This window comes from Caulobacter sp. GW456-12-1-14-TSB4 (assembly GCF_059424195.1).
Genome location: NZ_JBWKZF010000014.1, coordinates 1 through 57,252, shown reverse-complemented (window position 1 = coordinate 57,252; position 57,252 = coordinate 1). Strand labels below are relative to the sequence as shown.

At 67.7% G+C, this 57,252-nt stretch carries 46 protein-coding genes, 1 tRNA gene and 3 pseudogenes (1 of these 50 only partly in view); 20 read left to right on the top strand and 30 right to left on the bottom strand.

What is annotated here, in order from left to right; translation table 11 throughout:
* Positions 1–2,470: the 3' portion of a M14 family metallopeptidase gene (locus AC07YH_RS14690; protein WP_494747711.1), read on the top strand. Its footprint begins 287 nt before the window's first position; 2,470 of the gene's 2,757 nt are visible here — the last part of the coding sequence; the start codon falls outside the window, past its left edge; the stop codon is at positions 2,468–2,470.
* 11 nt (positions 2,471–2,481) lie between these two features.
* On the opposite strand, the pseudogene AC07YH_RS14685 reads toward AC07YH_RS14690, so the two are convergent.
* From AC07YH_RS14685 to AC07YH_RS14655, 7 genes and pseudogenes are all read right to left on the bottom strand, one after another.
* Positions 2,482–2,589, bottom strand: a pseudogene (locus AC07YH_RS14685) (hypothetical protein); the annotation flags it as partial.
* Positions 2,588–3,220, bottom strand: a complete 633-nt coding sequence (locus AC07YH_RS14680) for a hypothetical protein (RefSeq protein ID WP_494747710.1) — start codon at positions 3,218–3,220, stop codon at positions 2,588–2,590. The gene AC07YH_RS14680 and the pseudogene AC07YH_RS14685, both read right to left, overlap by 2 nt.
* Positions 3,221–3,364: 144 nt before the next feature.
* A pseudogene (gene ggt / locus AC07YH_RS14675) lies at positions 3,365–5,121 on the bottom strand (gamma-glutamyltransferase).
* A 123-nt stretch (positions 5,122–5,244) separates the two neighbouring features.
* Entirely contained in the window at positions 5,245–8,502 is a 3,258-nt protein-coding gene (locus tag AC07YH_RS14670; protein ID WP_494747709.1) for a TonB-dependent receptor, read from the bottom strand.
* Between the two features lie 160 nt (positions 8,503–8,662).
* On the bottom strand, positions 8,663–9,661 hold the full coding sequence (locus AC07YH_RS14665; RefSeq protein WP_494747708.1) for a FecR family protein: 999 nt from the start codon (positions 9,659–9,661) through the stop codon (positions 8,663–8,665).
* Complete coding sequence (locus AC07YH_RS14660; protein ID WP_494747707.1) at positions 9,625–10,215, bottom strand: RNA polymerase sigma factor; 591 nt, start codon at positions 10,213–10,215, stop codon at positions 9,625–9,627. Before AC07YH_RS14660 ends, AC07YH_RS14665 begins: the two co-directional genes overlap by 37 nt.
* 89 nt (positions 10,216–10,304) lie before the next feature.
* Positions 10,305–11,957, bottom strand: coding sequence for an MFS transporter (locus AC07YH_RS14655; protein ID WP_494747706.1), 1,653 nt, complete (start codon positions 11,955–11,957; stop codon positions 10,305–10,307).
* A 184-nt stretch (positions 11,958–12,141) separates the two neighbouring features.
* On the opposite strand from AC07YH_RS14655, the gene AC07YH_RS14650 reads away from it, so the two are divergent.
* Entirely contained in the window at positions 12,142–12,741 is a 600-nt protein-coding gene (locus AC07YH_RS14650; protein WP_494747705.1) for a peptidylprolyl isomerase, read from the top strand.
* Here the strand turns inward: AC07YH_RS14650 and AC07YH_RS14645 are convergent.
* From AC07YH_RS14645 to AC07YH_RS14635, 3 genes are all read right to left on the bottom strand, one after another.
* Entirely contained in the window at positions 12,738–14,288 is a 1,551-nt protein-coding gene (locus AC07YH_RS14645; protein ID WP_494747704.1) for a tryptophan halogenase family protein, read from the bottom strand. The genes AC07YH_RS14650 and AC07YH_RS14645 overlap by 4 nt on opposite strands.
* Complete coding sequence (locus AC07YH_RS14640; RefSeq protein ID WP_494747703.1) at positions 14,285–15,805, bottom strand: tryptophan halogenase family protein; 1,521 nt, start codon at positions 15,803–15,805, stop codon at positions 14,285–14,287. The genes AC07YH_RS14645 and AC07YH_RS14640 overlap by 4 nt, the downstream gene beginning before the upstream one ends.
* Before the next feature lie 150 nt (positions 15,806–15,955).
* Positions 15,956–19,084, bottom strand: a complete 3,129-nt coding sequence (locus AC07YH_RS14635) for a TonB-dependent receptor (RefSeq protein WP_494747702.1) — start codon at positions 19,082–19,084, stop codon at positions 15,956–15,958.
* Between the two features lie 649 nt (positions 19,085–19,733).
* Between AC07YH_RS14635 and AC07YH_RS14630 the strand changes: the two genes are divergently transcribed.
* The 3 genes from AC07YH_RS14630 to AC07YH_RS14620 all read left to right on the top strand — a co-directional run bounded on the left by AC07YH_RS14630 (position 19,734) and on the right by AC07YH_RS14620 (position 24,212).
* Positions 19,734–20,777, top strand: coding sequence for a LacI family DNA-binding transcriptional regulator (locus tag AC07YH_RS14630; protein ID WP_494747701.1), 1,044 nt, complete (start codon positions 19,734–19,736; stop codon positions 20,775–20,777).
* A gap of 62 nt (positions 20,778–20,839) precedes the next feature.
* Positions 20,840–23,122, top strand: a complete 2,283-nt coding sequence (locus AC07YH_RS14625; protein ID WP_494747700.1) for a beta-glucosidase family protein — start codon at positions 20,840–20,842, stop codon at positions 23,120–23,122.
* 166 nt (positions 23,123–23,288) lie between these two features.
* Positions 23,289–24,212, top strand: a complete 924-nt coding sequence (locus AC07YH_RS14620; RefSeq protein ID WP_494747699.1) for a Gfo/Idh/MocA family protein — start codon at positions 23,289–23,291, stop codon at positions 24,210–24,212.
* 132 nt (positions 24,213–24,344) lie between these two features.
* On the opposite strand, the gene AC07YH_RS14615 is transcribed toward AC07YH_RS14620, so the two are convergent.
* From AC07YH_RS14615 to AC07YH_RS14605, 3 genes are all read right to left on the bottom strand, one after another.
* Positions 24,345–25,934, bottom strand: coding sequence for a fatty acid--CoA ligase (locus AC07YH_RS14615; RefSeq protein WP_494747698.1), 1,590 nt, complete (start codon positions 25,932–25,934; stop codon positions 24,345–24,347).
* Positions 25,935–26,029: 95 nt separating this feature from the next.
* Positions 26,030–26,827 carry a copper resistance protein B gene (locus tag AC07YH_RS14610; protein WP_494747697.1) on the bottom strand — a complete coding sequence of 266 codons (798 nt, stop codon included), beginning with the start codon at positions 26,825–26,827 and terminating at the stop codon, positions 26,030–26,032.
* The gene (locus AC07YH_RS14605) at positions 26,824–28,488 is read right to left on the bottom strand and encodes a copper resistance system multicopper oxidase (RefSeq protein WP_494747696.1); all 1,665 of its coding nucleotides are present in this window, start codon (positions 28,486–28,488) and stop codon (positions 26,824–26,826) included. The genes AC07YH_RS14610 and AC07YH_RS14605 overlap by 4 nt, the downstream gene beginning before the upstream one ends.
* Before the next feature lie 48 nt (positions 28,489–28,536).
* Here AC07YH_RS14605 and ybaK point away from each other — a divergent pair, with 48 nt between their 5' ends.
* The 3 genes from ybaK (at position 28,537) to AC07YH_RS14590 (ending at position 29,652) form a co-directional block, all read left to right on the top strand.
* On the top strand, positions 28,537–29,013 hold the full coding sequence (ybaK, locus tag AC07YH_RS14600) for a Cys-tRNA(Pro) deacylase (protein ID WP_494747695.1): 477 nt from the start codon (positions 28,537–28,539) through the stop codon (positions 29,011–29,013).
* A gap of 108 nt (positions 29,014–29,121) precedes the next feature.
* Positions 29,122–29,198 (top strand) — tRNA-Met (locus AC07YH_RS14595).
* Positions 29,199–29,238: 40 nt separating this feature from the next.
* Positions 29,239–29,652, top strand: a complete 414-nt coding sequence (locus AC07YH_RS14590) for a GFA family protein (RefSeq protein ID WP_494747694.1) — start codon at positions 29,239–29,241, stop codon at positions 29,650–29,652.
* Here the strand turns inward: AC07YH_RS14590 and AC07YH_RS14585 are convergent.
* The 4 genes from AC07YH_RS14585 to AC07YH_RS14570 form a co-directional block, all read right to left on the bottom strand.
* Positions 29,649–30,746, bottom strand: coding sequence for a hypothetical protein (locus AC07YH_RS14585; RefSeq protein ID WP_494747693.1), 1,098 nt, complete (start codon positions 30,744–30,746; stop codon positions 29,649–29,651). The genes AC07YH_RS14590 and AC07YH_RS14585 overlap by 4 nt on opposite strands.
* Before the next feature lie 119 nt (positions 30,747–30,865).
* On the bottom strand, positions 30,866–31,384 hold the full coding sequence (locus AC07YH_RS14580) for a DUF1993 domain-containing protein (protein WP_494747692.1): 519 nt from the start codon (positions 31,382–31,384) through the stop codon (positions 30,866–30,868).
* A 67-nt stretch (positions 31,385–31,451) separates the two neighbouring features.
* Entirely contained in the window at positions 31,452–32,153 is a 702-nt protein-coding gene (gene hutC, locus AC07YH_RS14575) for a histidine utilization transcriptional repressor HutC (protein WP_494747691.1), read from the bottom strand.
* Positions 32,150–33,526: a formimidoylglutamate deiminase gene (locus AC07YH_RS14570; protein WP_494747690.1), complete on the bottom strand. Its 1,377-nt coding sequence runs from the start codon at positions 33,524–33,526 to the stop codon at positions 32,150–32,152. Before AC07YH_RS14570 ends, hutC begins: the two co-directional genes overlap by 4 nt.
* 65 nt (positions 33,527–33,591) lie before the next feature.
* Between AC07YH_RS14570 and hutI the strand changes: the two genes are divergently transcribed.
* From hutI to hutU, 4 genes are read left to right on the top strand one after another with little or no spacing between them, the layout of a single operon-like run.
* Entirely contained in the window at positions 33,592–34,797 is a 1,206-nt protein-coding gene (gene hutI, locus AC07YH_RS14565; protein ID WP_494747689.1) for an imidazolonepropionase, read from the top strand.
* Positions 34,782–36,320, top strand: coding sequence for a histidine ammonia-lyase (gene hutH / locus AC07YH_RS14560; protein ID WP_494747688.1), 1,539 nt, complete (start codon positions 34,782–34,784; stop codon positions 36,318–36,320). Before hutI ends, hutH begins: the two co-directional genes overlap by 16 nt.
* 11 nt (positions 36,321–36,331) lie before the next feature.
* Complete coding sequence (gene hutG, locus AC07YH_RS14555) at positions 36,332–37,153, top strand: N-formylglutamate deformylase (RefSeq protein WP_494747687.1); 822 nt, start codon at positions 36,332–36,334, stop codon at positions 37,151–37,153.
* The gene (gene hutU / locus AC07YH_RS14550; protein WP_494747686.1) at positions 37,150–38,814 is read left to right on the top strand and encodes a urocanate hydratase; all 1,665 of its coding nucleotides are present in this window, start codon (positions 37,150–37,152) and stop codon (positions 38,812–38,814) included. Before hutG ends, hutU begins: the two co-directional genes overlap by 4 nt.
* On the opposite strand, the gene AC07YH_RS14545 is transcribed toward hutU, so the two are convergent.
* Together AC07YH_RS14545 and AC07YH_RS14540 are read right to left on the bottom strand one after the other, a co-directional pair.
* Positions 38,811–40,358, bottom strand: coding sequence for a glycine betaine ABC transporter substrate-binding protein (locus AC07YH_RS14545; RefSeq protein WP_494747685.1), 1,548 nt, complete (start codon positions 40,356–40,358; stop codon positions 38,811–38,813). The two genes, hutU and AC07YH_RS14545, sit on opposite strands and share 4 nt — an antisense overlap.
* Entirely contained in the window at positions 40,351–41,115 is a 765-nt protein-coding gene (locus AC07YH_RS14540) for an ATP-binding cassette domain-containing protein (RefSeq protein ID WP_494747684.1), read from the bottom strand. Before AC07YH_RS14540 ends, AC07YH_RS14545 begins: the two co-directional genes overlap by 8 nt.
* Before the next feature lie 146 nt (positions 41,116–41,261).
* On the opposite strand from AC07YH_RS14540, the gene AC07YH_RS14535 reads away from it, so the two are divergent.
* Complete coding sequence (locus AC07YH_RS14535; RefSeq protein WP_494747683.1) at positions 41,262–41,420, top strand: hypothetical protein; 159 nt, start codon at positions 41,262–41,264, stop codon at positions 41,418–41,420.
* Positions 41,421–41,503: 83 nt separating this feature from the next.
* On the opposite strand, the gene AC07YH_RS14530 is transcribed toward AC07YH_RS14535, so the two are convergent.
* The 4 genes from AC07YH_RS14530 to flgB all read right to left on the bottom strand — a co-directional run bounded on the left by AC07YH_RS14530 (position 41,504) and on the right by flgB (position 43,420).
* Entirely contained in the window at positions 41,504–42,121 is a 618-nt protein-coding gene (locus AC07YH_RS14530; RefSeq protein WP_494747682.1) for a hypothetical protein, read from the bottom strand.
* A gap of 98 nt (positions 42,122–42,219) precedes the next feature.
* Entirely contained in the window at positions 42,220–42,534 is a 315-nt protein-coding gene (fliE, locus tag AC07YH_RS14525; RefSeq protein WP_494747681.1) for a flagellar hook-basal body complex protein FliE, read from the bottom strand.
* 11 nt (positions 42,535–42,545) lie between these two features.
* The gene (gene flgC / locus AC07YH_RS14520) at positions 42,546–42,965 is read right to left on the bottom strand and encodes a flagellar basal body rod protein FlgC (RefSeq protein ID WP_494747680.1); all 420 of its coding nucleotides are present in this window, start codon (positions 42,963–42,965) and stop codon (positions 42,546–42,548) included.
* 11 nt (positions 42,966–42,976) lie between these two features.
* Complete coding sequence (gene flgB / locus AC07YH_RS14515; RefSeq protein ID WP_494747776.1) at positions 42,977–43,420, bottom strand: flagellar basal body rod protein FlgB; 444 nt, start codon at positions 43,418–43,420, stop codon at positions 42,977–42,979.
* 110 nt (positions 43,421–43,530) lie between these two features.
* Between flgB and AC07YH_RS14510 the strand changes: the two genes are divergently transcribed.
* The 4 genes from AC07YH_RS14510 to AC07YH_RS14495 all read left to right on the top strand — a co-directional run bounded on the left by AC07YH_RS14510 (position 43,531) and on the right by AC07YH_RS14495 (position 46,246).
* Positions 43,531–43,860 carry a FliO/MopB family protein gene (locus tag AC07YH_RS14510; protein WP_494747775.1) on the top strand — a complete coding sequence of 110 codons (330 nt, stop codon included), beginning with the start codon at positions 43,531–43,533 and terminating at the stop codon, positions 43,858–43,860.
* Positions 43,860–44,660 (top strand): flagellar type III secretion system pore protein FliP, encoded by an 801-nt coding sequence (gene fliP, locus AC07YH_RS14505; RefSeq protein ID WP_494747679.1) that lies wholly within the window; start codon positions 43,860–43,862, stop codon positions 44,658–44,660. The genes AC07YH_RS14510 and fliP overlap by 1 nt, the downstream gene beginning before the upstream one ends.
* A gap of 27 nt (positions 44,661–44,687) precedes the next feature.
* Positions 44,688–45,599 carry a ribokinase gene (locus tag AC07YH_RS14500; RefSeq protein WP_494747678.1) on the top strand — a complete coding sequence of 304 codons (912 nt, stop codon included), beginning with the start codon at positions 44,688–44,690 and terminating at the stop codon, positions 45,597–45,599.
* A 68-nt stretch (positions 45,600–45,667) separates the two neighbouring features.
* A complete protein-coding gene (locus AC07YH_RS14495) occupies positions 45,668–46,246 on the top strand; it encodes a hypothetical protein (RefSeq protein ID WP_494747677.1) in 579 nt (192 codons plus the stop codon).
* A 36-nt stretch (positions 46,247–46,282) separates the two neighbouring features.
* Here the strand turns inward: AC07YH_RS14495 and mopJ are convergent, their stop codons facing one another.
* The 5 genes from mopJ to AC07YH_RS14470 form a co-directional block, all read right to left on the bottom strand.
* A complete protein-coding gene (gene mopJ, locus AC07YH_RS14490; protein ID WP_494747774.1) occupies positions 46,283–46,777 on the bottom strand; it encodes a motility/cell cycle regulatory protein MopJ in 495 nt (164 codons plus the stop codon).
* A gap of 197 nt (positions 46,778–46,974) precedes the next feature.
* Positions 46,975–47,394, bottom strand: coding sequence for a Ros/MucR family transcriptional regulator (locus AC07YH_RS14485; protein ID WP_494747676.1), 420 nt, complete (start codon positions 47,392–47,394; stop codon positions 46,975–46,977).
* 230 nt (positions 47,395–47,624) lie between these two features.
* Positions 47,625–48,848 carry a DUF2336 domain-containing protein gene (locus AC07YH_RS14480; RefSeq protein WP_494747675.1) on the bottom strand — a complete coding sequence of 408 codons (1,224 nt, stop codon included), beginning with the start codon at positions 48,846–48,848 and terminating at the stop codon, positions 47,625–47,627.
* 56 nt (positions 48,849–48,904) lie between these two features.
* Entirely contained in the window at positions 48,905–49,789 is an 885-nt protein-coding gene (locus AC07YH_RS14475; protein ID WP_494747674.1) for a crotonase/enoyl-CoA hydratase family protein, read from the bottom strand.
* 176 nt (positions 49,790–49,965) lie between these two features.
* The gene (locus AC07YH_RS14470; RefSeq protein ID WP_494747673.1) at positions 49,966–51,300 is read right to left on the bottom strand and encodes a cytochrome P450; all 1,335 of its coding nucleotides are present in this window, start codon (positions 51,298–51,300) and stop codon (positions 49,966–49,968) included.
* 171 nt (positions 51,301–51,471) lie between these two features.
* Here AC07YH_RS14470 and AC07YH_RS14465 point away from each other — a divergent pair, with 171 nt between their 5' ends.
* A complete protein-coding gene (locus tag AC07YH_RS14465; protein WP_494747672.1) occupies positions 51,472–53,139 on the top strand; it encodes a GMC family oxidoreductase in 1,668 nt (555 codons plus the stop codon).
* A gap of 11 nt (positions 53,140–53,150) precedes the next feature.
* On the opposite strand, the pseudogene AC07YH_RS14460 reads toward AC07YH_RS14465, so the two are convergent.
* Positions 53,151–53,297 (bottom strand): annotated as a pseudogene (locus AC07YH_RS14460) (hypothetical protein); the annotation flags it as partial.
* On the opposite strand from AC07YH_RS14460, the gene AC07YH_RS14455 reads away from it, so the two are divergent.
* Entirely contained in the window at positions 53,292–54,830 is a 1,539-nt protein-coding gene (locus AC07YH_RS14455) for an acyl-CoA synthetase (RefSeq protein ID WP_494747671.1), read from the top strand. The pseudogene AC07YH_RS14460 and the gene AC07YH_RS14455 overlap by 6 nt on opposite strands.
* Here the strand turns inward: AC07YH_RS14455 and AC07YH_RS14450 are convergent.
* Complete coding sequence (locus AC07YH_RS14450; RefSeq protein ID WP_494747670.1) at positions 54,827–55,711, bottom strand: alpha/beta hydrolase; 885 nt, start codon at positions 55,709–55,711, stop codon at positions 54,827–54,829. The two genes, AC07YH_RS14455 and AC07YH_RS14450, sit on opposite strands and share 4 nt — an antisense overlap.
* Before the next feature lie 168 nt (positions 55,712–55,879).
* On the opposite strand from AC07YH_RS14450, the gene AC07YH_RS14445 reads away from it, so the two are divergent.
* Positions 55,880–57,211 (top strand): Nramp family divalent metal transporter, encoded by a 1,332-nt coding sequence (locus tag AC07YH_RS14445; RefSeq protein ID WP_494747669.1) that lies wholly within the window; start codon positions 55,880–55,882, stop codon positions 57,209–57,211.
* The last annotated feature ends 41 nt before the right edge of the window (positions 57,212–57,252 follow it).

The following is a 57,252-nucleotide window of genomic DNA, read 5'->3' as shown; positions in this document are numbered from 1 at the left end:
CTACAAAGAAATCTCCCGCAAGCTGGCCAAGGCCGAGGGCGTCAAGGAAGACGAGGCCCGCAAGCTGGCCGCCGAGGGCAAGGCGATCGTCTGGATCGACGCCGGCCTGCACGCCAGCGAGACCATCACCTCGCAAGGCCAGATCCAGGTGCTCTACCGGATGCTGACCCAGACCGATCCCGAGACGATGCGTCTGCTGGACGACACCATCATGCTGTTCGGTCAGGACAATCCGGACGGGATGGAGATGATCTCGGACTGGTACATGCGCAACCAGGATCCGAAGAAGCGCGAGTTCAACTCGCTGCCGCGCCTGTACCACAAGTATATCGGCCACGATAACAACCGCGACAGCTTCATGTCGTCGATGGCCGAGACCACGAACGTCAACAAGCAGCTGTTCCGCGAGTGGTATCCGCAGATCGTCTACAACCAGCACCAGACCGGCCCCAACGGCATGGTGGTGTTCGTCCCGCCGTTCCGCGACCCGTTCAACTTCAACTACGACCCGCTGGTCATGACCGAGCTGCAGGAAGTCGGCATGGCCATGCACAGCCGCCTGGTGGCCGAGGACAAGCCGGGCTCGGGCGCCCGCAGCGCCGCCCCCTACTCCACCTGGCACAACGGCATGGAGCGGTCGGTCGCCTATTTCCACAACTCGATCGGCCTGCTGACCGAGATCATCGGCGGCCCGACCCCGACGACCGTCAACCTGGTGCCGGAGCTGCAACTGCCGGGCAACGACCGCCCCGCCCCGATCGCGCCGCGCGAATGGCATCTGCAGGACTCGCTGGACTACCAGTGGACCATGAACATGGCCGTGGTCGACTACGCCGCCCGCAACAAGGAACGCCTGCTCTTCAACATCTGGAAGATGGGCGACAACAGCATCAAGCGCGGCAACAAGGACACCTGGACGATCACCCCGACCCGCGTCGAGGAACTGCAGGCCGCCGGCAAGGACAAGCCGGGTCCGTACGGCCAGGCGATCGATCCCAAGCTCTACAAGACCGTGCTGCAGACGCCCGAAGAGCGTGATCCGCGCGGCTACATCATCCCGGCCGACCAGGCCGACATGCCCACGGTCGTCGCCTTCCTGAACGCCCTGATCAAGACCGGCGTCGATGTCGACAAGGCCACCAAGGCCTTCACCGTCGGGGCCAAGACCTACCCGGCTGGCTCCTACGTCGTGCGCTCGGCCCAGGCCTATCGCCCGCACATCATGGACATGTTCGAGCCGCAGGATCACCCGCACGACCTGGAATATCCGGGCGGTCCGCCCAAGGCCCCGTACGACGTCACCGGCTATACCTTGGCCTACCAGATGGGCATCAAGTACGACCGCATCCTGGAGGGCTTCGACGCCCCCACGACCCGTGTGCCGGACGTGATGTCGGTGACGCCGGGCGCGGTGAAGGGTTCGGGCGGCGCGGGCTGGCTGGTCAGCCACGAGACCAACGGCAGCTTCACCCTGACCAACCGCCTGCTGAAGGCCGGCGCCAAGGTCTATTGGGTCAAGGACGGCGCCAAGGCCGGCAAGACCGCCTTCGGTCCCGGCGCGATCTTCGTCCCCGCCTCGCCCGCCGCCAAGGCGGTGATCGACCAGGGCGTCAAGGACCTCGGCATCGACGCCTATGCCGTCGGCGGCAAGCCGTCGGGCGCGACCATCGCCCTGAAGCCGATCCGCATCGGCCTGGTGGACGTCTATGGCGGCTCGATGCCCTCGGGCTGGAACCGCTGGATGTTCGAGAAGTTCGAAGCGCCCTTCCAGGTCGTCTACCCGCAGCGCCTGGACGCCGGCGACATCGCCAAGGACTACGACGTGCTGGTGTTCCCGGACGGCGTCGTCCCCGCCCCGGCCGACAGCCCGTTCAAGGCCGGCCGCGGCGGTCCGCAACCCAAGCCCGAAGAGATTCCGGCCGAATACCGCGCGTGGCTGGGCCGCGTGACCGACGAGAAGACCCTGCCCAAGATCGCCGACTTCGTGAAGGGCGGCGGCACGGTGGTGGCCATCGGCGCCTCGACGCGCCTGGCCACGGCCCTGGGCGCGCCGGTCGACGTCGCCACCGCCAAGATGGAGAACGGCCAGCTGAAGGCGCTGACCACCCGCGAGCTCTACATCCCGGGCTCGGTGCTGCGCGCCAAGGTCGATCCCAAGCAGCCTCTGGCCTACGGGGCTTCTGACCAGGTGGACGTGTTCTTCGACCGCAGCCCGGCCTTCACCGTGAAAGCCGACGCCAAGGGCGTGTCCAAGGTCGCCTGGTTCGACGCCGACAAGCCCCTGCGCAGCGGCTGGGCCGTCGGCCAGGAGAAGCTGAAGGGCTCGACCGCCATGCTCGACATCGACATCGGCAAGGGCAAGGTCTTCGCCTTCGGTCCGGAAATCACCCAGCGAGCCCAGTCGTACGGGACGTTCAAGTTCCTGTTCAACGGGCTGCTGTACGGGCCGGCGGTGAGCGCTTCGAAGTAACCCAAACACTTGTCATCCCGGAAAGCCCGCAGGGCTTGTCCGGGACCCAGGAGCCGGCGCAGCGCGGTTGCCCCTGGGTCCCGGTTCTCCGCTTCGCTGCGGCCGGGATGACAAGAATTAGGTGCTTGGCCGAGCGCCCGACGTCATCAGCCGTCCCAGATAGATCAGCGCCAAGGCCAGCGGCGCGACCACCCACGCCGTCCGCAGCTCGTTCAGCGGGGCCCACAGGCTGACCACCGCCAGCACCGCGCCCAGCACCACCCCGCCCATGGCGCTGAAGCGGTTCAGCATCAGCCGTCGCGGCGAGGCCGGCGTATCGTCCCGGCCCAGCACGATCAGCTTGGCCGCCCCGTTCGCGCCCAGCATCATCCACAGCGCGGCGGCCGCCAGCAGCAGGCGCGAGGGCGCCTCGCCGGTCGGGAACCAGCCGTAGATCGCGCCGATCTCCATGGCCTCCAAGGCCGCGAACAGGGCCGCGACGCCGGCCAGCAGCGTGCCGCTCCAGCGACGGCGCTGCTCGGCGCCCTCGGACTCGCCGCGCGGTTGGCGCAACGCCACGAACAGTGTCCCCAGCAGCAGCCCGGCCGGCGCGGCCAGCAGGGTCTCGATCGGCAGAGGCCGCCTGCCCTCGCCCAGATGGCCCGCCAGGGGCAGCAGGTGCTCGACCGGCCGATCGACGATGACCATCACCGCCGCCACGGTCATCACCACCAGGATGCCTGCGATCAACACGATCGGTCGCCGGTCCATCTCGCTCTCCCTCAACTGTTGGGAGAAGCATATTTCGTCATTTAGCTAAATGTCAAACACCAGAAACGAAAACGGCGCCGGGAGGGCAGTCCCGGCGCCGTGGATCGCATCCTTCGGGGTCTCACAGGTGGGGGCGGAGACCCTTCAGGGCGCGATCGCCTCGGCTCCCGGACGGCGCGGATCGGCGCCGCCCAGATAGAGACCCTTGTCGATCATGATCGACTGGGCGGAGCCCATGGTCTCGTCCGAGGTTACGGGGTGGCCCATCGCTTTCAGCAGGGTCACGGTATCGGGATTGAAGTTCGGCTCGACCTCCAGTTCGTCGCTGGCGTTCTGGAAGATGCGCGGCTGGTGAGTGGCCTCGGCCACGTTCAGCTTGAAGTCGACGACATTGACGATGACCTGCAGCACCGTGTCGATGATCGTGCTGCCGCCCGGCGTGCCGGTGATCAGCCACGGCTTGCCGTCCTTGAAGATCATGGTCGGCATCATGGTCGACAGCACGCGCTTGCCCGGCTGCAGGGCGTTGGGCGGCAAGGGTCGGCCGCTCTTCTGGGCCCGCCAGGCCGCCGCGTGCGAGTAGTTGTTCATCTGGTTGTTCAGCACGAAGCCCGCGCCGGCCACCATCACGCCCGAGCCGAAGTCCGCGCCCAGGGTGAAGGTGTTGGAGACGGCGTTGCCCTCGGCGTCCGCCACCGAGAAGTGGGTGGTGTTGTGGCTCTCGAACGCCCAGGGATCGCCGACGCCCAGTTCCTTGGCGCTCTTGGCCTTGTTGGGATCGATCAGCTTGGCGCGCTCGATCCCGTAGGCCTTCGAGGTGAAGCCCTTCAGCGGGACCTTCACAAAGTCGGTGTCGCCCAGGAACTTGGCCCGGTCAGCGTAGCCCAGCTTCATGGCCTCGGCCATCAGGTGCAGCGACTTGGCCGAGCCGGGGCCTGAGGCCTTCAGATCGAACTGCTCCAGGATGTTCAGCATCTCAAGCAGGGTGGCGCCGCCGGCGCTGGCGGGCGGCGAGGTCTTCACGGTCAGGCCGCGATAGGTCCCCTCCAGCGGCTGGCGGACCACGGCCTTGTAGGACGCCAGGTCCTCGGCGGTGATCAGGCCGCCATGGGCCTTCATGTCGGCGGCGAAGCGCTGGGCGATCTCTCCACGATAGAACGCGTCCGCGCCCTGGTCGGCGATCTGGCGCAGCGACCAGGCCAGGTCCGGCTGCTTGAGGATCTCGCCGGCGCGATAGAGCTCGCCGCCGGGCTTGTAGAACGCCGCCTTGCCAGCCGCGCTCTCCGACAGGCGCTGCTTGCCCCAGCTGAACACAAAGGCCTCATCGGGCGACAAGGCCACGCCCTCGCTGGCCAGCTTGAAGGCCGGCTCGACGACCGCCTTCCACGGCAGCTTCCCGTACTTCTGGTGGGCCAGGAAGAGGCCCGCCACCGTGCCCGGCACGGTCGGCGCGCGGTAGCCACGCGAGGCGACGTCGTCCATCTCCTTGCCGTTCGCATCGACGAAGGTCTCGAGCTTGGCGGCCTTGGGGGCGATGCCCCGATAGTCGATGAAGACCGTCTCGTTGGTCTTGGCCATGTAGACCATCATGAAGCCGTCGCCGCCGATATTGCCGGCGCGCGGCAGGGTCACGGCCAGGGCGAAAGCGGTAGCGACCGCGGCGTCCACGGCGTTGCCGCCCTGGCGCAGGATCTCGACGCCGACCTGGGTGGCGATGGCGTTCTGGCTGACCACCATCCCCTTCTCGCCCACGACCGGCGAGTGGATGCTGGGATATTCCAGCAGCTGCTTCTTCTGGGCGAGCGAAGCGACCGGCGTGAAGGCGATGGAAAGCGCGGCCAAGCTGGTCGAGACGAGACGAAGGAGCTTCACGGTGGCCTCGTTCAGGTAAGCGAACACATCAAAATCCGTTCTTCCCGGCGAAAGCCGGGACCCAGATCATAAGGCTGTGCTTGAGCCGTACTTGGCCCTGCTGCGCCCTACGATCTGGGTCCCGGCTTTCGCCGGGGAAACGGGTTAGCGAACTAGAACTTCTTGGACAGGTTCACGTACCAGTAGCGGCCCGTGGCGTTGTGCAGCGCGCCCGAGTAGCCGAAGTTGGACGCCGTGATCGGCGGGTCCTTGTCGAACACGTTGCGCGCGCCGACGCGGACCGTCGAGCCGTCGAACATGCCGTCCTTGAACGCGTACTGGGCGTACAGGCTGACGGTGGTCCAGTCCTTCACCGGGAAGTACTGGCCGTTCACCTGGGCCGGGCCGGTGTCGTAGGTCTCGCCGACATACTGCACGAAGGCGCCCGCGCCCCAGTTCTTGTAGCGCCAGGTGATGTTGCCCGTGGCGCGGAACTCGGGGAAGCCGTCCATCTTGATCTGGTTGCCGGCCGAGAAGATCGTCAGGCCCGGCAGCTCGCCGGCCGCGACGGCCGTCTGCAGCAGCGACTCCAGCGGGCTGGCCGACTGGTCGTACTTCAACAGCTTGGCGACGTTGACCGACAGGCCGAAGTCGCCCCACGGGGTGTCGTCCAGGTCGTAGTCGACGCTGAAATCGACGCCCTGGACCATGCGCGGCTGCAGGTTCTGATAGGTGTCGTTGATGTAGGCGATGTTGCCCACCGCCACCCCGCCGACCGGCGCGTCGCGGACGACGTTCGGGTTCGAGGAGCCGTGCAGGCGCAGATAGTAGTCGTAGGCGATGGCGTTGTAGCCGCCGACCACGCCGATGACGCCCTTCTCGCGGATCGACCAGAAGTCGGTCGTCAGGGTCAGCTTGCCGAACTGCTGCGGGATGAAGGTCGGCTGATAGACGAAGCCGACCGTGGCGTTGTCGGCCTCTTCCGGCTTCAGGTTCTTGTTGCCGCTGCGCGACTCGATCGTGCTGACGCTGGCGCAGGTCGTGCCGTTGATCCGGCACTGGCCGTAGTCGGTGCGGCTGTTCGAGACCGTCGCGCCGTCGCTGTAGAACTGCGGCAGGTTCGGCGCGCGGAAGCTCTGCGAGACCGAGCCCCGGAACGCCAGGCCTTGGCCGACCTTCCAGTAGATCGCGCCCTTGGGCTTATAGACGCTGCCGAAATCCGAATAGTCCTCGCCGCGCGCGGCGATCTGCAGGCTGATCTCCTCGACGAACGGGATGTTCATCTCGGGCGAGATGACCGGCACCGCCAGCTCGAAGAAGGCCGACTTGACCGAGCGGCTGCCATGCACGTCAGGCGAGCCCGAGGCGCCCAGCACGTCGGTGCCGTAGGTCACGCCGGTGACGCTGTTGGTGTACTTGATCTTGCCGTCCAGGCGGTCGTCGCGATCGTCGTCATAGGTCTCGCGACGCCACTCGACGCCGGCCGCGAAGCCGACATCGCCGCCCGGCAGGCGGAACAGGTCCTTCTTGGAGACCTTGAAGTCGGCCAGGGCCAGCGAGGTCTCGCTGATGCGGTAGACGTTGACCAGGAACGAGTTGATCGTGTCGCGGCTGTTCACCGACGTGTCGCCCAGCGAGTAGTTCTCGAGGTTGCCGCCGTTGAACGGGTTGTAGGCCGACGCGTCGGTGCGGTTCAGCGCCTGCTGGAACAGGGTGTTGCTGATCGCATTGTGCGTCATGTCCTTGGTGCGAGCCTTGGAATACAGCGCCGCCGTGTCCCACTTCCAGCCGTTCCAGTTGCCCTTCAGGCCGCCCAGCAGGCGATAGCTGTCGTCCGTCACCGTGTAGGTGCGCGGGCCGGTGTCGACCACGCGATAGGTGGTGATGTTCATCGCCGCGCCGCCGGTCGGCACGCCGGTCAGGTTGGCCAGGCGATTGACGCTGCCCACGGGACCGAAGGGGTTCCAATAGGCGTTGGCCGCGATGGTGATCGGCGCGGTCGACAGCGGGGCCGACTGCTCGCGGCTGCCGGTGAAGAGCGCGTGGTAGTAGCCCGCCTCGCCATAGGCGGTGACGTCGCCGAAGTCGTGCTCGACGGTCGAGAACAGGTTGGTCCGCTCAACGCCGCCCTTCAGGGTGCGGTCGGGGTTCTCGTCATAGCGCAGGGCGCGGTCGGCCGCGCCGGTGATCGTGCCCGACTTGATGCAGAGGCCGCCGGTCAGGACCGTGCTGGAGCAGCCGGCCGCCGTGTTGCTGACGGGCTCGATGTGGAACACGCCCGAAGTGGTCAGGGCCGTCGTGCCCTGGCGCACGGCCGTGGTCGCCGGGATCAGCGTGAACGAACCCCACGGGCTGGAGGTCGAACGGCTGTCGAAGGTGGTGTTGTCCACCCACGGGGTATTGGCGATCTGGGCGCGGTGATCCTCGGTGGCCGAGTAGTCGCGCTCGGTGGCGTTCAGGCGGCTGCGGCCCGTGTAGTTGCCGAAGAAGGTCAGGCGCGTGCCGTCTTCCAGGCGCGTGCCGGCCTTCACGTTGAACGAGCCTTCGCGGTAGCTGGTGCCTTCCGAGCCGCCGTACTGGGCTTCCATCTTCAGGCCGCGGAACTTGGTGTCGAGCACGGTGTTGACCACGCCCGCCACCGCGTCAGTGCCGTAGATGGCCGCGGCGCCGTCGCGCAGGACTTCGATGCGCTTGACGCCCGCGACTGGGAACGAGTTGGTGTTGACGGTCTGAACCGGCACCAGGTTCTCGGTCTGGCTGCCCGGCGCCAGCACGGCGCGGCGGCCGTTCAGCAGGGCCAGGGTGTTGCCGGTGCCCAGGCTGCGCAGGTTCAGCGAGGCGATGTCGCCGCGCGCGTCGTTCAGGTTGCCGGTGGTGCGGGCTTCCTGGAACTGCACGTCGCCGGCCTGCGGGATGGCGCGGAACAGCTCGTCGCCCGACACCGCGCCCGTGGCGATGATGTCGTTCTCGCCGACCACCGTCACCGGCAGGGCTTCGGTCGTGCGGGCGCCTTCGATCTGCGAACCCACGACCACGATGGCCTCGACCGTCTGGGCCTCTTCGTCAGTCGCGCCGGCCCGTGCGCTGAAGGACTGGGGGCCTTGGGCCGAAGCCTGGCGCAGCGTGATGGTCTTGCCGTCGTCCGAGGCGATCACCAGGCCGGCGGCCTTGGTCAGCTTGGCCAGGGCGTCGGCGTCGGCGACGTCGCCGGTCACCGCCGGCGTGCTCTTGCCCGAGGCGGCCTCGAACGGGAACAGCACCTGCTTGCCCGACTGCTTGGCGAAGGCCTGCAGCGCGCCCACCGCATCACCGGCCGGGATGTTGAAGCTGTGGCGGGCCTCTTGCGCCAGGGCCGGACCGGCCAGGACGAGCACGGCGGCGGACGCCAGCAGGAAGCCGCGCATGGTGCGGCTGCGAGTGTCGATCGACATTTTTCTTGGTAACCCCTCGGGGCGTCATCCATCCCCATGGGAAGACGCCTTCAACTGGACCGACGATGAGACGTCGGCTTTCCGCCATTCGTGACGCGAACTTTTTTACGCACACCCTCCGATCTTCCCGGCGAAAGCCGGGGAGACGGGAATGGACAAGCTATCCTCGGCGCGACAGCCGGATGGCCCCGTCCGAGCCGGGCGCGGCCTTCACCGGGAAGGCGCTGGTCACGGCGGTGACGAAGCTTCCGGGCTCGGTCGTCTGGAAGTAGCCGGCCAGGCGCAGGCCCGAGATCGACGGATCGGCGATGCGGATTTGCTGCTTGTTGTAGCGGTTGAACTCGGCCACCGCCTGCTCCAGCGACTGGCCGTTCAGGGCGATCGCGCCCTGGCGCCAGGCCAGCGCCCGGTCGATCTCGCTGTCCGACACCGCCCGCGAGCGGCTGCCGGCCGAGCTGTAGATCGCGGCCACGCCAGCGGTCAGGCGCTGCTCGTCCTTGTGTTCCGAAGGCGCGGCGTCCAGGTCGACCGCCCCGCGCTTGACCGTCACGGCCGCGCCGTCCGAGCGCAGGCGCACAGCCATCTCGGTGGAGGCGTCGGCCTGCATCACCGCATCGGCGGCCTTGACCACGAACGGGCGGACATCGTCCTTGGCGGCCTCGAACACGGCCTCGCCCCGGATCAGCTTCACCTCGCGCACGCCCTTGCGGTAGCGCACCACGACCTTGCTGTTGGTGTTGAGCTCGATGCGGCTGTTGTCGCTGAGGACCACCACCCGGCGCTCGCCGATGGCGGTGGCGTAGGCGGTCCCGCCGCCGAAGGTCGTCACCCCGGCCACGGCCAGGGCGACGGCGGCCGCGGCGGCCATGCCCCGGGCCCAGGTCGACTGGCTCAGCTTGGGCAGGATCATCCGGCGCTCGGCGGCCAGCAGGTCGCGATCCGGACGCTCCACGCCCGGACGCAGCGCGCGCAGACGCTCCAGCCGCGTCCAGGCGGCGGCCTCGCGCTCGTAAGCGGCCTCATGCTCGTGGCTGTCGTCGCGCCAGGCCTCGAAGGCGACGCGATCGGCGGCCGAGCACGAAGGATCGTCAAGCCGGACCACCCATTGGGCGGCCGCCTGCCTCACCGCTTCGCGTCGTGATCCCGTTTCGCGCTCCATGAGCGTCCTTCGTCGACCTTGTTCTTGCGTCCGATACGACGTCCCAGCTTGTCGGAACAGTACCGAAGGCCCTTCACCAGATGCTTCTCAACAGTAGAGACGGACAGCCCCATCCGAACCGCTATATCCTCAGGCGAGAGGCTGTAAACTTTTCTCAACGTGAAGACGCGTCGGCATTGGGTGGGAAGTTCGGCGATCGCGTCGGCCAGCAGCCGCAGCTCCTCGCGTGATTCGAGCAGCATGTGGGCGCTGGGCGTCTCGTCGATCGGTTCGATGCGGTCGAAATCGGCGACGGCGGTGATGGTCAGCACCTTGCGGCGGCGCAGCGCGTCCAGCGCGCAATTGCGCAGGATGCGGGTGGCGAAAGCGCCCGGATTGCCGATCTCGCGCCAGGTCTTGCAGGCGATCGCGCGGGCGAAGGTCTCGTGGACCAGGTCCTCGGGATCGGTCTGGCCGTCACGGCAGAACTGCCGCGCATAGGCCAGCAGGTCCGCCTCCAACGGCAGGATTTCGCGCCTGAACCAGGCGCGCCGGTGTTCATCGTCTTGCGTCATCGACGCCCCCTCGACGCGCAGCCAAGCGGATTAGCGCCCCGAAGGCAACCCGGCGACGACACGGCCGCTGGGTTGCGGGAGGTCCGTGCCTAATCGTCGATCACGTTGTGGCGCGTGTCCTTCAGGAACAGACCGCCGATAACCGCGGTCACCGAGGCGACGATCACCGGATACCAGAGGCCCGAATAGACATTGCCCGTCGCCGCCACGATCGCGAAGGCCGTGGTCGGCAGGAAGCCGCCGAACCAGCCGTTGCCGATATGGTAGGGCAGCGACATGGCGGTGTAGCGGATCCGCGTGGGGAACATCTCGACCAGCATGGCCGCGATCGGGCCGTAGACCATGGTCACGTAGAGGACCAGCAAGGCCAGCAGGCCGATGACCTTGGGCTTGTCGACCAGCTTGCTGTCGGCCTTGGCCGGATAGCCGGCGGCCTTCAGTTGGTCGCCCAGGTCGGTCTCCCAGGCCTTGCGCTTGGCGGCGAAGGCCTTGCCGGTGGCCCCTTGGGCGTCGAAGCCCTGCAGGGTGACGCTGCCGACCTGGACCGAGGTCGGCGACCCGGCCGAACCCTCGTGGACCTCGTAGCTGACCCCAGCCTTGGCCAGATACGCCTTGGCCACGTCGCAGGCGGTGTTGAACTTGGCCTTGCCGACCGGATCGAACTGGAAGGCGCAGGTCGCCGGATCGGCCGACACCGTCACCGGGGCCGAGGCCTCGGCATGGGCCAGGACCGGGTTGGCATAGGTGGTGATGGCCTTGAAGATCGGGAAATAGGTCGCCGCCGCCAGCACGCAGCCGGCGATGATGATCCACTTGCGGCCGATCCTGTCCGACAGCCAGCCGAAGAACACGAAGAACGGCGTGCCGATCAACAGGCCCGTGGCGATCAGGGTGTTGGCCAGCGCCCCATCGACCTTCAGCGTCTTCTCCAGGAAGAACTGGGCGTAGAACTGGCCGGTGTACCAGACCACCGCCTGGCCCATGGTCAGGCCGACCAGGGCCAGCACCACGACCTTCAGGTTCTTCCACTCGCCGAAGGCTTCGGCGAGCGGCTTCTTAGTCCCCTTCCCTTCGGCGATCATCTTCTGGAAGGTCGGGCTCTCGTGCAGCTTCAAGCGGATCCACAGCGACACGCCCAGCAGCAGCAGCGAGACCAGGAACGGGATGCGCCAGCCCCAGACCTTGAAGTTCTCCTCGCCCAGCTGGGTGCGGACGATCAGGATGACCAGCAGCGACAGGAACAGGCCCACGGTCGCCGTGGTCTGGATCCAGCTGGTGTAGAAGCCCCGCTTGCCCTCCGGCGCGTGCTCGGCGACGTAGGTGGCGGCCCCGCCATACTCGCCGCCCAGGGCCAGGCCCTGGACCAGGCGCATGACGATCAGCAGGATCGGCGCGGCGACGCCGATCTGGTCGTACGAGGGCAAGAGCCCGACCACGAAGGTCGAGACGCCCATCAGCAGCATGGTGATCAGGAAGGTGTTCTTGCGGCCCCAGATGTCGCCCAGGCGTCCGAAGATCACCGCTCCCAACGGCCGGATCGCGAAGCCGGCGGCGAAGGCCAGCAGGGCCAGGATGAAGCCGGTGGTCTCGTTGACGCCCGAGAAGAAGTGGCCGGTGATAATCACCGCCAGCGAGCCGTAGAGGTAGAAGTCGTACCACTCGAACACGGTGCCGAGCGACGACGCCCCGATCACCAGCGCGTCGCGCCCTTTAGTCGGCGCGGCTTGGCTGTCAGCCCCCATTACGCTTCTTCCTTCCCTTAGGTCGCCGCGTGTCCCCCGCGGTCGTGCTGAGCCTAGCTCAGAGAACAGGATTCTTAGATCAAGCTTTTCCGGTAGCGCTACCAAGAAACGACGACGACGGTGAGGTCGACTTCGGCGCGCGCCCTCGGCTAGGGTCGCGCCGAACCTTCGGTAGAGATCCCCCATGACCCAGATCGTCCGCCGCGCCGTGATCGGCGCCGCCCTCGCCCTGCTGGCCTCGACATCCGCCTTCGCGGCCGGCAAGCCGCGCGTGGCCATCGAGACCGACAAGGGGACCATCGTCGTCGAGCTGGAAGACAAGAAGGCCCCGATCACCTCGGCCAACTTCCTGACCTATGTCGACCGCCACCGCTTCGACGGCGGCCAGTTCTTCCGCGCCAACCGGGCCAAGGGCGCGCCGGGCGCCGGCTCGATCCAGGGCCAGCCCAAGCCCTATTCCCGCCGCGCCCCGCCGATCGCCCACGAGAGCACGCTGAAGACCGGCCTGAAGCACACCGCCGGCGCCATCTCGATGGGCCGCGACGCGCCGGGCAGCGCCACCGCCGACTTCTTCATCTGCGCCAGCCCCCAGCCCTATCTCGACGCCAAGCCGGGCAAGTCGGACGCGGCCCAGGGCTACGCCGTGTTCGGCAAGGTCGTGCAGGGCATGGATGTCGTGAAGAAGATCCTGTCGGGCCGCACGGATGGCCCGACCAACGTGCCGTCGATGAAGGGCCAGATCCTGAACCCGGCCGTGAAGATCATCTCGATGAAGCGGGTCTAAGCCACCGTCTTGAACGGCGCCGTCACCGGTTCCGGCGGCGGCGCCGGACAGTTCTGGGCCAGGAACTCGCCGTGGCTGGGCAGGCCCGCGACCTGGGCGGCCAGCATGGGTTTCGACTGGTCCAGGGTCTGGGCGATGACCTCGTAGGGCACGGTATCGACCAGCTGCTGGTAGCGCGCGGGCCGCACGCCCATGCCCTCCATGATCGACTGCCAGGACGGGTTGCGGAACATCTCGTCCACGCCCTCGCGCAGCAGGCCCGAGGCCTTGAAGAGCTCGATCTTGGCCTTCAGGGCGTCGGAGATCGGGGCCTCGCGGACAGCGCGCCAGAACGGCGTGTCGTCACGCTCCGTCGTGCAGTAGTGCAGCACGACGAAATCGCGGATTTCCTCGTAATCAGCCGTCATGCGCCGGTTGTACTCGGCGGCCAGAGCCGGGCTGAAATCGCGGTCGGGGAAGAACCGCAGCAGGAAGTCCATGCCGCGATAGATCAGGTGCAGGGCGGTCGATTCCAGCGGCTCGATGAAGCCCCCGGCCAGGCCCACGGCCACCACGTTCTTCTCCCACAGGCGCTGGCGCATGCCGGTCTTGAAGGGGATGAACATCGGCTCCATCAGCATCGGGCCCCGGACGTTCTTGACCAGGGTGGCGCGGGCCTCGTCGTCGCTGAGGTGCTTGGAGCTGAACACATAACCATTGCCGGCCCGGTGCTGCAGCGGGATGCGCCAGCGCCAGCCGGCGTCCTCGGCCGCCGAGACGGTGAAGGGGTGCGGGTCGCCGACGTTTTCGGTCTGCACCACCACCGCGCGGTCGCACAGCAGCATGTCCGACCAGTCGTTGAACGGCACGTCCAGGGTCTTGCCGATCAGCAGGGCGCGGAAGCCCGAGCAGTCGATGAAGAGGTCGCCCTCGACCTCCTGGCCGGTCTTCATCACCACCTTGGCCACCGAGCCGTCCGGGTGGGTGACGACGTCGGTGACGATGCCCTCGGTTCGCTTGACGCCGCGCGTCTCGGCGAAGTCGCGCAGGTATTTGGCGATCAGCCGCGCGTCGATATGCAGGGCGTAGCTGGCGCCGGCGATCAAGGACCGCTGGGCCTTGAACGGCAGCATGAACTTCCACTGGTCGGCCATCACCGTGCCCGGCGCGAAGTCCTGCAGCTGCGACGGATGGCCATTGGCCTTGGCCCGCAGCCAGCACTGGTAGAACTCGTGCGGGCCGATCGGCCCGCCGATGGCGCCGAACGGGTGGTAGTAGGTCTGGCCCTTCTGCTTCCAGTTCTCGAAGCGGATGCCCAGCTTGAAGCTGGCCTGGGTGGCCTGGATGAACTCGCGCTCGTCGATACCCAGGCTGGCGATCAGTTGCAGGAACGGCGGGATGGTCGACTCGCCGACCCCGATCGTGCCGATCTCCTCGCTCTCGATCAGCTCGACGTCGCAGGAGCCGTCCTTGAAGTAGTGGCTGAGCATCGCCGCCGAGATCCAGCCGGCCGAGCCGCCGCCGACGATGACGATCTTCTTGATGGCGTTGGGGTTTTTCGGGGTCATTGGGCGGCCATCGGTGCGGGGCGGCAGTACTGGTCGAGGAAGGCCTCGTGCGGCGGCGCGTTGGCGACCACCTCGCGGACGGCCTTGCGCATCTCGGCCAGCGGCGCGCTCAGGGTCTTGGGATCGATGCCGTCCAGCGACGGATCGACCGTCTCGGGCAGCAGCTCAAAGCCGGCATAGATCGCCATCCAGCTGGGCGGCGCGAACATCTCCCAGCGGTAGCGGACGAAGTGGCCGCGCGTCGTGAAGAGGTCGATCTTGTGCTTGAGCGCTTCGGGCAGAACCACCTGGTTGCAGTCGCGCCAGAAGGCGGTGTCGCCACGCTTGTTGGCCCAGTAGTGCAGGATGATGAAGTCGCGCACGCGCTCCATCTCGCGCCTGGACCAGTCGTTGAACTCATCGACGACCTCGGGGGCGAAGTCCTTGTCCGGGAACAGCGCCTTGATCTTCTCGATACCCGTCTCGATCAGGGCGATCGAAGTGCTTTCCAACGGCTCCAGGAAGCCGGACGCCAGGCCCAGGGCGATGACGTTCTTGTTCCACACCTGCTTGCGGCGGCCCGGGTTGAAGCGGATCAGGCGCGGCTCGTGCAGCAGCGGATCGGGGATCGCCGCCTTCAGCTCGGCCAGGGCGTCCTCGTCGCTGATGTGGCGCGAGGAGAAGACATAGCCGTTGCCGTAGCGGTGCTGCAGCGGGATGCGCCAGCGCCAGCCGGCCGTGTGGGCGGTGACGTCCGTGTACGGCATCGGATCGCCCACGCCCTCGCTCTGCACCGCATAGGCGCGGTCGCAGAACAGCACGTCGTTCCAGTGCTCGTAGCCGGTCTGCAGGGCTTCCTCGATCAGCAGGCCCCGGAAGCCCGAGCAGTCGATGAAGAGGTCGCCCTCGACGGTCTCGCCGGTGTGCAGATCGAGCGAGGTCACGAAACCTGTCTCGGGATGTAGGTTGACCTTGGTGATCTTGGCGTCGATGCGGCGGACGCCGTTCTCCTCGGCCACCCTGCGCATCAGTTGCGCGAACAGGCTGGCGTCGAAATGCAGGGCCCAATCGAAGATCGACATCGTCGAGGACGGGTTGCGCGACGGGGCCATGAACTTGCCGGCCTCGGCCAGGGACGCGCCCAGGGAATAGTCGGCGATATTGGTCGGCTCGCCCGCCTGGGCCAGCTTGCGCCAATAGTGATGGAACGGGACGCCCTTCAGGTCCTGGCCGAAATGGCCGAACGGGTGGGTGAACGACTGGCCCTCGCGGACCCAGCCGTTGAAGCGGATGCCCAGCTTGCAGGTCGCCTGGGTGGCCCGCATCACCTCGATGTCGGTCAGGCCCAGCTGGTTGTAGAAGGCGCGGATGGTGGGGATGGTCGCCTCGCCCACCCCGATCGTGCCGATCTCGGAGCTTTCGACGAGGGTGATCTCAAGCGGGCTACCCTGGAAGTGCCGGCGCAGGGCCGCCGCCGCCATCCAGCCGGCGGTGCCGCCGCCGACGATCACGAGCTTGCGGATTCGATTGTCCTGCATGCCTCAACTCCCCTTGGACTTCACTCTCCGGCGTCTTCGTCCGGTTGTCTTCAAGCTATCGGCTGCCGCCCTGGGCGGACAGGCCCCGCCTCCAAAAAAAGATAGCCGCCGTGGGGGTTCCACGGCGGCTGCAGGAGGTGAGAGGGGTGACTACCAGCGAGCGCGGATACCCAGCGTGTAGCGGGGCTCGAACTCGTTTTGGTTGGCGTACTGGGTCTGGCCCTTGGCGAAGCGGAAGTAGTAGTCCTCGATTTCGCCCGTGACGTTCGACCCGTTGAAGTAGACCGTGACGTTGTCGCGAACGTTGTAGCTGACGTTCACGTCCACATAGCCCGTGGCCTTCTGCATGATCGGGATCACGTAGGAGATCTTCGGATCCACGGGATCGCCGCCCGCGCCCATCGTGCCGGAGAGGCGCGCGGTGCGGTAGTTGTAGGCCACGCGGGCCTGCAGCTTGGCGTCCTGATACCAACCAACCAGGTTGAACTGGTGCTTGGAGTTGTCGAAGAACGGGATCTCGTTCTTCTCCAGGTCCAGACGGCTCTCGTGGCTGGGCGAGTAGGTGTAGTTGCTGTCCACGCCGAAGTTCGACAGCAGGCCCATGTCCGGCAGGATGTCGCTGAAGGCCAGCTTGGCGCCGACTTCCAGACCCTTCACCGAACCGCCGGCGCCCTGGATGGGCAGCGAGACGTTGACCGTGCGGCGGATGACGCCGTCCTGGTCGGGGAAGCGGCCGGTCGTCTGACCGCCGGTCACGAAGCTGTCGATCTTCAGCTTGAAGGCCGAGATGTTCAGCATCGAGGCGCGACCGAAGTAGTATTCCACCGCGCCGTCGAAGTTCGACGCACGCCACGGATCCAGGTTCGGGTTGCCGTCGGCGTTGGCGCTGGTGACGCAACGCACGTTCGGCAGGGCCGCGCCGCAGTCGGCGGTGTTGATCTTCAGACCGCCGCCGTAGCTGCCCAGATCCAGCGGTTGCATGGTCTTGGCGTAGGCGGCGCGCAGCTTGATGTGGTCGTTGACGTCGTAGACCGCGTTCACCGACGGCAGCCAGTCGGTGTACTTGCGCTTGGTGACGTTGTCGCCCGCGTCGGCGTTGGTGTCGCCGTAGTTGCGGGTGTCGCCCGTCAGGTTCTGCTTCACGGTCAGCTGGGTCTCGATCACGTGCACGCCGACATTGCCGTGCAGATTGCCGATCTCGAAGTCAGCCGCGCCGTACGCGTTCTGCTCCTTCAGCGTGACATCGTAGGTCTGGCCGGGGACCTGGACGCGGATCGAGCCGCCGAAGACCTTGTCATGGAAGGCTTTGACGTTGTCGAAGTCGTGCGGGTCGATCGTCCAGAAGCCCGGGATGCCCGACGTGACGCCACCCAGGTCATCGACCCAGACCACGTTGTTATAGGTCGAGAGCTTGGTCGGCTTGTTGACCGTGTAGCCCTGGAACACCGGCTTGCCCGTGACCGGATCGGGCACGAACTCGCCCGCCTGGCACTGGTTCTGGTTCATGACGACGTCGATGGCCTTCCACTGGGCCTCGCAGCCGCCGGCCGGAACCGGTTGGCCGTTGGCCTGCACCGCGCCGGGGACGCCGCCGTAGAAGCCCGAGAACAGGTGGAACTGCTCGACGCTGACCGAGCGGTCGCTGAAGCGGACGCCGGCGTCGACCTTGGTGATGAAGCCCAGCAGCTTGTCGTCGAACTTGTAGTGGCCGTCGGCGCGGAACACGTTCATGTCCGAGTCGACTTCGTTGTTACCTTCCGACGAGAAGGCGCCGATGGCGTAGCTGTCCTTGTTCGCCATGTAGTCTTTGAGCGACTTGCCAGCGCCCAGACCACCGGTGATCGGACGGTCGAAGCCGCTCCACACCGGGTGATCGCCGGCGATGTTGTAGACCAGCTGCGGGTTCTGGCCGTAGCCCTGCGGGTTCGGGTTCAGATAGCAGCCGCCGGCGCTGCCCGAGATCGCATTGCTGCGCTGGGTGGCCGGGTACTGATCGCAGATCGCTTTCGGATAGAAGGTGCCGCGGGTGCGGTCGTTGGCATCGCGGAACAGGTTGAAGCGGTTAGGGCCGTACTGCCAGTTGCTCAGGTCGCCCTGGGCCTGGCCGTTCATGCTGAGGCGGTGGCCGTCCGAGCGGATGGCGCGCGTCTCGAAGGTGAACGGACCGCCGTTGTCGTAGTTGAGCTCGAGGTTGTAGTTCTTCGAGGTCGACTTGGTGACGCGGTTGACGGTGAACGAGTTCACCCACCAGGCGTCGATATTGTACTCGTCGACGGCCAGCCACGGACGGTTGTTGGACGGGCTGACGACGCCCTTGTCGAAGATGGTGGGCTGGTTCCAGACGCCGAAGGCGCCGCCGTCCCAGCGGTTGGAGATGTTGATGCCGGCGCCGCGGTTATATTCGTCCAGCTTGGCGTAGAAGCCTTCGGCGATCAGGGTGAAGCCTTCGCCCAGGTGCGCTTCGAACGCCGCGTTCACGCCGAGGCGCTTACGCTCGACCACGCGGTTGAAGCTCTCGTAGCCGTGCGGCGAGACCCAGTTGTTGGTGGCCGAGCCACCCCAGTCATTGTTGCCCGACAGGCCGACGGCGCCCGACGAGTTGTTGCCCAGGTTCGACTTGCTGTTGGCGGCCGAGATCATCAGGCCGACATTGTCGTTGCGCCAGTTGATGACGCCGTTGACCAGGTAGTCGTCCTTCTTGGTGCGGTCGCCGCGCTGGGCTTCGGCCGCGCCCGTCATGCTCAGGCCTTCGCCGAACTGGAACGGACGGCGGGTGCGCAGGTCGATGGTGCCCGAGATGCCCGACAGGGCGTTCTTGGAGTTGGTCGACTTGTAGACCAGCACCTGGTTCATCAGCTGCGAGGGCACGTCCAGCAGGTTCGGCTGGGCCGAGCCCAGGTTGCCGGCGCTGAGATACTGTTCGCCGTTCAGCAGGGTGATGACCTGCGCCAGACCGCGGATGTTGACCGTGGCGCCTTCACCGGCGTTGCGCTGGATCTGCACGCCCGAGATGCGCTGCAGCGAGTCGGCGATGGTGACGTCCGGCAGCTTGCCGATGTCTTCCGCCGAGATGGCGTCGACGATCCCGACCTCGCGGCGTTTGACGTCCACCGATTTGATCTGCGAGCCGCGGACGCCGGTGACGACGATTTCCTCGACCTGGGTCCCGTCGGCTTGCTGGGCGAAGGCCCCGCTCGCCAGGGCCAATTGCGATGCGCCGGCGACCAGCGCCAACGTCAGGCCGCGCTTGAGCACGGCTTTCCTGGTTTCCTGTGACAATTCCTCGCTCCCCAAAAATAAGTCGTTCTTATTGGCCGCCCGCCCGCTCCCCGCGCCGCCGCTCGTGTCGGTGGCTTTCGGAAAGCGTTTGAGGCTTTGCGGACCCGTCCGCCGCATGTCTTGCGATCGGACAAAATCCTCGGCGGCCTCGGCGCCCGGACACTCGATTCAGGCCCCGCGCCTTCACCGAACGCCGTCACATTCTCCAAATGTCCCGAGCAAGTCAACAAGAATGTCAACGTTGTCATTCCTGTCGGACAAGGGTTTCCGACGGGTAGCGGCACAACCTGGAGCCTATATTTGAGCGCCACTCCCCGGCCCCCACCCTCCGCCTAAAAACCTATTTTCCTTGTTTTAGCTTAGCTTTTTCGAGACCGGACACCGGTGTCGGTCATGGCTTTGCAGAGGCGTCACAATGCTTCATCCGCGCCCAGAACAGCGCCAGAAAAGCCCCAATGACGCTGCGTCAAGGCTTCTAAATGTCCTTAAATTGTCCTGATGGTTGTGATTTTTTGACCCGTTTTTGTCCCGACGACATGACAACCAGGACAGCATGGACTATGGCTTTGGACGTTCGCCGCCTTGCGGGCGCCGCCTTTCACTGTTGGGGTGCGGCGTACAAGCTTGACGGTTGGGGGTTCGGGGACCGATGACGACGATCACAGACGTGGCCGAACGGGCGGGCGTTTCGCCCAAGACCGTCTCCCGCGTCCTCAACGATCACGACAGCGTCAGCGCCAAGACGCGCGACCGTGTCCGTACGGCCATGGCCGACCTGGACTACCAGCCCAGCGCCGTGGCCCGCAGCCTGCGCTCGCAGGGGTCGGGTTCGGTCGGCGTGCTGATGGGCGACCCGTCCGGCGGCTACCACACCCGCGTCCACCACGCCCTGCTGCTGGCCTGCGTCGAAACCGGCCGCCACCTGTCGGTCGACCTTTCCGAAGGCCCGATCCCCGGCTGGGCCGACCGTGTCCGCGCCTTTGTCCGGGACAGCGGCATCCGCGAGATGATCCTGCTGCCGCCGGAATGCGACTTCGGCCCCATGAAGGAGCTGATGCGCGAGCTGGACGTGCGTTGCGTGCTGATCACGCCCACCACCCCCGACACCCAGTTCCCGGCCATCGGCATGGACGACCGCGCGGCCGCGCGCGAGGTCGTCGAGCACCTGTTCTCGCTGGGCCACACCCGCATCGGCCACATCGCCGGCCATCCGGATCACGCCGCCAGCACCCACCGCCGCAACGGCTTCTTCGAGGCCTACGCCGCCCGCGGCCTGCCACGTCCGCCGCCCGAGCTGATCGTCGGCGGCGAGTTCACCTTCAAGACCGGCCTCGACGCGGCCCGCCAGCTGCTGGACATCGCCGATCCGCCGACCGCCATCTTCGCCGCCAATGACGACATGGCCGCCGCCACCTGCATGGAAGTGCAGCGCCGGGGCCTGCGAATCCCCGACGACGTCTCGGTGGTGGGCTTCGACGACGCCCCGATCGCCGGCGTGATCTGGCCGACCCTGACCACCATCCGCCAGCCGTTCAACGAGATGGCCCTGCGCGCGATGCAGACCTTCGCGGCCTGGAACGCCAACGAGGGCGCCGGCAAGACCAACACCCCTTTCCTCGCGCAACACACCTTGATGGTGCGCGAGTCCACCGGTCCCGCCCGGAGCGGCTCGCCGCCCCGACGCAAGACTTGAACCCCGCCCCCGACCCGGCCCGAGAGCCGCGCGGGGCGCAAGAAGACCACGACGGAGGAAACATGACTCGGACGACCTGGCGGAGCCTGCAGCTCGCCCTGCTGATCGGCGCCTCGATCCCGGCGCTGACCGTCGCCCCCGCAATGGCCCAGGCCGCCAAGAAGCCCGCCGCCGCTCCGGCGCGTCCGTGGCTGAACGCCAAGCTCTCCGCCGACGCCCGCGCCGACCTGGCCGTCAAGGCGATGACCAACGACGAGAAGTTCACGGTCATCTTCGGCTACTTCGGCTCGGACATGAAGCCGAAGTACACGCGTCACAAGGACTCGCACGAGGCCTCGGCCGGCTATGTCGCCGGCGTGCCGCGCTTAGGGATTCCCGGCCAGTGGCAGACCGACGCCGGCGTCGGCGTCGCCACCCAGGGCAGCCACCAGGACCTGCGCGGCCGCACCGCCTTGCCCTCCGGCATCGCCACCACCGCCACCTGGAATCCCGAACTGGCCTTCAAGGGCGGCGCGATGATTGGCAAGGAGGCCCGCGACTCGGGCTTCAATGTCCAGCTGGCCGGCGGCGTGAACCTGATGCGCGAGCCGCGCAACGGCCGGAACTTCGAATATGGCGGTGAAGACCCGTTGCTGGCCGGGACCATGGTCGCCGCCCAGATCAAGGGCATCCAGTCCAACCACATCATCTCGACGATCAAGCACTACGCGCTGAACGGCCAGGAAACCGGCCGCTTCGTGGTCAGCAGCAACATCGACGACGCCGCCGCCCGTACCTCCGACCTCCTGGCCTTCCAGTTCGCTATCGAGCAGTCGGACCCGCACTCGGTGATGTGCGCCTATAACCGCGTCAACGGCGACTGGGCCTGCGAGAACGACTGGCTGCTGAACACCGTCCTGAAGAAGGACTGGGGTTACAAGGGCTACGTGATGTCGGACTGGGGCGCCGACCACTCGTCGGCCAAGGCCGCCAATGCCGGCCTCGACCAGGAATCGGCGGGCGAAGCCTTCGACAACCAGCCCTTCTTCGGCGCGCCGCTGAAGGCGGACCTGGCCTCGGGCAAGGTCAGCCAGGCCCGCATCGACGACATGGCCCGCCGCGTGCTGCGCGCCATGTTCGCCAGCGGCCTGGTCGAGCATCCGGTCGTCAATCCGGCCCCGGTCAACCTTCCGGCCGCCACCCTGGTCGCCCACGCCAAGATCACCCAGGCCGACGCCGAGGAAGGCATCGTCCTGCTGAAGAACGACGGCGATCTGCTGCCCATCGCCAAGACCGCCAAGACCATCGCCGTGATCGGCGGTCATGCCGACGTCGGCGTGCTGTCGGGCGGCGGCTCCTCGCAGGTCTATCCGGTCGGCGGCCGCGCGGTGAAGGGTCTCGAACCCGCCACCTGGCCAGGTCCAGTGATCTACTATCCGTCCTCGCCGCTGAAGGCGCTGCAGGCCCGCTATCCCAACGCCAAGATCGTCTATGACGACGGCACGGACCCCGCGCGCGCCGCCAAGCTGGCCGCCGACAGCGAGCTGGCCCTGGTCTTCGCCGACCAGTGGACCACCGAGTCCTGGGACGTCCAGGACCTGAACCTGCCCAAGAAGCAGGACGCCACGATCGACGCGGTGGCCTCGGCCAACAAGAAGACCGTCGTGGTGCTGCAGACCGGCGGTCCGGTGGTGATGCCCTGGCTCGACAAGGTCGGCGCCGTGGTCGAGGCCTGGTTCCCGGGCACGGCCGGCGGCGAGGCCATCGCCCGCGTCCTGTCCGGCGAGATCGACGCCACGGGCCGCCTGCCCGTCAGCTTCCCCAAGAGCGTGGCCGACCTGCCGCGTCCCAAGCTGGACGGCGTCGGCAAGGCCGAGGGTGAGCTGTTCGACGCCGACTACACCATCGAAGGCGCCGCGGTTGGCTACAAGTGGTACGACCTGAAGAAGATCGAGCCGCTGTTCCCGTTCGGCTACGGCCTGTCCTACACCAAGTTCGCCTATTCGAACCTGACCGCCACGGCGGCCGGCGACAAGGTGACGGTCAGCTTCGACGTCAAGAACGTCGGGGCCCGCGCCGGCAAGGACGTGCCGCAGGTGTACGTCGCGCCGAAGGCCGGTGGCTGGGAAGCGCCCAAGCGCCTGGCCGGCTTCAAGAAGGTCGCTCTCGCCCCCGGCGCCACGCAGCGCGTGACCGTGACGGTCGACCCGCGCCTGCTGGCCACCTGGGACGGCAAGGCCCACGGCTGGCAGATCGCCGCTGGCCAATACGACATCGCCCTGGGCGCTTCGTCCCGGGCTCTCTCCTCCACCGCCCAGGTCACCCTGGCGGCCCGGAGCCTGCCGGTATCACCGGCAGGCAAGTGAGGGGTGCGGGGCTCCACTAGCCTACCCCTTGCCCCGCATCCGTCAGTCTCTTCCCTTCTCCGGGGCGTCGTTCGCGACGCCCCTTTTTTTGCCTGCTGGCTTGCCTTGGACTATTTATAATATAATTGAACCGTAACGGCGCGTGGACGCCAGCGGGAGAGACAGCGTGATCCGGATCGGCCTCGTCGGCGTGGGCAAGATCGCCCTGGACCAGCACATCCCCGCGATCGCCGCTGACTCGCGCTTCCAGCTGGTCGCCGCCGCCAGCCGCAGCAGGCCGGACCTGGGCGAGGTCCCGGTCTTCCACGACATCGAGACGATGCTGGCCGAGGGCCCGGACCTGGACGCGGTCGCCCTCTGCACCCCGCCCCAGGCGCGGCGCGAGACGGCCCTGACGGCTCTCCGCGCCGGCAAGCATGTGTTCCTGGAGAAGCCGCCCGGCGCCACGGTCAGCGAGGTCGCCGAGTTGGCGGCCGTCGCGCGGGATCACGGCGTGGTGCTGTTCACCAGCTGGCACTCGCGGTTCGCGGCGGGGGTGCCTCAGGCCAAGGCTTGGCTGGCGGATCGGCAAGTCCGCAAGGTGGCCGTCGACTGGCGCGAGGACGTCCGTCGCTGGCATCCCGGCCAGACCTGGATCTGGCAGGCCGGCGGCATGGGCGTCTTCGATCCGGCGATCAACGCGCTGTCGATCCTGACGGAGATCATGCCGGTCGAGGTGTTCGTGACGGGCGCGCGGTTGGACGTGCCGGAGAACGTGCAGTCGCCGATCGCGGCCTCCGTGGCGATGACGACGGCGGCCGGGGCGGAGATCGTTGCTGAGTTGGACTTCCTGCAGACCGGGCCACAGACCTGGGACATCAAGGCCTGGACGGATGACGGGGTGCTGAAGCTGTCGCTAGGCGGGGCGGAACTGACCATCGACGACGCGGTCGTGGAGGTCGGCGACAACCGGGAATATCCGGGCCTCTACGACCGGTTCGCGACGCTGATCGCCGAGGGCCAATCCGAGGTGGACGTGCGGCCGCTGACGCTGGTGGCGGATGCGTTTCTGGTGGGCGTGCGGGAGAGCGTCGAGGCGTTCATCGAATAGCGCCGCACCAGCCCCCTCCACCGCCATTCGGCGGTCCCCCTCCCCCAAGAGGGGGAGGAGAGCTCCACTCTCCGCCCCGTTTGGGGGCGGACAGACCTGCGCGGCAGGTCAGGTGGGGGCCTGTGCTGAGCTTCAGTTGATCTGCCGCTCACGCCCTTCCCAGTAAGGCGCCCGCAACTCCCGCCGCAGGATCTTCCCCGACGCATTCCTCGGCAACGCCGCCACAAAATCCACGCTCTTGGGAACCTTGAACCCCGCGATCCGTGTCCGCGCGAACGCGATGATGTCCGCCGCATCAGGCTCCACCCCAGGCTTGGCCGCGACCACCGCCTTGACCGCCTCGCCCCATTTCTCGTCCGGCACCCCGATCACCGCCACCTCGGCCACGTGCGGGTGGCCGTAGACGGCGCTCTCCACCTCGGCGGGATAGATGTTCTCGCCGCCCGAGATGATCATGTCCTTCACCCGATCGTGGATGAACAGATAGCCGTCCTCGTCCAGGTAGCCGGCGTCGCCGGTGCGCAGCCAGCCGTCGGCGTCGATGGTCTTGGCGGTGGCCTCGTCCAGCTTCCAGTAACCGGCCATGTTGGCCAGGGAGCGCACCGCGACCTCGCCCACCGCGCCGGTCGGGACGGGCTGGCCCGCCTCGTCGATGACCTTGATCTCGACGCCCGGCATCGGCAGGCCCGCCGCGCGCATGCGTTTGTTGCCGGCCGGGTCGTGATCCTCGGGCGGCAGGTAGACCACCGTGCCCGTGGTCTCGGTCATGCCGTACTGCTGGACGAAGCCGCAGCCGAACACCTCCATGCATTCCCGCAGCAGGTCCAGCGGGATGGGCGCGGCGCCGTAGAGGATGTGGGTCATCCGCGAATAGTCGACCTCGCGGGCGCGCGGCTGGCGCACGACGATCTGCAGGGCCGCCGGCACCATGAACATCTTCGAGACGTGGTCGTGCTCGATATAGTCCAGCACCTTGAACGGATCGAACTCGCGCGCCACCACACCCTTGGCGCCGTTCAGCAGGCCGACCAGCCCCCAACCGGTGCCGCCGATATGGGCGACCGGCATGGCCACCAGGCTGACGTCGTCCGGTCCCCACTGGTTCCAGTCCAGCGGGTCCTTGGCCGCCGCCCGGCGCATGGCCAGCAGGTTGTCGTGGGTCAGCATCGCGCCCTTGGGCCGCCCCGTGGTGCCCGAGGTGTAGAGCTGGATGGCGATGCCGGAGGTCTCGATGGCCTGTTGCGGATCGGCGTCGGGGTGCGAGTCCCTCCAGGACTCGAACGTCTGGTAGCCGCCCTCCCCGGCCTCCATGGCGATCACCGTCGGCTGCTCAGTCAGCTCAGCGGCGACCTCGCCAACGTGGCCGATCAGCTCAGGGCCGACGAAGACCATCTTGGCCTCGCTGTCGCCGACGATGTAGGCGATCTCGGCGGCCGCCAGACGCCAGCCGATCGGCGTCGTCACCACACCGGCCTTGGCCGCTCCGATCAGCAGCTCGAAATAGTGGTCGCTGTTCTTGCCGACATAGGCGATGCGGTCGCCGGTCGACAGGCCCGCGGCGATCAGGGCGTTGGCCACCTGGTTCGTATGCCGGTCGAAGGCGGCGAAGCTGCTGTCGCGCCCCTCGAAGCTGAAGGCCGTCGCCTGCGGCCGCGCCTCCGCGTGATAGCGGGCGACGTCGCCCAGGGTCTGCATGCGGTCGAAATCGATCGCTTCGGCCATCGCGCCGGACTCCCTCGTTGTCCGGCTCTACGTCCGGTCAAACGGATGTTGGGCCAGACTGAGGACAGCGACAACCTATTCGTATCGATAGGGCGCTAGCGCCAGGCGCGCACGCCGACCACCACCGCCGTGCTCCCGGCCCGCTCGCCAGCGACAACCGCCGGACCGTAGGCCCGCTCGCGCACCAGCCCGACATAGGGCGCGAACTCACGCGTGATCTCGTAGCGCAGACGCAAGCCGCCCTCGAGCCGCGCCCAGCCAGCCTCCGCGACCTCGGCCTCGACGCGGGGCTGCAGGATCAGCTTCTGGGTGAAGCGCAGGTCGTAGGACGCCTCGCCTCGCGCCGAGACCTTGCCCTGGTCGGAGAGATAGGCCGTGCCCTGAAGCTCGAACCAGTAGGACGCCAGGCCCTCGAAGCCGACGGCGGCATAGGACCGTCCCTTCGGCGCGAGGTCGTAACGCAACCCTGCCTGGAGATCGAAATACGGCCCGACCGGCCAGGCCTTCAGCACCTCGGCCTCGCCCTGCTCCCAACCCTCGCCTTCCGTGCGTTCGCCGCGCGCCTTGACGACCCACTTGGAGGCGTCCTTGCCCCACCAGGCCTCGCCCTCGAACGCCTGGCCGTCGGCGCCGTCGCGCGCGCGGTATTCCAGGGTGTCGGCGCGGACGGTCCACACCGTCATGCCGCCGTGCTCCTTCATCAGCTGGGCGCGAGCGGCGGCCATGGCTTGCGGGCTGTAAAACCGCTCGGCGGCATGGTCGGTCGGGATGGCCGGCGGCTTGACCTCGGCGGCGGGCTTGTCCGGCGCCATCGCCGACATGTCATGGCCGGCGTGCGGGTCGGCCGCCTGGAGCGCCGGCGGCGGCTGGTGATGCTCGTGCTGAACCATCATGCGAGCGGCCGCACGGTGACGACGTTGAACATCCCCGCGTGCATGTGCAGCAGCAGGTGGCAGTGGAACGCCCAGTCGCCGGGCTCGCTGGCCGTCAGGTCGAAGGCGACCTTGCCGCCCGGCGCGACATTGACCGTGTGCTTCAGCGGCTGGTTCTTCTGGCCGTTGACCAGCTCGAAGAAGTGACCGTGCAGGTGGATCGGGTGGGCCATCATGGTGTCGTTGATCAAGGTCACGCGCACCCGCTCGCCCCGCTGGAAGGCGATCGGCTTCTTGATCGGCCCGAACGCCTCGCCGTCGAACGCCCACATGAAGCGCTCCATGTTGCCGGTCAGATGGATTTCCATCTCCCGTCCCGGCGGCCGCGCGTCGGCCGGCGGATACGGGTTGGCGAGGTCGGCGTAGCGCAGCACCTTGTGCCCGACATCCTCCAGGCCTTGCGGCGGCTGGCCCATCCGGTCCATCGCCATCGGCGCGATGGTCTGGACGCCCGGCGTCAACGGCACGTTGGGCGCATTGCTCTGGGACCGCATCGACATGTCCATGCCCGGCATGTCCATGCCGTGATGCATGGCGCCCATGCCCATGTCCTTCATCGTCGCCAGCGGCCGCTTGCGCAGCGGCGGCACGGGCGCGGACATGCCCAGGCGGGGGGCCAGGGTGGCGCGGGCCATGCCCGACCGGTCCGAAGCCTCGGCGACCAGGGTGAAGGCCTTGTCCTCGGTGGGCCGCACGATGACGTCGAAAGTTTCGGCCGGCGCGATCTGGAACTCATCGACGCCGACCGGGACAACAGGCTGGCCGTCGGTCGCCACGATCTCCAGGCCAAGCCCCGGGATGCGGACGTTGAAGATCGTCATGGCCGCGGAATTGATGAAGCGCAGCCGCACCCGCTCGCCCGGCGAAAACAGGCCCGTCCAGTTGTCGCCGGGCCCGTGGCCGTTGACGAGGTAGGTGTAGACCGAGCCCGTGACGTCGGCGATGTCGGTGGGGTCCATCCGCATCTTGCCCCAGTCGACGCGGTCCTTCAGCGACTGGTCCCGGCCCTTCAGCAGGCCCGCCACCGTCTGTTTCTGCATGTTGAAATGGCCGGCATTGACCTTCAGCTTCCGGAACAGCTCGTGCGGGTGCAGGAAGCTCCAGTCTGACAGCACCACCACATGCTCGCGGTCATACGCGATCGGGTCCTCGCCGGCCGGGTCGATGATCATCGGGCCGTAGTGGCCGATCTGCTCCTGCAGCCCCGAATGGCTGTGCCACCAGTAGGTGCCCGCCTGCCGGACCGGGAAGTCGTAGGTGAAGGTCTCGCCCGGCTTGATGCCCGGAAAGCTGACGCCGGGCACGCCGTCCATCTGGAACGGGACGAGCAGGCCATGCCAGTGGATCGAGGTGTCCTCGTCCAGATTGTTGGTCACGGAGAGGCGGACATTCTGTCCTTCCTTGAGCCGGATCAGCGGACCGGGGATCGTGCCGTTGACCACCGCCGCGTGGCCCGCGCGGCCGTCGATCTTCGCCATGATGTGGCCGACGGTCAGCTTGATCTCCTGGCCCGTCAGCGCCGCCGGAGACCGCGTCCCTTCGCTGGCCAGCGCCCATTCCGGCAGCAGGCCGGCCGCGCCAAGTCCAAGAGCGCCGCGCAACAAGGTCCGTCGATCGATCATCCGCTATCCGTATTCCAACCTTCAGCGCACTTGGGTATCACCCGAAGCATGTCCAAGAGCACTCCCGCCACGATCGCACTGACCAAGGCCGGCGTCGCGTTCGACCTGCATACGTACGACTACGACCCCGGCTCGGAACGCGTCGGCCTGCAAGCCGCCGAGGCCCTGGGCGAGGACCCCAGCCGCGTGCTCAAGACCCTGGTGGTGATGCTCGACGGCAAGCCCGCCTGCGCCATCCTGCCCTCGGACAAGGAGGTCAGCATGAAGAAGCTGGCCGCCGCTCTGAAGGGTAAGTCGGCCGCCATGGCCCCCGTCCCCGACGCCGAACGGATCACCGGCTACAAGGTCGGCGGCGTCAGCCCCTTCGGCCAGAAGAAGCGCCTGCCGACGGTGATGGAGGAAGCCGCCCTCGCCGAGCCCTACGTCTTCATCAACGGCGGCCAACGCGGCCTGCAGGTGAAGCTGGCCCCGGCCGATGCGGTGAAGGCCCTGGGCGCGGTGACGGCGGCGATCGTTTCGGAGTAAGCGCGTGGGCGAAAGTGTGAGCGGTTTCGCCCGCCCAAACGCGCGCCCTTCAAAGAAGCCGGCGCTTGAAATGCCGCGCGGTTCTCGCCTATAAGCCCCGCCTCCTGGGGCTGGGTAGCTCAGATGGTTAGAGCGGTGGATTCATAACCCACAGGTCGGCGGTTCGATCCCGCCCCCCGCCACCAGGAATTGACCGGTTTCGAAGGCCGGCGTTCTACTCCCGATATGACCGACGAGACCTTCAAAGGCGGCTGCCTGTGCGGCGCCCTGCGCTGGGAGGCTGATCGTGCGCCGGACCTCATGGGCGTGTGCTGTTGCGCCGATTGCCGCAAGGCGTCGGGCGGCGGGTTCATCCCGTTCATGGGCTTTGCGGCCGCCGCCCTGACGATCAAAGGTCCGGCGCGGCCGTACCGCAGCCGGGCCTTCCGCGGAACCGAGGCCACTCGCAATTCGTGCCCCACCTGCGGAGGCCTCGTGTTCGGCGGCGAGCACGGGCTGAGCGACAGCCACACGATCTATGCCGGCAGCCTGGACAACCCGAACCTGTTCAAGCCGACCCTGGCTCTGTTCGACCGCGACCGTCCGGACTGGGTGATCCTGCCGGACGGCCTGATGGTGTTCGAGACGATGCCGGATTAGCCGAGCACGCCGGCGTCGTGGTGGTCGGTCGGCTGGGCGATCAGGGCCACCGCCTCGGCCGGCGCCTTGGCGGCGATCAGGGTGCTGCCGTAGCTGGCCTTGCCGTCATAGGCGTTGGTCAGGAAGGCCTTGGTCGATTCCGCATAGGCGCCCACGCCCGCGTTCATGCCGGCGTACATGACGAAGCCCGCCATCGCCGCCTTGGCCCCCAGGGCGTCGTGGCCGTAGGCGGTGAAGTAGCTCTGCTGCGAGACGATGTAGTCCACCGCCGCGCTGACATTGACGCCCGCCGCCGCGGCCTTGGTGTTGCCGATGATCGCGTCATAGGCCTTCACCACCGCGTCGCGGAACGACAGGCTGTCATAGGCCGTCTTGAACGTCGCCGCGCCCGTGCCGCTCATGGCCTGGTTGACCGAGAACTCGATATATTTGTTGGCGGTGTTGTAGATCGCATAGGCGTAGTCGGTCAGGTCGGTGGTGTTGGTGGCGCTGTCGATCAGCTCGTTCAGCGCCGTCTGGGTCGGCGTCTTGCCGGTGAAGAAGTTCATCGCCTGCAGCGCCAGCGCCGAGGTGTCGAGCGAGTAGCCGACCAGCTTGTCGATGAAGACGGCCTTGGTGATCTTGTTGGCGATGACGTCGGCCTGCAGCTTGGCCAGCTCGTTCATCTCGGCATAGAAGGCGTTCAGCACCTTCTCGCCGTTCGGGCCGGTCAGATATTCCGACAGCGCCTTGGACGAGCTGGCCGAGATGCCGGCCAGGGCCTTGTAGGCGTCCTTGATCTGGGCGTCGGTCAGGTGGATCGGATCGGCCACCGTCCCACCGCCCGTGCTCCCGCCCGTCCCGGTGCCGAAAGCCACGCTGAGTGGCGTATCCAGCGGATACTTGGTCAGGGCCTCCTTCAGGGTCGCGACGCCGATATTGATCAGGGCCGGATTGGCCTCGACCAGGGCCAGAGCGGCGTCGACGTCGGGCGTCAGCACGCCGAAGCTCTTCAGCAGCGGTCGCAGATCGACGAACTTGAAGCTGGCCTGGATAATACCGCTGTCGACCAGCTGGATCAGGAATTGGAAGTCGCGAAGCGTCGGTTCGGCCATGACGGGATCCCTCCGGGACCCACTCGCCGCACCACGCGCCACCCTTGGTCCCCGAACGCCGTTCTACGGCGACGACGTCCGGGGCCGACATCCCCCGAACAGGGGGTAGCCAGGCGTCGCTAGCCGCCGGGCAGCGTGCCGGGGCGGATATAGGCGAACATGTGCGGCACCCAGTCGGGCTTGCCCAGCGGGACGCCCTGGTTGCGCAGGATCGCGTAGGCGGCCATCAGGTGGAAGTAGAGCTGCGGAAAGCTCCAGTCGCGGACGAACTGCTCGCCGGTCAGGTCGAAGACGATGCCGTTGGGCATCTTCATCTCGATCGTCTTGCCGGCCACGCCCTCGAACGCCGAGACCGGAACCGCCTCGATCCGCGCCACCGCGTCGGCCAGCTGGGCCTTCAGGCCGGCGAAGTCGGTCGCGTCCTCGGCCGGAGCGAACGAGTCGGCGCCGGTCAGGTGGCGCAGCAGGTCGCTGGCCTGGTTGCAGACGAAGCGGACCTGGGTCGCCAGCGGGAACATGTCCGCCGCCAGCCGCGCGCCCAGCAGGTCGCCGCCGTGGGCCTCGGCCTTGGTCAGCTGGCCGCTGAGGCCCTTCAGCATCTGGGCATAGGTCGGGATGGCGAGAGCGTGCAGGTCCATGGGCGTCCTCCGAGTTTGGGCGGGAGGTAAGCTGACCTCGCCTAGGAACGCCAGAGGAACCGCTTCCTTAAGCTCCCGGCCCGAACCGCGCGACAAGGTCGTAGGCCTCGCCGGGGAACACCTGCCGCACGCGGGTGACGTGCTGGCCCTCGCGCCAAGTCCTGCGGTCGACGACCAGGCAGGCGGTCCCTTCGTCGAGGGCCAGCAGGCGGGCGTCCTCGGCGTCGGCGTTGATGGCGCTGATCCGGCTCTCGGCCTCGGTCCAGGCGACGTGTTCCAGCAGCCAGGCGCCGGGCGGGTGTTCGGCGAAGTCGGCGGCTTCTATTTCCGGCGCGGCCTTCAGGGCGACCAAGCGCCGTTCCAGGGCGAAGGGGCGGCCGCCGGCGTCGTGGACGCCGTCCAGCTCCAGCAGCTTGCCGCCGGCCGCCAGCTCGATCTCGTCCTCGCCGTCGGCGTCCCGCACCGTCCGCGACAGCAGGCGGAAGGCGTAGGCCTCGCCGCGCGCGACGATCTCGGACTGGATGTCGGGGATGTTCAGCACCGGCGCGTGGACGCGGGGCCGGGCCACGAACGAGCCGGCGCGCTTGCGGCGCACGATCAGCCCGGCCTCGACCAGGGCGGTCATGGCCTTGTTCACCGTCATGCGCGAGCAGCCGTACTGGGTCATCAGCTCCGCCTCGGTCGGGGCGCGGTGGCCAGGGGCCCATTCGCCGGAGCGGATGCGGGCCTCGATCTCCGAGCGGATGCGCTGGTGCAGCGGGCCGGTCACGCCAGCAGGGCCTTCAGGGTCTGGACGTAGCGGGCGGTGATCGCCTCGCGCGCATGGTGGCGACCGCCCGAGACCAGCTGCTTGCCGTGCCGCCAGACGGTGTCGATCCCGCCGCCCGCGAAGACCAAGCTGTCGATCAGGGTGTCGCCCGAGCGGCTGACGATGTTCGGGTGGTTGGCGTCGAGCGTGATGAAATCGGCCGCCGCGCCGCGACGCAGGCCCCCGCGTCCGACGCCGAGCGCCTGGCTGCCGCCGGTCACCGCCGCGCGCCACAGGTCGCCGCCGGTCGAGCGGCGCGGGCCGCCCGCCAGCACGTTCCGCGCCCGTCGCGTCAGGCGCTGGGCGTATTCCATCGTCCGCAGCTCCTGGGCGGCGTCGATGACGATGTTGGAGTCCGTGCCGATCCCGAAGCTACCGCCGGCGGCCAGGTAGTCCGGGGTCGGGAAGATCCCATCGCCCAGATTGGCCTCGGTCATCGGGCACAGGCCGGCGGTCGCGCCGCTCTTGGCCAGGCGCTCGGTCTCGGTGGCGTTGATGTGGGTGGCGTGGATCAGGCACCACTGCTTGCCCACCTCGGTGTGGTTCATCAGCCAACGGACGGGACGCGCGCCGGTGGCGGCCAGGCAGTCGTCGACCTCCTTGGTCTGCTCGGCCACGTGCATGTGGATCGGCCCGCCGGCGGCGAGCGGGATGATGGCGTCCAGCTCTTCGGCCGTGACCGCGCGCAGGCTGTGGGGGGCGATGCCGACCACCGCCTCGGGCAAGGGCGCGACGATCTCACCGCAGGCTTCGACCAGACGTGCGAAGCCGTCGACATCGTGGATGAAGCGCTTCTGGCCGTCCGTGGGCGGCAGGCCGCCGAAGTTCGAGTGCGCGTAGAACACCGGCAGCAGGGTCAGGCCGATCCCGGTCTCCTCGGCCGCCGCCGCCATCCGCACGGCCATCTCGGCCGGGTTGTCGTAAGACGAGCCATCGGGCGCATGGTGCAGGTAGTGGAACTCGCCCACCCGCGTGAAGCCGCCCTCCAGCATCTCGACCTGGCCCATGGCGGCGATGGCCTGGGCCATGTCGGGGTCGAGGCGCTCCAGGAAGCGGTACATGACCTCGCGCCAGGTCCAGAAGTTGTCGCCGGTTTCGCCCCGCGTCTCGGCCAAGCCCGCCATGGCGCGCTGGAAGGCGTGGCTGTGGACGTTGCCCAGGCCTGGCAGTGCGGGACCGAGGCGCTGGGCGTCGCCGGCGCTCGTATCCGTGTCGATCCGGGCGATACGACCGTCGGTGATGGTGAACTTGACGCCCCGCGCCCAGCCGTCCGCCAGCAGCGCGCTCTCACACCAGATGACCGTGGAGGACTCAGGATTCTGCGCGTCGGTCACTGGACAAGCCTCATCGTTCGCAAATATGTCTATACATATTGAAGCCGACGGCAAGGGAGAGACACATGCAGTGCGACACCCTGTGGATAACTTGCCGTCTGGCCACCCTCGACCCTGCGCGTGAGGGCCTAGGGATCGTCGAAGACGGCGTGATCGCCGCCCGCGACGGCCGCATCGTCTATGCTGGTTCGGCCGATGACGCGCCTGTCTTCGAGGCCGCCGAGACCATCGACTGCGAAGGCCGCTGGATCACCCCCGGCCTCGTCGATCCGCACACCCACTTGGTCTATGCCGGCGACCGCGCCCATGAGTTCGAACTGCGCCTGGCCGGCGCCTCCTATGAGGAGATCGCCCGGGCCGGCGGCGGCATCGTCTCGACCATGCGCGCCACCCGCGCGGCCTCGGAAGAAAACCTGGTCGCCGCCGCCCTGCCCCGGCTCGACGCCCTGATCGCCGAGGGCGTCACCACGGTCGAGATCAAGTCCGGTTACGGCCTGTCCCTCGACGACGAGATCAAGAGCCTTCGGGCCGCTCGGACCCTGGCCGACATCCGCCGCGTCGGGGTCAGCACGACCTTCCTGGGCGCCCACGCCCTGCCGCCGGAATATCGCGACGACAAGGACGGCTACATCGCCCTGGTCTGCGAGAAGATGATCCCGGCCATCGCCGCGCGCGGCCTGGCCGATGCGGTCGACGGCTTCTGCGAGGGCATCGGCTTCTCGCCCGACCAGATCCGCCGCGTGTTCGACGCCGCCAAGGCCCATGGCCTGCCGGTCAAGCTGCACGCCGAGCAGCTGTCGAACCTGAACGGCGCCGCGCTGGCCGCCGAATATGGCGCACTGTCGGCCGACCACCTGGAGCACCTCGACGAGGCCGGGATCGCCGCCATGGCCGCTTCCGGCACGGTCGCGACCCTGCTCCCCGGCGCCTACTACTTCACCCGCGAGCACAAGGCCCCGCCGATCACCGCCCTGCGCGATGCGGGCGTGCCGATGGCCCTGGCCACGGACTGCAACCCCGGCACCTCGCCCCTGACCTCGCCGCTGCTGGTCATGAACATGGCCGCCACGCTCTTCCGGATGACCGTCGAAGAGTGCCTAGCCGGCGTCACGCGCGAGGCCGCGCGGGCGCTGGGCCTCTTGCACGACCGCGGGACGCTGGAGGCCGGCAAGGCCTGCGACCTCGCGATCTGGGACGTCGAGCGTCCCGCCGAACTTGTCTATCGCATGGGCTTCAACCCGCTCCATGCGCGCGTGTGGAGAGGCCAGTGACCAAGCTTGTTCTGAACCCCGGCGACGTGCCGCTGGCGGACTGGAAGGCGATCTATCGCGGCGCGACGGCGACCCTGGCCGAGACCGCCTGGCCGGTGATCGCGCAAAGCGCCGCCGCCGTCGAGCGCATCCTGGCCAAGGGCGAGCCGGTCTACGGCATCAATACGGGCTTCGGGAAACTGGCCAGCGTCCGCATCGGCGATGCCGACCTGGAGACCCTGCAGCGCAACATCGTCCTGTCCCATGCGGCGGGCGTCGGCGAGCCTTCGCCTGTACCCGTCATCCGCCTGATGATGGCCCTGAAGCTGGCCAGCCTGGCGCAAGGCGCCTCGGGCGTGCGGGTCGAGACCGTGCGGATGCTGGAGGAGATGCTGCGCCAGGACCTGATCCCGGTGATCCCGTGCCAGGGCTCGGTCGGCGCTTCCGGCGATCTGGCCCCGCTGTCGCACATGGCCGCGACCATGATCGGGGTCGGCGAAATCTTCGTCGACGGCGAGCGCAAGCCGGCCGCCAAGGCGCTGAAGAAGGCCGGTCTGGAACCCCTGACGTTGGGCCCCAAGGAGGGCCTGGCCCTGCTGAACGGCACCCAGTTCTCGACCGCCAACGCCCTGGCGGGCCTGTTCGAGGCCGAGCTGCTGTTCCAGTCGGCCCTGGTCACCGGCGCGCTCTCCACCGAAGCCGCCAAGGGCTCGGACACCCCGTTCGACCCGCGCATCCACGCGCTGCGCCGCCACGCCGGCCAGATCGAAACCGCCGCCGCCCTGCGCGACCTGATGGCGACCTCGGAAATCCGCGCCTCGCACCTGAAGGAGGACGAGCGCGTCCAGGACCCCTACTGCCTGCGCTGCCAGCCGCAGGTGATGGGCGCGGCGCTGGACGTGCTGCGCCAAGCGGCCACGACGCTGGCGACCGAGGCGAACGGCGTCTCGGACAACCCGCTGATCTTCCCAGAAGCCGACGAAGCCCTGTCGGGCGGCAACTTCCACGCCGAGCCGGTGGCCTTCGCCGCCGACATGATCGCCCTGGCGGTCTGCGAGATCGGCTCGATCGCCGAGCGCCGCATCGCCATGCTGGTCGATCCGGCGCTGTCGGGCCTGCCGGCGTTCCTGACGCCCAAGCCGGGCCTCAACTCCGGCTTCATGATCCCGCAGGTCACGGCCGCCGCCCTGGTCTCGGAAAACAAGCAGAAGGCCTATCCGGCCAGCGTCGACTCGATCCCGACCTCGGCCAACCAGGAAGACCACGTCTCGATGGCCGCCCACGGCGCGCGGCGCCTGATGGGCATGGTCGAGAACGCCACCGCGGTGCTGGGCATCGAGCTGCTGGCGGCGGCGCAAGGCTGCGACTTCCACGCGCCGTTGCGGTCGAGCAAGGCCCTGGAGGCGGTGCGCAAGCTGACCCGCGCCGAGGTCCCTCACTTGGACGACGATCGGCACTTCCATCCGGACATGGAGGCGGCGAACGTCTTGGTGCGGTCGGGCGCGGTGATCGAAGCGGCGGGTGAGCTGCCGGGGGTGTCTTGATGGCGGAGAGGGTGGGATTCGAACCCTGGCTCCAGGTCACGCGCGGCGACGCCCCGCTGATCGTCAGCCTACCGCACACGGGGACCGAGATCCCGCCGGATATCGAAGCCCACCTCGCCTCCCCTTGGCTGGCCCGCAAGGACGCGGACTGGTGGGTGGATCGCCTCTACGCCTTCGCTGAGGGGATGGAGGCTACGATCGTGCGGACGGCGATCTCGCGCACCGTCATCGACGTCAATCGCGACCCGTCGGGCGCCTCACTCTATCCGGGCCAGGCGACGACCGAGTTGTGCCCGACCACCACCTTCGACGGCGAGCCGTTGTACCACCACGGCGGGCCTGACGCGGCCGAGATCGACCGGCGGCGGACGCTGTATTTCGAGCCCTACCACGCCGCCCTGCGCGCCGAGATCGACCGCCTTCGTGCGGTCCACCCGACCGTGGTGCTCTACGAGGCCCACTCGATCCGCTCGCTCGTCCCGCGCCTGTTCGATGGCGAGCTGCCGCAATTCAATCTGGGCACCAACAGCGGCGCCAGTTGCAACGACGCCCTGACCGCCGCCGTCGAGGCCGCCTGCGACGCCTCCGGCCGCAGTCGCGTCACCAACGGCCGCTTCAAGGGCGGTTGGACCACGCGCCACTACGGCCAGCCGGCGACCGGCGTCCATGCCATCCAGATGGAGCTGGCCTGTCGGGGCTACATGGACGACCCGGCCGAGCCGCCGACCGAAGAAACCTGGCCCACGCCCTTCCACGCCGACCGCGCCGAGCCTCTGCGCGTGGTCCTCGAAGACGTCCTTTCCGCCTGCCTCCAGTTCGCGAGAAACGCATGACCCGCCGCGACAACACCCGCGTCATCCGCCCCGCCACCGGCACAGAGCTTTCCGCCAAGTCGTGGCTGACCGAAGCCCCGCTGCGGATGCTGATGAACAACCTGCACCCCGACGTCGCCGAGCGGCCCGAGGAGCTGGTCGTCTATGGCGGCATCGGCCGCGCCGCTCGCGACTGGGAAAGCTTCGACAAGATCGTCGAGACCCTGCGCCGGCTCGAGGACGACGAGACCCTGCTGGTCCAGTCCGGCAAGCCGGTCGGCGTCTTCCGCACCCATGCCGACGCGCCGCGCGTGCTGATCGCCAACTCCAACCTGGTCCCGCGCTGGGCCAACTGGGAGCACTTCAACGAGCTCGATAAGAAGGGGCTGGCCATGTATGGCCAGATGACCGCCGGCTCGTGGATCTATATCGGCGCCCAGGGCATCGTGCAGGGCACCTACGAGACCTTCGTCGAGATGGGCCGCCAGCACTATGCCGGCGACCTGTCGGGCAAGTGGCTGCTGACCGCGGGCCTGGGCGGCATGGGCGGCGCCCAGCCGCTGGCGGCGGTGATGGCCGGCGCCTCGTGCCTGGCCATCGAGTGCCAGCCGTCGCGGATCGAGATGCGCCTGCGCACCGGCTATCTCGACAAGTCCACCGACAATGTCGACGAGGCCCTGGCCTGGATCGAAGAGGCCAACGCCGCCAAGGCACCGATCTCGGTCGGCCTGCTGGGCAACGCCGCGCAGCTGCTGCCGGAGCTCTACAAGCGCGGCGTGCGCCCCGACCTGCTCACCGACCAGACCAGCGCCCACGACCCGATCAACGGCTACTTGCCGGCGGGTTGGAGCCTCGATCAATGGGCCGACGCCAAGGAGCGTGATCCCGACAGCGTCAACCGCGCCGCCCGCGCCTCGATGGCGGTGCACGTGCAGGCGATGCTGGACTTCCAGGCCGCCGGCGTGCCGACCGTCGACTACGGCAACAACATCCGCCAGATGGCGCTGGAGGAAGGCGTCGCCAACGCCTTCGACTTCCCGGGCTTCGTGCCGGCCTATATCCGCCCGCTGTTCTGCCGGGGGATCGGCCCGTTCCGCTGGGCGGCGCTGTCGGGCGATCCCGAAGACATCGCCAAGACCGACGCCAAGGTCAAAGAGCTGATCCCGGACAATCCGCACCTGCACAACTGGCTCGACATGGCCGGCCAGAAGATCAAGTTCCAGGGCCTGCCGGCGCGCATCTGCTGGGTCGGCCTGGGCGACCGCCACCGCCTGGGCCTGGCCTTCAACGACATGGTCGCGTCAGGCGAGCTTAAGGCCCCGATCGTCATCGGCCGCGATCACCTGGACTCGGGCTCGGTGGCCTCGCCCAACCGCGAGACCGAAGCGATGCAGGACGGCTCGGACGCGGTGTCGGACTGGCCGCTGCTGAACGCCCTGCTCAACACCGCCTCGGGCGCGACCTGGGTGTCGCTGCACCACGGCGGCGGGGTCGGCATGGGCTTCTCGCAACACGCGGGGATGGTGATCGTCTGCGACGGCACCGAGGCCGCCGCCAAGCGTATCGCGCGGGTGCTGTGGAACGACCCGGCCAGCGGCGTCATGCGCCACGCCGACGCCGGCTACGACATCGCCCTCGACTGCGCGCGGGAGAAGGGCCTGGACCTGCCGGGGATTCTCTAACGCGCCAGCAGCCCCGCCGCCTCGGCGGGGCTCTTCTTGCCCGTATCGCGGTCGACCGCGTAGTTGGCCGCCTGCATCGCCTTGACGTCGATGCTGCCGCCCAGAGGCGTCAAGGCGTCCAGCAGCCGCCGATCCCCGGCCCGCTTCGGCGAGACCAGGATCACCGCGTCGTACGGCGGCAGCGCGCCCTTGGGGTCGCCCAACAGCACCAGATCGTCGGCCGCGATCCGGCCGTCCGACGAGAAGGCCGAGATCACGTCGGCCTCGCGACTTGCCAGCGCCCGGTACATGAAGGTCGGCTGGAACTGGCGCTTGGACTTGAACTCCAGACCGTAGGCCTTCACCACCGCAGCCCATTCCGGCCGCGAGAAGAACTCCAGATCGCCGCCCATGGTCAGCTGCGGGGCCTTGGTCGCGAGATCGGCCAAGGTCTTCACCCCCAGCGCCTCGGCGCGGTCGCGGCGCATGGCCAGGGCGTAGGCGTTCTCGAAGCCCAGAGGGGCCAGCAGCACCACGCCGTCGCGAGTCTTCAGCTGCGTGCGCAGACCGTCCAGCACCGCCTGGCGGCCGGGGTTGTCCGTCCGGTTCAGGATGTTGGCCCACAGGGTGCCGGAATAGTCGACATAGGCGTCGATCTCGCCGCTGGCGAGGGCGCGGTAGGCGATGACCGAGCCGAGGTTCACGCGCCGCTGCACAACCGCGCCCTGGGCCTCCAGTTTGCCGGCCATCAGCTCGGCCAGGATGTACTGCTCGGAGAAGTTCTTGGCCCCGATGACGTAGGCCGGCTTGCCGTGCGACAGCGCCGCGCCGGCGAGCGGCCCCAGCGCCGCCAGCAGGCCGATCAGCAGGCCCACGCCGCCAACCCACAGCCGTTTGGGCTCCCGCCGCGCCACGCCGCCCTCGATCAGGCCCAGCAGGCCGTCCACGATCAAAGCGAGGCCCGCCGAGGCCGCGCAGCCGACCAGCACCGCCACCCAGTCCTCGGTCTGCAGGCCGGAGAAGATGTAGTCGCCCAACGAGGTCTGGCCGACGGGCGTGGACAGAGTCGCCGCGCCGATCGTCCAGACAGCGGCCGTGCGGACGCCCGCCATGATCACCGGCGCGGCCAGGGGCAGCTCCACGCGCCACAGCCGCTGGCGATCGGTCATGCCCACGCCGCGCGCTGCCTCGACCACGGCAGGGTCGATCCCCGACACACCCGCCGCCGCGTTCCGCAGGATCGGCAGCATCGAATAGAGCGTCAGGGCCAGCAGCGACGGCAGGAAGCCCAGGGCCGGGAAGCCATGGCCCAGCACCTTGGTCGCCAAGCCTGAGAGCAGCAGCAGCACCGGGTAAAACAGCGCCAGCAGCGCCAGGCTCGGGATGGTCTGCACGAGGCCAGCGGCGCCCAGCGAGATCCACTTCAGGCGCGGGTTGCGGGCGGCGGCGATCCCGAGCGGCAGGGCGATGGCCAAGCCCAGGGCCAGGGCCGACGCCGAAAGGGTGACGTGCCAGCCCAAGCGCTCGGGAAGCGCCGCCAGGGCGGCGGAAAGACGATCAGCCACGAGCCAGCTCCGCGAGACGTTCGGCCTGCTTCTTCGGCGCGGCGATCAGGTCGGCGACGACGGGGTCGGGATGGCCCGCCAGGAGGTCACGAGGCGGCGCGTGGGCCCGGAGTTCGCCGCCGGCCATCACCACCACCTCGTCGGCCAGCAGCAGGGCCTCGCCGACGTCGTGGGTGACCATCACCGTGGTCAGCCCCAGTCGCTCGTGCAGCGCCCGGACGTCGTCGGCCAGGGCCGCGCGGGTCACCGGGTCCAGCGCCCCGAAGGGCTCGTCCATCAGCAGGATCGAAGGCCGCGCCGCCAGGGCCCTGGCCACGCCCACGCGCTGACGCTGGCCGCCCGACAGCTGCGACGGCGCCCGGCCGGCGACCTCGCGTGGCAGGGCGACGAGGTCGAGCAGTTCGTCGGTCCGCGTCGCGATCTCGCCCGCCGGCCAGCCCAGCAGCTCCGGCGTGACGCCGATGTTCTGGCCAACGGTCATGTGCGGGAAGAGACCGATCTCCTGGAAGACGTAGCCGATGCCCCGCCGCAGCTCTGGTCCCGGCCGCCCGGCGATGTCCGCGCCGTCCAGCAGCACCCGGCCCGCGCTGGGCGTCGACAGCCCGTTCATCAGCTTCAGCAGCGTGGTCTTGCCCGCCCCCGAGCCGCCGACCAGGGCGACGAACCGGCCCTTGGCGATGGTCAGCGAGGTCGGCGCCAATACCGTCTGGCCGCCGTAAGTCTTGCTGACCTGATCGAGGACGATGGCTTCGGTCATGCGGACTCCGGACGGCGAGAATCAACCATCGCCCCTTCCAAGCGTTGACTCAACGAAGAGGTGCGACAAGGCGGCGCGCGACAGGTCGCCGGGTTCGCACGGGCCGAGTCAATCACGAGCATGGGGGCATGGTTAAGGAGCGTCTCATGACCGTCGCGTCGCAAGCCCGCCCGTTCGATCCGCGTCCCGCTCGCCGGCCCGCCCATCAGTGGCCGCTGGGTTTCGCGGTGCTGGTCGCCTCGGTGCTGAACGCCGTCGTCTGGGGCGGCCTGTTCACGGTCGCCAGAGGCTTCCTCCACCTCTGAGTTTGTTCAGTAAGCGTAGCGTTTCCATCTTCTCCCCTGAAGCAAACTGGGCCGCGTCCTCTCCGGACGCGGCCCTTTCTTTGCTACTCGCCGCTCTTACCCTTTGGCTTTTGCGGCAAGATGGTCGGCGGCAAATCCAGCTCCTTCGCGGCAACCGCCTGCAACGCGTAGTAAGCCTCGTGAACCGCTAGGCTATTGTCCTCGCCGGAAACCCTGTCTCGATCCCCAGGCGCCCGATGGTCAGGTGAGGCTCTTGGCTTCGCGTCGACACCCCAGTCATTGTACATTTGAAATGCCGCAGACATATAATTTTGATAAGCTACGAAAAAATCATCCGTAAGATAAGATCTGAAAGAATAAACAAGAGAGTCACAATCTCTCTTTATTTTTACAAGATCGGATGCGGATAGTTCTTTATATTTTCCAACATAAAGAACATACGAATAAATGCTATTCATCCTAGGGGCCAAGAAACTCCAAATCTCCGCCCTCTTCGTCAGGACGCGTTCGTCCTTTGCAGCGTCGGAGCTTAGCTTCCTCTCCTCCGCTACACGTGCGTCCTGCTTTTGGGAGAGACTTATTTGAACGCTGGCGCCAAAACCAACCACGGCGAGAGCCTGCACCGCGCCAACGACAAGCTTGGCGATTTCCAAAGAATTCCAGGGGTTTGATGGCTTATCGCCTGACGCATGACTGGACATGAGGTCCTCCGCGAAAAACGAAGGGTCACCTCAAGCAAAAAGCCCGTCAAGGTTGTTAAAGTGCAAAAATCACCACCGAGAGAGGAATTAAACTCTCCTTAGATCGGCATCCGCATGATCTCTTGATACGCCGAGATCACCTGGTCGCGCACGGCCATCACCGTTTCCAGGCTGGCTTGCGCGGAGCTGATGGCGGTGACGACGTCGACCAGTTCGGCCTTGCCGGCCACCTGGTCGGCGATCTTGTGCTCGGCGACCTTCGAGGTCTTGGTCGCGCCTTCCATGGCCGACTTCAGCATGTCGCCGAAGTCCATGCCTTTTGGCTTGTCCGAGCCGCCGATCCCACCGATGGAACCGACGCCCATGGCGCCTTGCGAAGCATAGGCCTTGGCGGCCGCGAGCGCGGTGATCATGGCCTAGCCCCTTACTTCTTCAGGATGTCGAGGGTGCGCGATTCCATCGACCGCGCGGTCTCGATCACGTTGAGGTTGGCCTCGTAGGCGCGCTGCGCCTCCTTCATGTCCAGCGCCTCGACCAGCGTGTTGACGTTGGGCAGCTTGACGTAGCCCTTGGCGTCGGCGGCCGGGTTGCCGGGTTCGTATTCGGTCTTGAAGTCGGTCTGGTCGGGATCGACGCGCAGCATCTGCACGCCCTCGGCGCCTTGCACCTTGGTCGGCTTGAACACCGGCACCTGACGGCGGTAGGGATCGCCGCCCGGGGTGCGCGCGGTCGAGTTGGCGTTGGCCAGGTTCTCGGCGATGACCCGCATGCGGCCCTGCTGGGCGCGGAGGGCCGAGGAGGCCACGGCCATGGTCGCCAGCGAGTTGGATTTGATCTCGGGCATCGCTTAGTCCCCTAGCCGTTCGGCTTGCGCGCCGCCTGGCGCAGCATGTCCATGGACTTCTGGTAGAAGCTGATCGCCGCGTCGTAGTTCATCCGCGCGTCGGTCATCTTGAGCATCTGGTCCTCGAGCGAGACAGCGTTGCCGTCCAGCGTGACTTCCGAGTCGACGCCCGCCGACGCCCGCCAGGCGCTGGGAGCGTTCGAGGGGGCCATGTGGGCCGCCGAGGTCTCCATCATCTGGACGCCCGAGGTCGGCGCGGCGCGACCGCCGCGATAGACCGCGCCAGAACCCTGGTTCATCAGCGAGGCCTGGAAGCTGTAGGCCTTGAGGTCGTGGGGTCGGTAACCGGGCGTGTCGGCGTTGGCGACATTCTGGGCGACAAGCTTCTGGCGCTCGGTCAGATAACCGAGGCGGCTCTTGAGCATGCCGAAGAGGGGAATGTCGTCCGGACCCATGGCGATCATGGTGAAGAAACAGGGTTAATTCGGCATTAAGAACCCTCAGGCACACCAGGGTCCTAGGCAGGTTTTACCTGCGCCAAGTTGTCTCGCTTTGGGCGACCATGATCGACATCATCGAGTTCATCCGCGCCCTCGCCGCCCTGGCCGTCACGCTGGGCCTGATCGGCCTGGCCGCCTGGGCGATGCGCAAGTACGGCCCTGACGCCATCGGCCGCGTCATCGCCGCCCGCCAGGACCGCCGCCTGCGGATCGTCGAGAGCCTGGCGCTGGATCCCACCCGCCGCCTCGTGGTCGTCAGCCTGGACGGCGAGGAGCGCCTGGTCCTGCTGGGCGACGGCAAGCTGTTGGACTGGGTCCCGGCCGGCCGTCCCGCTATCGAAGCCGTCGAACAAGCGCCCTCCCCCTCTGTCACGCTTCAGGAGCCCGTGGCCTGATGATCCGCGACCTCTTCAAGACCGTGACAGGGGCGAAGGCCGAGGACGTCCGCCGCGCCCTGGCCATCTCGGCGATCGCGGCCCTTGCCTTTGGCGTGCTGCCGTCCGCGGCGCTGGCCCAGTCGGCGGTGAACATCAACCTCGGCACGGGCGCCGGCCTGACCGACCGGGTCGTCCAGCTGGTCGGCCTGATGACGGTGCTGTCGCTGGCCCCGTCGATCGTGATCATGACCACCTCGTTCGTGCGGATCGTGGTGGTGCTGGGCCTCTTACGCACCGCCATCGGCATCCAGCAGAGCCCGCCCAACCCGGTGATCATCAGCCTGGCGCTGTTCCTGACCGCCATCGTCATGGGCCCGACGTTCGAGAAGTCCTACGACGCCGGCATCAAGCCGCTGCTGGACCACCAGATCGAGCTGCCCGAAGCTTTCGACCAGGCCAGCGGGCCGGTGAAGCAGTTCATGCTGAAGCAGGTCGGCCGCGAGGACCTGGCCTTGTTCGTCCGCCTGTCCAAGGTCCCGGCGAACCAGAAGGCCGAGGATCTGCCGATGAAGGTGGTCACGCCGGCCTTCATGATCTCGGAGCTGAAGCGCGCGTTCGAGATCGGCTTCCTGCTGTTCATCCCGTTCCTGGTCATCGACCTGGTCGTGGCCAGCGTGCTGATGAGCATGGGCATGATGATGCTGCCGCCAGCGACCATCAGCCTGCCATTCAAACTGATCTTCTTCGTGCTAGTGGACGGCTGGCGACTCGTCGCGGGCAGCCTCGTGGAGAGCTTCCAGCGCGGCGGCGGCGGTTAGGCGATTAGCTAGAAGACACGTGACGACATGACTGTTTTTGTCCTGGGCTCGATCAATCTGGACGCCGTGGCGCGGGTCGACGACCTGCCGCGCCCCGGCGAGACCGTGGCGGGCACCTCCCTCGAACTGTTCCTGGGCGGCAAGGGCGCCAACCAGGCGGTCGCCGCCGCCCGGATGGGCGTGGCCACCCGGCTGATGGGCGCCGTGGGCGGCGACGATAGCGGCGTCAGCCTCAAGGCCAAGCTGGCCGGCTACGGCGTGCAGGTCGCCGACGTCATGGAGCTGGAAGGCGTCCCGACCGGCCAGGCCCACGTCTGGGTCGCCAACAACGCCGAGAACATGATCGTCGTCACCGCCGGGGCCAACGCCATGGTCACCGCCCAGCAGGTCGCCGCCACGGCGATCGAGGGCCAGCGGGTGCTGCTCTGCCAGCTGGAAACCCCGGCCACGGCGATCGAGAGCCTGTTCCGCCTGGGCGCGGCCAAGGGCGCGCTGCGCGTGCTGAACGCCGCCCCGGCCCTGCCGCAGGGCGCGGCCCTGTTCCCGCTGACCGACATCCTGATCGTCAACCAGACCGAACTGGCCACCTACGCCAAGCTCGACCGCGAGCCGTCGCGCCTGGAGGAGGTCTCGGTCGCGGCCCGCAAGCTGATGAGCCGCCCCGACCAGACGATCATCGTCACCCTGGGCTCTACCGGCGTCGCCGCCGTGCGCCGCGACGAGGCCTTCCTGGTCGAGGGCAAGAAGGTCAAGGCGGTCGACACCGTCGGAGCCGGCGACTGCTTCTGCGGCAGCCTGTGCGCGGCCCTGGCCGGCGGCATGGACCTGCGGGAGGCCGTCGAGATGGCCAACGCCGCCGCGGCGCTGTCGGTGCAGAAGGCCGGCGCGGCGCCGTCGATGCCGAGCCGGCGCGAGGTCGAGGCGTTCCTGGAGGAGTGATCCTCCAAGACCAGGTGACGCTCGACCGGAAGGTGCGCTAGCATCGCGCATAACCCAGAGGGCGTCACGTGCAGCAGGCCAAGCGGTCGCCTTGGATCATTCCGGCCATGCTGGCCTATCTGGGCGGCTTCCAGGTCGCCCTGGCCTTCTTCCCGCAATTGATGAGCGTGAAGGTTCTGGGTGTTGGGATCGGCCTGTCGCCTGTCCGGATCCGCCCCTCGACCGACACGGTGGATGTTATCGCCTTGGCGCTGGGCGCGGCCCTGCTGGCCCTAGCCGCCGTCTTCATCGCCCAAGCGACCTGGCGTCGGCCAATCTATTGGCAGATTTGGATTCCGCTCTTCGTGGGCGCGCCGGTGTTCGCCGGCGCATTCACCATCACGACGGTCCTCACGATCGACCCTGACCTGGCGATCCGCCACCAGGCGCCAACCCTGTCGGTCGCCGAACGGCAGACCATCCGTCCTTGCCTGGAAGCCCAGCAGCACGCCCGCGCCTCGCTCGGCGACCTGCGCCTGGCCATCCGCCGCTGCGAGGAGGCCTCCCAAACCGTCGATCCCCAGAGCGAGGCGGCCCACTTGGCGGCGCGCTACATCACCCGAGACTATCGTCGCCTGGATCGTTTCCGGCAGTTGGGGGTGGACTAACGGTCCGCGCCTGAAACGCGGGATGCCGGCTGAAGCCTAAGCCGCTCGGATGCCCGAGAAGCCTTCGGTGGCCGCGCCGACCACGGCGTCGTAGCCGAGGATCATGTCGACGTCCTTGCCGTTGCTGGCCAGCGGCAGGCGCAGCCACAGGATCGACATGTGCGGGGCGCCGCGCCAGGCCAGGCTGTGGACGCCGACGCCGGGGCGACGCTCGTCGACCACCTTGTCCAGTTCCTTGCGCCAGTAGTCGAAGGCGTCCTTGTTGTAGACGTCGCCGATCATGCGGCCGGTGATCTCGCGGCCATAGACGCCGTAGAGGCCGGTGCCCGCCAGGCGCAGGCGATAGTCGCGGGGCTGATCGACGACGTCGATCAGGGACACCGTCGGCAGCAGCCGCTTCATGCTCGTAGGATGCAGGTCGACGCGCGCAGGGAGGCTCGCCCCCCGGCGGAGGGACGCCCAGTAGGCGAACATCTCCTGGTGAGCGCGGGCCGCCGTAGCGGATGCGCTCAGTTGCGCGGACATCTTCAGAGTCCTTAACAAGCTATTGGAATCACTTCGATTCACTATCGCTTAAGGAACGAATCGGCGGCAAGTGAAAAACATGTCGCGCGACAAGATTCCCGGGGAGAGTCAATCACCAAGAAGTACGCCCGCCGTCCGGGTTCGGACGACGGGCGCGATGATCTTCGGCATGGCCTTACGGCCAAGCTTTTGTTCTGACTCGGCTATTTCGACTTGCGGGCGGGTTTGCGACCGCCCTGGCCCAGGCCCATCTGCTTGGCCAGGTTCGAACGCGCCTCGGCGTAGTTCGGGGCCACCATCGGGTAATCCTTGGGCAGGTTCCACTTCGCCCGGTACTCTTCCGGGGTCATGTCGTACTTGGTGCGCAGGTGGCGCTTCAGCGACTTGAACTTGCGACCGTCCTCCAGGCAGATCAGGAAGTCGGGGGTGATCGACTTCTTGACCGCGACGGCGGGTTCCTTCGGGGCCGGAGCGGGTTCGACCGCCGGCGCGCCGACGCCGGCGAGGGCCGTATGCACCTGGTGGATCAGCGCCGGCAGGTCCGCGGTCGAGACCACGTTGTTGCCGACATAGGCCGAGACAATACCTGCGGTCATCTCGATCAGGTCGGATTGATCTTCCATCATGGCCTCGCCCGTCGACAAATCTTTTTGTTGATGCGGCTGATTCCTGGATCAGTCGAGGGCTGCATACAAAGATTGGATGCGCCCGGCAATACGGCCTCTACAAAGAGATCGTACGTAATCTTGCAGTGTTCATGGACAGGACATAACCGGCCAGAGGTTGTGTCCCGCATATTGAGTTCCTGAACGAGGTCCAGCGAACACAATGAGATACCGAAGATATCCCGAAATCAACGACCGAAGTCGCGCGACAGCGCCAGCATCGCCGCCCGTTGCGGCGCCGAGTATTCGTCGACGGCCGCTTCGTCGCCGTCGCGGATAGCCTTCAGCAGGGCCGGCGTCAGGGCCGAGGTCAGCGACCAGTTCCAGTAGCGCAGCACCGTCTGGGCGCGATCGACGGCGATGGAGTCGTAGACCGTGAGCACCCGCTCCAGGGCGTGGTCGGTGTGGCCGCTGCGGTCGACCTCCTGCCGGCGCAGGCCGCGCCACAACAGGCGTACGTTGTTGCGCGGCAGGCCGGTGGCCTTGCAGAGGATGGCCAGCGGCTCGCCGCCCGGATCGGTGAAGATCTTGGCGCCGGTCATCGGCTTCAGGCCCGAAAGATACGAGATCTCCTCGGCGATCTCGCGGGTGATGCCGGTCTCGCCGGCGGCGACGGCGGCGTCCAGGCTCTCGAACGGGCTCTTGGCGATGGCGGCGCGGTTGCGCTGGCGGCGCTCGATGAATTGCAGCGCCTTGCGCGACAGCGGGTCCTGCCAGCCCTCGGCCGAGGCCAGGGCGAAGACGTCGCCGACCGCGTCCTGCAGGATCTCGCGCGACACCGCGAAGCGCTGGAGGATGGTCTTGCGCGCCTCGGCGTCGGCCCACCAGAACATGACGTAGGCGTGGCTGGGGCGCAGCTCGGGCCGGCGCAGCAGCATCGGGATCAGGTATTGGGCGTCGCGAGTGGCGGCGACGATGTTCTCGACGCCCTGGTGGCTGAACTTGACCAGGTCGTTGCGCAGCAGGGTCTCGATGACCGGGGACTCGCCCATGTCGATCAGGGCGTCGGCGACCACTTCGCTGACCCCGCGGCGCTGGGCGATCAGCCGGCGGTGATCGATGCTGGACTGATAGAGGCAGGCGATCAGGTCGGCGTCCGACAGTTTCTCGCAATCGACCAGCAAGGCGCGGGCGACCGGCAGCTCGTCGCGCAGCAGCAGGCGCACCAGCACGCCGGGAATCTCGACCAGCGTGGCCAGGCGACGGGCGACCTTCTCGCGCTCGCCGACATTGGCGTCGCGCAGCATCTCCACCAACAGGTCGGCGGTCATCGAGCGTTCGAAGGCGTTGATCCGGCTGGTCGGCAGGCAGACCACGTCCGCCAGCCGCTTGAGCAGGGCCGTGCGCGAGCGCGGCGCGGGGCGGGAGGCCTCCGGCTCTTGGAACGACGACAGGGACGCGGGCTCGCTCATCGGAACGACAAGATCAGATCGTGCTTAACGACCGATGAGCGAAGGCCGCGACAAACTCACCGGAATTCCGGCTCTTCCCACTCCGGCCAGATGTCGGGCAGGTCGGTCGAGACCTTGTTCGGATAGACGGGACCGCGCTTCTCCAGGAACGAGGTCACGCCCTCCTTGGCGTCGCCCGAGGCGCCGCGCGACTGGATGGCCCGGCTGTCGGCCTTGTGGGCCTCCATCGGGTGGGCCGCGCCGGCCATACGCCACAGCAGCTGGCGGGTCAGGGCGACCGAGACGGGGGCAGTGTTGTCGGCGATCTCGCGGGCCAGGGCGCGGGCGGCGGGCATGAGGTCGTCGGGCGCATGCAGCGAGCGGACGAGGCCCTTCTCCAGCGCCTCGGACGCCGGGAACACGCGGCCGGTGTAGCACCACTCCAGCGCCGTCTGCAGGCCCACGAGGCGCGGCAGGAACCAGCTGGACGCGGCTTCAGGATTGATGCCCCGGCGCGCGAAGACGAAGCCGAACTTGGCCTCGGTCGAGGCCAGGCGGATGTCCATCGGCAGCTGCATGGTCACGCCCACGCCGACCGCCGCGCCGTTGATGGCGCCGATGATGGGCTTGAGGCTCTCGTACATCCGCAGGGTCACGCGGCCGCCGCCGTCGCGATAGACATCGCCGACCTTGCCCTCCTCGCGCTCGACCGCCTGGGGCGAGGAGCGATCGAAGGTGGATCCGCCGCCGCCCAGGTCGGCCCCGGCGCAGAACGCCCGGCCCGCGCCGGTGATGATCACGGCTTTGACCGCATCATCGGCGTCGGTGATGTCCAGCACTTCCAGCATGTCCTTCATCATCCGGGCGGTGAAGGCGTTCATCCGCTCCGGACGGTTCAGGGTGATCGTCGCGATCCCGTCCTCGACGGCGTAGAGCAGGGTCTCGAAGGTGGGTTGCGACATGGGGGCGGTCCTCGTGATTTGCAGGCAGTCAAACACGCGTATGAAATGGCGGCAAGATAGATGCTCCCCCTCTGGGCGAGCTGTCGCGGAGCGACTGAGAGGGCCTGCTCGGCCTATGCCGCGCTGCCCCCTCCGGCCCTCTGGGCCACCTCCCCCAGAGGGGAGGATCTACCGCCCTACCCCCGCTTCACGCCCAGCTTGCTGATCGCGTGCACGAAGTTGTTCGGCGCGATCTCGATGTTCCCCGTCCACGTCAGGTCCGGGAAGCGCGCCAGGATCTGGCGATAGGCCTCCTCCAGTTGGATCTGGGCCACGCGCTTGCCGATGCAGGTGTGAGGGCCGTAGCCGAAGGCGATGTGCTTGCCGGCGTTGGGCCGCGTCACGTCCAGCGTGTCGGGCTCGGGGAACATCTCCGGATCGCGGTTGGCCGCGCCGTAGTACATCACGACTTTCTCGCCTTCGCGGATCAGCTGGCCGTCGACCTCGACATCGGCGGTGGCCGTGCGGCGCATATAGATCACCGGGCTGACCATGCGGATGAACTCGTCCACCGCGCCGCCCAGCAGCGACGGATCGTCGATCAGCTTCTGCTTCTGGTCCGGAAACTCGGTCAGCAGCTTCATCGCGCCCGACAGGGTGTTGCGGGTGGTGTCGTTGCCCGCGAACACGATCAGCAGCCACGAGCCGTCCAGGTACTCGTCGGCCAGCAGAGAGCCATCGACCTGAGCGCGCGCAATGGCGGTCATCAGGTCTTCCTTCGGGTCCTCGCGGCGCTTCAGCAGCATCCGACGGCCGTACTCGAACATCTCCTCGACGCCGTTGTTGAAGTCCTGGACGAACTGCATCAGCTCCAGGGTCGGGGCGATCGGGGCGGCGGCGTTTTGCACCGCCAGGTCCTGGGCGCGCTCCAGATAGTGCATCCAGCCCAGGAACTTCTGCCGGTCCTCGGGCGGCACGCCCAGGATCTCGCACAGGGTGAACAACGGCAGGATCGAGCTGAAGTGCTCGACCATGTCGATCTCGGCGCCATCCGCCAGCATCGGCTCCATCGCGTCGAGCAGCCGGGTGACCTCGGCCCGCACCCGCTCGGTCAGGCCGCGCAGGTAAGCCGGCGTGAAGTACGGCATGTGCTCGCGACGCAGTTGCAGGTGATGCGGCGCGTCGAGATTGATCATGGTGTCCATCGACGCCCGGAACAGCAAGGCATGGCGCTTATCGGGCGGCCCCATCGACATCAGGATGCCGCCGCGCTGGGACGAGAAGGTCGCCGGGTCGCCGTTGACCCGCTGGACGTCCTCGTACTTGGTCAGCGCCCAGAAGCCGGGACCGTCGAACGGCTCGGGATGCCACATGACCGGAGCGTCGGTGCGCATCCGCGCGAAGTCCGCCCAGGGCTGGCCCTTGGTGAAGCGGAAGATGTCGGCGAGATCGACGCCGGCGAGCGTCGGATAGGTCGGCGGCGCGCCCGGACCGGCGATGCCGTCCACCACTGTCTGGCTGATCAGGTCCATGTCGCGCCCCCCATTTTTGAACGCCGTTCTTTGAGGCGACGATAACCCGGAAACGCGTCGGAGGAACGGCGCCGCGACGGCAACTTGCGCGATCCCGAAAGGTGGGCGCATGCTCCCAACTGAACATCGATCACGCGGGGCACACGCGCGACGGTTCCAGGGAGAGAAGCGATGACCGGGATCATCGAGGCCGACTACGTCATCGTGGGCGCGGGCTCGGCCGGCTGCGTGCTGGCGGCAAGGCTGTCCGAGGGCGGCAAGTTCAAGGTCGTGCTGCTGGAGGCCGGCGGCGACGATCGCCCGACCAAGAACCTCTCCCAGTTCGCCTCGAACCTGATGATCCACATCCCGGTCGGCTACTCGTCGACGCTGAAGGATCCCAAGGTCAACTGGCTGTACCAGACCGAGCCCGACCCCGGCACGGGCGGCCGCACCCACGTCTGGCCGCGCGGCAAGGTGCTGGGCGGCTCGTCCTCGATCAACGGCCTGCTCTACATCCGCGGCCAGCACGCCGACTATGACGGCTGGCGGCAGCTGGGTTGCGAGGGCTGGGGCTGGGACGACGTGGCCCCCTACTTCCGCCGCGCCGAGCACCAGGAGCGCGGCGACTGCGACTGGCACGCCACCGGCGGCCCGCTGAACGTCTCGGACGTCACCACCAAGCACCCGGTCTCGGACGCGGTGATCGCGGCCTGCGAGCAGGCTGGCATCCCGCGCAACGACGACGTCAATGGCGGTGAACAGGAGGGCGCGACCTACTACCAGCTGACGGTCAAGAACGGCCAGCGCTGCTCGGCGGCGGTGGCCTATCTGCACCCAGCCATGAACCGCCCGAACCTGACGGTCGAGACCAACGCCCTGGCCGGCAAGGTCCTGTTCGAGGGCAAGCGCGCGGTCGGCGTCGAGTTCACCCAGAATGGCGTCAAGCGCGTCGCCAAGGCGCGCGGCGAGGTGATCCTGGCCGGCGGCGCGATCAACTCGCCCCAGCTCCTGCAGCTGTCGGGCGTGGGGCCGGCCGAGCTGCTGCTGCGCAACGGCGTGCCGGTGATCCAGGACCTGCCCGGCGTCGGCGAGAACCTCCAAGATCACTACGTGATGAGCGTGCGCTATCGGCTGAAGGCCGGCGTCGTCTCGGTCAACGAGCAGTCCAAGGGCGGCCGCCTGGCCGGCGAGGCGCTGCGCTACCTGTTCCAGCGCAAAGGCCTGCTGACCCTGTCGGCCGCCCACATCGCCGCCTTCTGCAAGTCGCGCCCGGACCTCTCGGGTCCGGATATCCAGTTCCACATCCTGCCCGCGACCATGGACCTGAATAAGCTGGTCAACGAGCAGAAGATGGAGCTGGAAGACCAGCCTGGCCTGACCATCGCCCCCTGCCAGCTGCGCCCCGAAAGCCGTGGCCACGTGCGGATCAAGTCGGCCGATCCTTCGGTCTATCCGACTATCTTCGCCAACTACCTGGCCGATCCCCTGGACCAAGAGGTGGCGGTCGCGGGCCTGAAGTGGGGCCGCAAGATCGGCGAGGCCGCCGCGCTGTCGCCCTATATCGAGAGCGAGATCAATCCCGGGGCTGAGTTCACCACCGACGAGCAGCTGCTGGCCTATGCCCGCCTGTCGGGCTCGACGATCTATCACCCGGTCGGCACCTGCCAGATGGGCCAGGGCGTGATGGCCGTGGTCGACGCCCAGCTCCGCGTGCGCGGGATCGAAGGCCTGCGCGTCGTCGACGCCTCGGTCATGCCGCGCCTCGTGTCCGGCAACACCAACGCCCCCACGATCATGATCGCCGAGAAGGCCAGCGACATGATCCGCGAGGCGGCGAAGCAGACGGTGGCCGCCTGATCCCTTTCCTTGTCATCCCGGAAGCCTCGCAGAGGCTGTCCTGGACCCAGGGGTCGGCGCACTGCGGTTGCCCCTGGGTCCCGGCTCTCCGCTTCGCTGCGGCCGGGATGACAAGCGGAATTTGCTGAACAACAGACGCAGAGGTCCCGGACATGCACCCCTACCTCCACGCCCAATCCCAAGGCGACAAGGCCGCCTATGTTATGGCCGGCTCCGGCGAGGTCGTGACCTACGCCCAGCTGAACCAGCGCTCGAACCAGGGCGCGCATCTCTTCCGCTCGCTGGGCCTGCGCCACGGCGACGTCATCGCCATCCTGATGGAGAACAACGCCCGCTTCTTCGAGGTCGCCTGGGCGGCGCAGCGGGCGGGGCTCTATTTCGTCTGCGTCTCGACCAAGCTGACGGCGGCAGAAGTCGAGTACATCCTGAAGGACTGCGGGGCGAAGGTTTTCATTACCTCCACCGCCATGGGCGCGCTGATCGACGAGGTCGCACCGCTGGTCCCCGGCCTGACCCTCTACGCCGTCGGCGGCCCGCACGGCCCCTATGCCGACTTCGAGGCGGCCCGCGCCGATCAGCCGACCACGCCGATCGCCGACGAGAGCGCCGGCTCGGACATGCTCTATTCGTCGGGCACCACCGGCCGGCCCAAGGGCGTAAAGCCGGCGCTGTCCGGTGGCCCGATCGACGCGCCCAACGCCTTGCAGATGATGGCCCAGGGCCTGTTCGGCTTTTCCGGCGACAGCATCTACATCTCGCCCGCCCCACTCTACCACGCCGCCCCGCTGCGCTGGTGCATGACCGTCCACAAACTGGGCGGCACCGTGATCGTGCTGGAGAAGTTCGATCCCGAGCAGGCGCTAGCGCTGATCGAGCAGCACAAGGTCAATTGCGGCCAGTTCGTCCCGACCCACTTCGTGCGGATGCTGAAGCTGCCCGAGGAAGTCCGGGCGAAATATGACGTCTCGTCGATGAAGTCGGCGATCCACGCCGCCGCCCCCTGCCCCGTCCCGGTCAAGGAACAGATGATCGCCTGTTGGGGTCCGGTGATCTACGAATACTACGCCGGCACCGAGGGCAACGGCTTCTGCTGGATCAATTCCGACAACTGGCTGGCCCACAAGGGCAGCGTCGGCCAGGCCGTGCTGGGCGAGCTGCGCATCTGTGACGACGCCGGCGACCCGGTCCCGCCGCGCACCGAAGGCGCGGTCTATTTCGCCAACGGCCCGGCGGTGAACTATCACAACGCCCCCGACAAGACCGCCGAGAGCTACAACAAACACGGCTGGACGACGCTGGGCGACGTGGGCTGGGCCGATGAAGAGGGCTACCTCTACCTGACCGACCGCAAGAGCTTCATGATCATCTCGGGCGGGGTGAACATCTATCCGCAGGAGATCGAGAACCTGCTGATCACCCACCCCAAGGTCGCCGACGCCGCCGTGGTCGGCGCGCCCTGCGAGGAGATGGGCGAGAAGGTCGTGGCCGTCATCCAGCCCATGGACCACACCGAGGACCAGACCGCCCTGGCCGCCGAACTCCTGGCCTTCGCCCGCGCCAACCTCAGCCATGTGAAGTCGCCGAGGCGGATCGACTTCATGGCGGAGCTGCCCCGGCATCCGACCGGCAAGCTCTACAAGCGGCTGATCCGCGATGCGTACTGGGGCAAGGGCGAGAGCCGGATCGTCTAGGGTTTGAGGGGCGCATAGGGCGTCGTGGGACGCGCGTGCAGCCAGCCTCCGTCATTGAGCCAGTCGGCCAGACGGTCGGGCCAGTGCTGGATCGTCAGGCTCTCCGAATGGTTGGCGATGTTGAAGCCGTGGTCCATGTCGGCGAACAGGTGCAGCTCGGCCGACACCCCCGCCTTGCGCAGCTGCGCGTAGAGGGTCATGGCCGGCTCGGCGCAGCATGGGTCCAGCGTGCCGGCGGCGATGAAGGCCGGCGGAGCGTCGGCCACGGCCTTGGCTGGAACCCCAAGCGGCCCGGGATAGACCAGCACCTGGAAGTCGGGACGCGCACTGACGGCCTCGACCGGATCGCTCGAGGGGGCTGAAGGCGGCGCGGGATTGTCGGCGACCAGCTCGACCAGCTCGCCGCCGGCCGAGAAGCCCATGACGCCAATCCTTCGCGGATCGACGCCATACTGCTCGGCATTGGCCCGCACCCAGCGGACCGCCCGGCGCAGGTCGGCGGCGGCGTCGCGCTCGATCGCATAGGTCGATCCCGCCTCACGCGACAGACGGTACTTCAGGACGAAGACGGTGACGCCGTAGCGGTTCAGCGCCTTGGCCGGTCCCATGCCCTCATTGACGAAGACCAGCATGCGATGGCCGCCGCCGGGCGCGATGATGATCGCCGCGCCATTGGCGTGGCGCGGGTCGGGCTGCAACACCGTCAGGGACGGGCTGTGAACGTTGCGCACATAGGTGTTCTCGACAATCTCGGGCTCGTTGGCGCGTGCCTCCGAGCCGGGCGCGCCGTGCGGCCAGAGCGGGACCGTCGGGTTGATCTGCGCCATCGCGGAGAGCGGCGCGACCAGCAGCGCCATGACGACCAGAGCTTTGACGAGCATGCTGAGCCTCCCACGCTTTCCGCCCAGACTCCACGTTTCGGCGCGCGTTCCCATCACGACCAAAGTCTAGGGCGGCGCCCGCGCGAATTTGTTCTTTTCGATCCCTAATGTCACCGCACGGCCTAGCTGGCGTTGCCCACGAGGCCAAATGCCGTAAGGCTTTGGCGCATGTTCGCCGCCCTGCTCGACCGCCTGCCCAAGACCGCCACCGCGCCGTTCTGTCCCGCCGAGGTGCGGGGCGCGGTCGCCGTGCCCGACGGCCTGCCGACCTGGAAGCGGATGCTGCGGGTCGCGGGACCGGGCCTGCTGGTCAGCGTCGGCTACATGGACCCCGGCAACTGGGCGACCGACATCGAGGCGGGGTCGCGCTACGGGACATCCCTGCTGTTCGTCGTGGTGCTGTCGAGCCTGGCGGCGATCGTCCTGCAGACCCTGTCGATGCGGCTGGGCCTGGTCACCGGCAAGGACCTAGCGCGGATGTCGCGCGAGCGGTTCGGGGCGCGGACGGTCAAGGTCCAGTGGCTGCTGGCCGAGCTGGCCATCATCGCCTGCGACATCGCCGAGGTGCTGGGCAGCGCCCTGGCCTTCAAGCTGCTGCTGGGCATCCCGCTCTGGGCCGGGGTGCTGCTGACGGCGCTGGACACGGTCATCGTGCTGGGCCTGAAGGGCAAGGGCTTCCGGCAGTTGGAGGCGATCATCCTGGGCCTGATCTCGACGGTCGGGATCTGCTTCCTGGTCCAGCTGATCCTGGCCCCGCCCAACGCCGGCGACGTGGCGCGCGGGCTGGTCCCGTCGCTGGACGCCTTGAAGCAAGGCAACGCCCTGTACCTCGCGATCGGCATCCTGGGCGCGACGATCATGCCGCATAACCTCTACCTGCACTCGGCGATCGTGCAGACGCGGGTGACGCCCGCCGACGAGCCCGGCAAGCGCGCCGCCCTCCGCCTGTCGACGATCGACACCGTCGTCTCGCTGGTGCTCGCCCTGTTCATCAACGCCGCCATCCTGGTGCTGGCGGCCTCGGCCTTCCACGGCAAGGGCCTGACTGAGGTGGCCGGCATCGAGGAGGCGCACAAGCTGCTGGCCCCGGTCACCGGCGGCGTGCTGGCCGGCGTGCTGTTCGCCATCGCCCTGTTCGCCTCGGGCCAGAGCTCGACCTTCACCGGCACCATCGCCGGCCAGGTGATCCTGGAAGGCTTCCTGGACCTGAAGATCCCCTGCTGGCAGCGGCGGCTGATCACCCGGGGCCTGGCGATCGTCCCAGCGCTGATCGGGGTGCTGACGCTTGGCGAGCACTCGGTCGGCAAGCTCCTGGTGCTGACCCAGGTGGTGCTCTCGGCCCAGCTGCCGTTCGCCATCTGGCCGCTGCTGCGCTTCACCGACGACAAGGCGCTGATGGGGGCCTTCGCCAACGGCTGGATCACCAAGATCGTGGCCTGGTTCCTGTTCGTGGTGATCTCGGCGGCGAACGTCTGGCTGGTGGTCAGCACGTTCAGCTAGCCCCCTTCCCCCTTGGATGGGGGAAGGGTTGGGGATGGGGG

Bases quoted from the DNA above. Each gene is read 5' to 3' on its own strand.
- AC07YH_RS14615 (WP_494747698.1), bottom strand. From the start codon at position 25,934: ATGGCCGAAGCGATCGATTTCGACCGCATGCAGACCCTGGGCGACGTC.
- flgB (WP_494747776.1), bottom strand. From the start codon at position 43,420: ATGGGTCCGGACGACATTCCCCTCTTCGGCATGCTCAAGAGCCGCCTC.
- fliP (WP_494747679.1), top strand. From the start codon at position 43,860: ATGATCCGCGACCTCTTCAAGACCGTGACAGGGGCGAAGGCCGAGGAC.
- AC07YH_RS14580 (WP_494747692.1), bottom strand. From the start codon at position 31,384: ATGGACCTGCACGCTCTCGCCATCCCGACCTATGCCCAGATGCTGAAG.
- AC07YH_RS14655 (WP_494747706.1), bottom strand. From the start codon at position 11,957: ATGGGGGCTGACAGCCAAGCCGCGCCGACTAAAGGGCGCGACGCGCTG.
- ybaK (WP_494747695.1), top strand. From the start codon at position 28,537: ATGTCCAAGAGCACTCCCGCCACGATCGCACTGACCAAGGCCGGCGTC.
- AC07YH_RS14500 (WP_494747678.1), top strand. From the start codon at position 44,688: ATGACTGTTTTTGTCCTGGGCTCGATCAATCTGGACGCCGTGGCGCGG.
- fliE (WP_494747681.1), bottom strand. From the start codon at position 42,534: ATGATCACCGCGCTCGCGGCCGCCAAGGCCTATGCTTCGCAAGGCGCC.
- AC07YH_RS14650 (WP_494747705.1), top strand. From the start codon at position 12,142: ATGACCCAGATCGTCCGCCGCGCCGTGATCGGCGCCGCCCTCGCCCTG.
- AC07YH_RS14535 (WP_494747683.1), top strand. From the start codon at position 41,262: ATGACCGTCGCGTCGCAAGCCCGCCCGTTCGATCCGCGTCCCGCTCGC.
- AC07YH_RS14585 (WP_494747693.1), bottom strand. From the start codon at position 30,746: ATGGCCGAACCGACGCTTCGCGACTTCCAATTCCTGATCCAGCTGGTC.
- hutI (WP_494747689.1), top strand. From the start codon at position 33,592: ATGCAGTGCGACACCCTGTGGATAACTTGCCGTCTGGCCACCCTCGAC.
- AC07YH_RS14480 (WP_494747675.1), bottom strand. From the start codon at position 48,848: ATGAGCGAGCCCGCGTCCCTGTCGTCGTTCCAAGAGCCGGAGGCCTCC.
- AC07YH_RS14660 (WP_494747707.1), bottom strand. From the start codon at position 10,215: ATGACGCAAGACGATGAACACCGGCGCGCCTGGTTCAGGCGCGAAATC.
- AC07YH_RS14680 (WP_494747710.1), bottom strand. From the start codon at position 3,220: ATGGACCGGCGACCGATCGTGTTGATCGCAGGCATCCTGGTGGTGATG.
- flgC (WP_494747680.1), bottom strand. From the start codon at position 42,965: ATGCCCGAGATCAAATCCAACTCGCTGGCGACCATGGCCGTGGCCTCC.
- AC07YH_RS14610 (WP_494747697.1), bottom strand. From the start codon at position 26,827: ATGATGGTTCAGCACGAGCATCACCAGCCGCCGCCGGCGCTCCAGGCG.
- AC07YH_RS14445 (WP_494747669.1), top strand. From the start codon at position 55,880: ATGTTCGCCGCCCTGCTCGACCGCCTGCCCAAGACCGCCACCGCGCCG.
- AC07YH_RS14590 (WP_494747694.1), top strand. From the start codon at position 29,239: ATGACCGACGAGACCTTCAAAGGCGGCTGCCTGTGCGGCGCCCTGCGC.
- AC07YH_RS14455 (WP_494747671.1), top strand. From the start codon at position 53,292: ATGCACCCCTACCTCCACGCCCAATCCCAAGGCGACAAGGCCGCCTAT.
- AC07YH_RS14530 (WP_494747682.1), bottom strand. From the start codon at position 42,121: ATGTCCAGTCATGCGTCAGGCGATAAGCCATCAAACCCCTGGAATTCT.
- AC07YH_RS14605 (WP_494747696.1), bottom strand. From the start codon at position 28,488: ATGATCGATCGACGGACCTTGTTGCGCGGCGCTCTTGGACTTGGCGCG.
- hutU (WP_494747686.1), top strand. From the start codon at position 37,150: ATGACCCGCCGCGACAACACCCGCGTCATCCGCCCCGCCACCGGCACA.
- AC07YH_RS14665 (WP_494747708.1), bottom strand. From the start codon at position 9,661: ATGGAGCGCGAAACGGGATCACGACGCGAAGCGGTGAGGCAGGCGGCC.
- AC07YH_RS14630 (WP_494747701.1), top strand. From the start codon at position 19,734: ATGACGACGATCACAGACGTGGCCGAACGGGCGGGCGTTTCGCCCAAG.
- AC07YH_RS14465 (WP_494747672.1), top strand. From the start codon at position 51,472: ATGACCGGGATCATCGAGGCCGACTACGTCATCGTGGGCGCGGGCTCG.
- AC07YH_RS14645 (WP_494747704.1), bottom strand. From the start codon at position 14,288: ATGACCCCGAAAAACCCCAACGCCATCAAGAAGATCGTCATCGTCGGC.
- AC07YH_RS14475 (WP_494747674.1), bottom strand. From the start codon at position 49,789: ATGTCGCAACCCACCTTCGAGACCCTGCTCTACGCCGTCGAGGACGGG.
- AC07YH_RS14540 (WP_494747684.1), bottom strand. From the start codon at position 41,115: ATGACCGAAGCCATCGTCCTCGATCAGGTCAGCAAGACTTACGGCGGC.
- AC07YH_RS14485 (WP_494747676.1), bottom strand. From the start codon at position 47,394: ATGGAAGATCAATCCGACCTGATCGAGATGACCGCAGGTATTGTCTCG.
- AC07YH_RS14625 (WP_494747700.1), top strand. From the start codon at position 20,840: ATGACTCGGACGACCTGGCGGAGCCTGCAGCTCGCCCTGCTGATCGGC.
- AC07YH_RS14640 (WP_494747703.1), bottom strand. From the start codon at position 15,805: ATGCAGGACAATCGAATCCGCAAGCTCGTGATCGTCGGCGGCGGCACC.
- AC07YH_RS14470 (WP_494747673.1), bottom strand. From the start codon at position 51,300: ATGGACCTGATCAGCCAGACAGTGGTGGACGGCATCGCCGGTCCGGGC.
- AC07YH_RS14450 (WP_494747670.1), bottom strand. From the start codon at position 55,711: ATGCTCGTCAAAGCTCTGGTCGTCATGGCGCTGCTGGTCGCGCCGCTC.
- AC07YH_RS14670 (WP_494747709.1), bottom strand. From the start codon at position 8,502: ATGTCGATCGACACTCGCAGCCGCACCATGCGCGGCTTCCTGCTGGCG.